A 57,671-nucleotide genomic window follows, 5' to 3' on the forward strand; every position below is an offset into this window, starting at 1 on the left:
CTGCCAATGGCATATTGCTATACGGTCTGGAAATCAATCGCAATAATGGCCCTTGGGAAACACCTGAAGACGTTAAAAAGTACAGTGGCGTACTACGCTATAGCGAGGGTGATGCTAGCAATGGCTTTAACTTCACAGCCATGGCCTATCACAACAAATGGAACTCGACCGACCAGATACCATTACGCGCCGTGGACTCTGGACAGCTTGGACGCTTTGGCGCAATTGACCCGACTGATGGTGGTGAGTCATCACGCTATAGCTTGGCTTATAGCATGCACCAGAAAGACAAGGATGGTGCTTTTGCATTCAATGCCTATGCAGTGCAATCCTCACTAGACCTTTACAGTGACTTTACCTACTTCCTCAATAACCCTGTAGATGGCGACCAGTTCAACCAGAGCGAACGTCGCAAGATGGTTGGCTTTAATGTGAGTAAGACTTGGTATCACACCCTCGGCGGTTTTGATATGCAGAACAAGATAGGCTTGCAGACACGTTATGATGACCTGTCACCTGTCTCGCTCTATAACACCGTAGCGCAGCAAAGAACCTCACTCATCCGTACCGACAATGTAAAAGAAGCCAGTGCTGGACTCTACGCAGAGAACTCAACGCAATGGCTGGAGAAGTTCCGAACGGTCACTGGCTTGCGTTTTGATGCCTACAACTTTGATGTGCAAAGTAGTATTCAGGGTGATTCAGGTAATGTGAATGCAACGACCACTTCACCCAAGCTATCACTCATCTTTGGGCCATGGGCTAAGACCGAGTATTTCATCAACTACGGCAGAGGTTTTCATAGCAATGATGCCAGAGGGACTACCGAGACTCAGCTACCGAGTGGAGGAACTGCAACACCTGTCACGCCTTTAGTAGCGACTCATGGCAGTGAGATTGGCATTAGGACTGAGCTTATCTCTGGCTTGCAAAGCTCCTTAGCCTTATGGCGATTGGATATTGCTTCAGAGCTGGTATTTGTAGGCGATGCGGGAGAAACTGAACCTAGCCGAGCTAGTAGACGTCAGGGTATTGAGTGGAGTAATCACTACATTGCGAATGACTGGTTGCTATTGGATATGGACTTGGCAGCATCCCATGCGCGCTATACCGAGAATGATCCTGCAGGTAACTACATACCTGGCTCTGTTGATAAGGTCGCTTCGTTTGGTGCTACGGTGACTAGTCTGGGTAACTGGTATGGTGGTTTTCAGTTCCGCTACTTCGGGCCACGTCCTTTGATTGAGGATAACAGTGTGCGGTCTGAATCAACCGCCATTGCTTATGCACGCATAGGCTACAAGATAAACCCTAAGGCCAAACTGACGCTTGATGTGTTCAACCTGTTTGACAGCAAGGCCAGTGACATTGATTACTACTACACCTCAAGGCTTAACGGTGAGTCTGCAGCTGGCGTTGATGATATTCACTTCCATCCTGTGGAGCCGAGAACTTTAAGGCTCACGCTGGTATATGATTTCTAATCAAGCGTCTGGTATGAGTCGAAAGCAGTCCCTGATGGCAGTAAAAAAATAGGCCAGCTGTTTAGCTGGCCTAATCAATTGCTAATATCGATCAAAAGACATTAACTTTATGGAGATTAAGATACTTGGAGATGAATCAATTATCTAACCTGAACTAATTCTCTCAGCTTTGTGAGATGTCCAATAGTGAACTTTTCCCAACGTAACATCGTATTATTCACGACCTTCTACAACACCAAAACGAATGGCCAAATGGACTAATTGCCCAGTTGTTGTAGCACCGATTTTTTGTCTTACTTGTGTTTGTAAATTAGCGGCTGTTTTATAGCCGATTTGTAAACTTGCCGAGATTTCAGAGAGTGATTCGCCTTTTGCTACACGACGAAATATTTCAAACTCTCTCGGTGAGAGATATTCTGCTGGATTGCTCGCATCTGACAATTTATGCATCGCAATATACTGGGCAATTTCATGGCTAATGTAATTACCACCCTTAAGCACCTTTTCGACAGCCTCAATTAAAACCTCTGGTGCTGCGGATTTCACAAGATACCCCTTAGCCCCAGCCTGCAAGGCTCTCATGGCATATAGATTGTCATCATGCAGACTAAATACGATGATTTTTGCATGCGTATCACGCTCAATAATTCTTTTGAGCGTCTCCAAGCCACCAATCCCTGGCATATCCAGATCAAGCAATCCAACATCAGGTTTGCATTCTTGCCACAATGCATAAGCACGCTCCCCTGATGATGCCTCTGCCACTATGGTATAGCCTAATTGCTCTAGCAATGTTCTTAGGCCCTGTCTCACTACAATATGATCATCAGCAAGTAGTACTTTAGTTTCCATACTGCCTCCTCACTCAGTTGCTTGTGATTGGAATAATTGCGGTCAAGAGAACGCCCGGCGTGTTTTTGGCAATAGTAAAAACACCCCCTGCGGATTCAACACGCTCGCGCATACCGACTAAACCAAAGCCCTTACTGGCGGGCTTTTCTATGAAGCCAATACCATCGTCTTTGATCTCAACCATAAGCATCTTTTTTTTGTATCGAGAGGTCATTTTTACACTGATGTTAACCAAGCTAGCTTCAGCATGTCGTGCAACATTAGTCAGCGCCTCTTGCGCCAGACGATAAGCAATCAAGCTGATATCAGGGGGTAATCGCGAGCATTCATGATCAAAAAATAATTCGCATTTAGTATCGGCATGCTGTAGCTGCCACTCCTCAATAAGTAAATTCAGCGCTTCTACCAACCCATAGGCATCGAGTTCTGGTGGCCTCAATCTCTTGATCAGTGCTTTGACTGATGCTTGGATATGCTCAGCATGACTAGAAATACGCTGCGATAACTCGGCCATATTTTTCATTGTGCTGTTTTTTATTGCTAAAGCATCCATACGAATCGCTGTCAGATATTGACCCATATCATCATGAATCTCACGCGCGAGATTTTTACGCTCATCCTCTTGCACTTTCATTGCATGGCGAATCAATTGTTGATTATCGCTTAGCAATTTTGCGAGCTCCTTTTCGGCAAGATATTGCTCGGTAATATCATAAAAAAAACCATGAATTCTGCTAAGTTCAGGATTGATAGTATCTACTGCATAAGTAAACCGAGCAGAGACTATCCAAGGCGCACCATCATGCCTTTGTGCGGTGAGTTCAAAAAAATCTGTATGGTGTTTTAACTGAAGGCTAGCAAAAATCTCATTCCATTGATCCCCCAATATCAGGTTCAAGTTAAGCTGGCTTGCATAGCGGCCAGACATGGAGCTAAACACATCATTTGCCAAAATGATATTGCCATCAATGCTGGCTACAAAGTTACCACTCAAACCCTCATCAAATAGTCTTTTATAGAGCCGCTGGCTTTCAGCAAGGCCTGCTTCGGCTTTAGCACGAATGGTTGATTCCTGCTGCAAATCATGCAATCTACGCGTTGAAAACCAGACGGTCATTAGAGCAGCAACAAATAAAACAATTGGAATCTCATCTAATTGCAAAGACTCATCCATGTTGGCAATCGCAGTAAGTCGCTCAGCCCAATCAAACACAACTGCTAAAAAATAAACAACCGCAATGATTAGCAGCACAATCATTAGATCGGATTTTGACTTGTTCATACTTGAGGGTAAGTTTTCTGGAAAAATTGATCACTGTTTAAATGACCAGTTATAAAGACGTAACTTCAATATTAGGTCTCTTAAAAGTTACTCGCTAATTATCCTTACCTAACTCTCAATACAGTTAGTGATTTATTCCTGAAATCCTCCTGAATTCTTCAGTATAAATTTCTGCGCTTGTAGAAAAATCAGTGGATAACTTAAACGTCTATTGCTGCCAAAAGCCATGGAATAAGTGCTCAAACCATCAGTTGTCTGATGCCCCAATGCATACCGAACTACATAGTTTCGTTTGTGATGCACCTCATCCTGCAAATCACACATATGTCGATATCACCACCTTTCTTCTTTCAAGCATCTGGGAGTTATTGCGCTCGTAAAAAGGAATCTTTCCTCTATCGACACTGTTACAAATTGTTAACAATTGCCGAGCCGTAAGTAGTGAGGCGGCAGGGAGTTAAATCTAAATCAGAATTTAGGAGATATATTATGAAACAGCACTTACCCAAAGTCGGCTCCAGAGTCGCTTTAGGTGCTTTGGCTAGCAGCCTAGTCATGCTTGCGACCGTCAATGTCGCACATGCTGACGCACTGCTAGACAAAGCGCTCAACACTGAAGGGAGCTGGCCTGTGCAAACAGGTGGCTACTATAGTCAGCACAATAGTCCTTTAGCACAAATTAATAAAAGCAATGTAAAAAATGTAAAAGCTGCCTGGACATTCTCTACAGGCGTACTGAATGGTCATGAAGGTGCGCCATTAGTTGTGGGTGACATGATGTACATCCACTCTGCTTTTCCAAACAATACTTATGCAATCAATCTGAACGATCCAGGCACTATCGTTTGGCAACATAAACCTAAACAGGATGCTTCAGTAAAAGCCGTTGCCTGTTGCGATGTAGTCAATCGTGGTTTGGCTTATGGTGATGGCCAAGTCATCAAATCACAATTGAACGGTCACTTGTTAGCCTTGGATGCAAAAACAGGCAAGGTCAATTGGGAAATGGAAGTATGTGACCCTAAAGTTGGCTCGACTATCACACAAGCACCTTTTGTAGCAAAAAATACAGTATTGATTGGTTGCTCTGGTGCTGAACTGGGCGTTCGTGGCGCTGTAAACGCATTTGATCTAAAAACGGGTGAGTTGAAATGGCGTGCATACGCCACAGGTTCAGATGAATCTATGCGTATCGGCAAAGACTTCAACAAAGATAATCCACACTACGGTCAATTCGGTCTTGGTACCAAGACTTGGGAAGGCGATGCATGGAAAATTGGCGGCGGCACCAACTGGGGCTGGTATGCCTATGATCCTAAGCTGAACCTGTTCTACTACGGTTCTGGTAATCCTGCACCATGGAATGAAACTATGCGTCCAGGCGACAACAAATGGACCATGACCATCTGGGCACGTGACCTGGATACTGGCGAAGCTAAATGGGGCTACCAAAAGACTCCACACGATGAGTGGGACTTTGCTGGCGTAAACCAAATGGTGCTGACTGACCAGCCTGTAAATGGCAAAACAACGCCATTGCTGAGTCATATTGACCGCAACGGCATTATGTACACATTGAATCGCGAAACAGGTACTTTGATTCAAGCAGCCAAGGTTGACCCTGCAGTCAATGTATTCAAAAAAGTAGATTTGGTGACTGGCACTCCAGTACGTGACCCAGAGTTCAGTACTCGTATGGATCACAAAGGTACCAATATCTGTCCTTCAGCCATGGGCTTTCACAATCAGGGTGTAGATTCCTACGATCCTGAATCACGTACTTTATATGCGGGGCTCAACCATATTTGTATGGATTGGGAGCCGTTCATGCTGCCATACCGTGCAGGTCAGTTCTTCGTAGGCGCAACGCTTGCGATGTACCCTGGCCCCAATGGTCCAACCAAGAAGGAAATGGGTCAAATCCGCGCATTTGACACCGTGACTGGCAAGGAAAAATGGACCAAGTGGGAGAAGTTCGCAGCTTGGGGCGGTACGCTTTACACCAAGGGCGGCCTGGTTTGGTACAACACACTGGATGGCTATACCAAAGCGCTTGATAAAGACAATGGTAAAGAGTTGTGGAAATTCAAGATGCCATCTGGCGGTATCGGTTCGCCAATGACTTACACCTTTAAAGGTAAACAATACGTCGGCAGCATGTATGGCGTAGGTGGTTGGCCTGGTGTTGGTCTGGTATTCGACTTAACTGATCCAAGCGCTGGTCTTGGTGCGGTAGGTGCGTTCAAAGAGTTGCAGAACCATACCCAAATGGGTGGCGGCTTGGTTGTATACAGTCTGTAAGTTACTAGCAGGCTAATTGTCACAACGCTGGGGCGCGAGCCCCAGCACCTACGACCTGCAAATCAGGCAACTGCAAATTAGGATAATTTTATGTCGTTAAAAATGAAAAATGCTTTACCTAGATTTAAGCAGTCATTGCTAATGGGTATGTTAATGCTGCTGGTCACCAGCGCGCATGCTGCAGACCTCAATGTATGTGCTGGCAAAGATGAATTACCTTTTTCCAATCAAAATCAAGAAGGTTTTGAAAATGACATTGCAAAAGTCATCGCCTCAGCGTTAGGCCGTAACGTCAACTTTGTGTGGTGGAGTGATGCACGTTATACCGTCACTGAATTTCTGGATAAGAAAAAGTGTGATGTGATGCTTGGGGTGGATGAGAGTGATCCACGCGTACTCAAAACAGTGCCTTACTACAGGTCTGGCTATGTATTCATTTCTCGTGCTGACCGAAATATTGATGTTTCATCATGGGATGACCCTATTCTAAAAGAACACAATTTCCGCATTGGTGTGCTGCCAGACAGTCCCGGCAAAAATCTGCTACTGCAGATTAACCGTTATGACGATATGTTCGATTACTTTGCCGAACTAACCAATTACGAATCAACCCGCAACAAATATATCCGCATAGACCCCAAGAAATTGATTGATGACATAGCAGACAAGCATCTTCATGTAGCGATGTTATGGGGTCCGGAGGCTGGCCGTTATGTCCGCGACTCAAAAATACCACTGCGCATGCAGATTATTGATGACAACGTAAAAAAACTGAATGGGGACAAAGTGCCCATGTATTACAAGGTCTATATCGGCGTACGCAAAGACGATGACGCACTTAAACAACAGCTGGATGTTGCGATTAAATCCAAAAGCAAAGAAATCGATGCCATTCTCAAAAAAGAAGGCATACCACTCTTACCCATCAATGATTAATGCAGGAGTCTAGATTGTGGATGAGAGTGATCCACGCGTACTCAAAACAGTGCCTTACTACAGGTCTGGCTATGTATTCATTTCTCGTGCTGACCGAAATATTGATGTTTCATCATGGGATGACCCTATTCTAAAAGAACACAATTTCCGCATTGGTGTGCTGCCAGACAGTCCCGGCAAAAATCTGCTACTGCAGATTAACCGTTATGACGATATGTTCGATTACTTTGCCGAACTAACCAATTACGAATCAACCCGCAACAAATATATCCGCATAGACCCCAAGAAATTGATTGATGACATAGCAGACAAGCATCTTCATGTAGCGATGTTATGGGGTCCGGAGGCTGGCCGTTATGTCCGCGACTCAAAAATACCACTGCGCATGCAGATTATTGATGACAACGTAAAAAAACTGAATGGGGACAAAGTGCCCATGTATTACAAGGTCTATATCGGCGTACGCAAAGACGATGACGCACTTAAACAACAGCTGGATGTTGCGATTAAATCCAAAAGCAAAGAAATCGATGCCATTCTCAAAAAAGAAGGCATACCACTCTTACCCATCAATGATTAATGCAGGAGTCTAGATTGAAGAATTTGTTAGTAAAAGCAACATGGGCGTTTCTGATTGTCAGCGCTGTGCTAGCTGTTGGTACTGCGATTGCCGGTATTGAATTCAGGGGCACGATTTCAGGTGATGTGCTCGAATTTTCTCCAGATACTGATGGCCCAGAAACAGAGGCAGTCAAAAAGTTTAAGGAAACAGGTGAAAATCCATACGATGGCAATCTTGAGTCAGCCAAAGCTGGGTATGTCATCTTCTCAACAGCTTGCGCTGGCTGCCATGGCCATTTGGCAGAAGGCAAACTTGGTCCAGCACTCAGCGATGATTACTGGACCTATCCAAAAAATGAAACCGACAAAGGTTTGTTTGAAACCATCTATGGCGGTGCAAACGGCATGATGGGTCCGCAAAGAGGCCGTCTGCAGATTGATGAAATACTACATGTCATCAGCTTTGTGAGAAGTTTCAAAGATGGCAAGAGTGAGGCGGCACCTGCGGAGCATCACTCTGAAGAATAAATTCAGGCTAAAACACTTACCAGAAATTAGTACCTCAATAAGTAGCTAACTGGTGGCCATTTATTGAATAAGCAAGCTCACCAGCAATCACATGACAAGGAGATAGCAATGAAACAAGTTCTGACATTAGCATTAGCGACAGGGGCTTTACTGGCATCAAGTCTCGTACTGGCCTATGACGGCCAAACCTGCAAAGAGCCTGGTAACTGCTGGGAAGCAAAACCTGGTTTCCCAGAAAAAATTGCAGGCAGCAAGTATGACCCTAAGCATGACCCTGTCGAAGTCGCCAAGCAGGAAGCCGCAACAAAAGCCATAGACGAACGCAATGCCAAGCGTGTTGCTAACGCTAAAGAAACTGGCGTATTCAAATTTGATGTGAAGTAACTCAATTTAGCAGCTTGGTATCGTTCGGATATCAAGCTGCTAAATTTTAAGGATGTATTTGAATAGGGCTTAGTTGAAAGCGGTATACAGGCCAGAGCCTTATTCAAATAGCAGTTCCCAAAGCAAGATTGCGGCTTGCAAAAAGTTCGGATTGTAAGCGCAGTAGCGTAATCACAGATTGAAAGAAATGGCATGCCAAATAAAGAAATTGACCTAGATGAATGGCGTGAACGCGCGCTGAAATTTGAATCTTCATTAAACTCGGTAGTGTTGGGCTTACAAGCTCAAGTACGTGCACTCACCATTGGTATATTCTCACGCGGTCATCTTTTGCTGGAAGGCGATGTCGGCGTGGGGAAAACCACCTTGCTGCGTGCCGCTGCGAGGCTGCTTGGTGGTCATTACCAGCGAATTGAAGGCGCTATCGATTTGATGCCCAGCGATTTTCTTTACCACGCCTACATTGATGAAAAAGGCCAGCCAGCTGTACAACCAGGGCCGCTGTTACAGCATGGTTCAGAATTGGCTGTATTCTTTTTTAACGAAATCAATCGCGCCCGCCCGCAGGCACATTCTCTGTTATTGCGCTTGATGGCAGAGCGCAGCGTCAGCGCATTCAATCGAGAATATGCCTTTCCGCACCTCACCGTATTTGCCGACCGCAACCGTCTTGAGCGCGAAGAAACATTTGAGCTACCTGCGGCCGCACGCGACCGTTTTTTTATGGAAATTTCGATTGATGCGCCAGATGATCGACAGTTGCAGCGCGACCTCATGTTCAACCAGCGCTTTCATGATGTCGATGCGCTAATTAGCGAGCTTGATGCTGGATTAGCCCCTTACGACCAACTCAATGGCGTAGCACTAGTCGTGCAAAATTCAGTGCGAGCAGAAACTGCATTGCAAGACTATGCCGTCAATCTCGGGCGTGCATTGCGCAACCCGCTTGAAGTTGGCGTCACGCTGGAAGATGTGGATATAAGCCGGCTAGTCTCAGGCGGCGCCAGCCCAAGAGGGATGGCCATGCTCATGCGCGCAGCCCGCTGTAGAGCCTGGCTGGAACAGCGTGATTACCTGACACCAGACGATATACGCGCTGTGTTCACTGAGACTGTTTCTCACAGAATATTTTTCACGCCAGCATATGAGTTACGCCGCAGCGAAATTGCCCCGCAGCTTTTACAAGCGGTATTAAATAAAGTTTCTGCACCATAAGCATTCCAAAAAGCCTATCCACAGATCAGAGCAACAGGTTTTTTCATGCAAAGCAGATTCACGCCGCAGGAACTCTATTACCGCCTCAATTGGCGTGCGCATGGCATCCACGCGGCAGCTCACCAGACAAGCAACCGTGGTAGCGGGCTGGATTTTTGTGGTTATGCACCTTTCTTGGATTATCCCAACCCTCGCAGGTTAGATCTACGTGCCAGTCTTCGCAGTATTCCCCGTCAATATGTAGTGCGCAGCTATTACGAACGTGGCGCCGTGAATGTCTATGCGCTGGTCGATATGTCAAGCTCCATGCACTACACGGGCAATGCCGACAAACAAAAGCTGCTAGCCGATATTAGCGCTTCCATCGCCTGGTCAGCCAACCTTAGTGGCGATGCTTTCGGCTTGCTGGCAAGCGACGATAGTATTCGCAACGATCTACATATTTATCCATCCAGACAACGTAATACCGCCCAGGAAACATTCAGCAAGCTTAGCAATGCCACGATCAACGATTTGCAAAGCGCAAAGGCTTTGCCTTTGGCGGCAGGGCAAGTCAGTCATCATCGGTCGCTGGTATTCCTGATTTCAGACTTTCACCTGGAAGCAGACCTGCTTAAACAAACGTTACGGACACTCTCTGCACATGATGTCGTGCCTGTGGTGTTGTGGGATAGCGCTGAATATGAAGATTTACCGAAGTGGGGATGGGCCAGAATCAGGGATATGGAAAGTGGCCATGAACGTAGCCTGTTTCTGCGAAAAACAGTGACTCACAACATTCAGGCCAGCTATTTACAGCGCCGCAATCGACTTAAGGCCATGTGCAGGGAATATGGCCTGCGTAGCCCGTTTTTTGTTGGCAACACGTACTCGGCAGAAGCGCTTACCCGTCATTTACTGGGTTAACCGAAAGATTAAATGCCATGAAACATTTTTTATTTGTCTTGCTTTCAATGTCTTTAGTCACGGCTATGACTGGGTACGCTGAAGATTCTGTGAGCGAATTCAAACCACGAATACAAAGCCATCTCCGCGAGATTCATTACACAGTAGGTGATATTGCCTATCAAACCATCACCATTGAAACTCCACTGGGTTATCGTCTGGATACCAGCACACTGCCTAAAGTCAGCAGTCGTAGCGTAATCGAAGTGCGCGCAGTTCACTCGTCTTTTGAGGATATCCCAAGCGCCAAACCTCCCATGACCAGACATCGCTTGACCATAGACTGGCAAGTATTCATGGCTTTGCGTGAAGTACGTACTATCCCGTTGCTAGATATTGATTTGCAGTTTTCAAAGGGCGACAAAGTGCTGCCTTTGCATATCGCCGCAAGCGAAGTCATCGTATCGCCCTTGCTGCCAACCAAAATGGACGAAGCGCATCTGGTGCCACAACCTGATGTGGCGCCTCGGCAGCTTACATTACGGCCTTATATTTACACGCTTGTTGCAGGCGTTACTGGATTGTTGCTGAGTATGATATATCTCGCTTGGTATGCAGGCTGGATTCGCACGGGTTTCGATACTGGACTGCCTTTCAGGCAAGCTTGGCAGAAAATTCGAAAGCTGCGTCGCACACTGCGCAAACAAGCTGATGCCAATCATCGGAAATCTGCAAACCATGCCATCAGCCAATCAATGGTATTGCTGAGCCGTGCTTTTGATCAATATGCTGGGGCGGCGATTAGCTCGGAAAGTCTAGAACACCTGTTTAACCAGCACCCACATCTAGGCAAGCAGAAATTAGCCATCACGCAATTTTATGCCGATGCGCAACATGTATTTTTTGCAGGGAAAAACCCAAGCCATAGCTTGCAACAGCTTGAGAGGCTGGCTCGTCAACTCAGCAGGCAGCCAGCAGCATGATGGATGTATTCAATCTGACCAGCCTTCTTAATCTGGTCAATTTCAACAATAACGACCTATTGCAAAATGCAGGATTCCAATCGCCATGGTTATTACTGCTGATATTACTGGCGCTTTTGCCATTGCTCATTCGAGGCCACAGCTATTTCCCTCATCCCTCGCTACTTCGATTACCCGAAGACAAATTATCCCGCTGGATAGCCCGTATATGGCGTGGCAGCGGCGCATTAGGCATTGCTGCCATTGCCATTGCCTTGGCTGGCCCTTACTGGGGAGAACAGCAGGTAGAAAAAATAGGCCGTGGCGCTCACGTCATGATAGTGCTAGACCGTAGTGCAAGCATGAATGAAGGCTTTGCCGATAAATCAGGTGATAAGAAAATCTCAAAAATGGCAGCTGCAAGATCAGTACTACAACAATTCGTTAAAGAGGGTCATGAGGACTTAGTCGGCATGGTGACTTTCAGCACCTCTCCCATACTGGTTGCCCCTCTGGGTGCAGATCGCGAAGTGGTGCAAGCCGCTTTAGCCGCCACCGAGGCTGGCGGCATGGGCTTTACCGCAGTAGCGCGTGGTTTGGGCATGGCGCTGGATTATTTCGAGGGTAAGCCCGTGACGGGAGCGCGTGCCATTTTGCTGGTATCTGATGGCGGTGCGCATCTTGATGTTAAAACGCAGGATCTGATACGCGATATGTTTAGACGCCAGAATGCAGAGTTGTACTGGATTTACCTGCGCTCTAACAATGGCGCCAGCCTAAACGATGTACCCACAGAAGAAAACGGCGGCGATGCTTATCCCGAGTATCAACTACATGAATATTTCAAAACGCTCAAAGTGCCTTACCACGCCTATGAGGCAGAAAATCCAGAAGCAGTTAGTACCGCCATGGCCGATATCGCCAAACTCAAAAATAAGCCAACCCGCTATCAGGAGGCTGTATCCAGGCAGGACTTGAGTGGTGCGTTCTACCTGATTGCCTGTTTGTGCGCATTCGTGCTGATGGCGCTACATTTAACTGAGGTGAAACAATGGCGCAGCATTTAAGTACTTTTATCCGTAAGCATCTGTTTAAAGCCAGCCTAATAGTCACGCTAGTTTCAGTCACAGCTATAGTCTGGAGCAGTATTGGGCTCTATCAGTCGCTGGATTACAACAAGCATCTGGCCAAAAAGTCCATGAGCCGCCAGACCAATAACTACGCCCTGTTGCTCAACGCCTCGCTGTATAACGACCACGGACAAGACAACAAGTCATTAAGCACTTACGCACAATTAGCGGCGAAGGGAGATACAAAGTTTGCAAAAATCGCCTACTTCAATAGTGGCAATAACTATTTAAGGCAGGCCACTGAGATGCTGGAGAAAGAAACGCTGATGGGCTGGGATACTGCAGGGCCACTGCTAGCACTCGCAAAAACCAGCTACCAGCACGCGCTGAATATTGATCCAACATGGTCTGAAGCAAAATATAACTTTGAGCTGGCCTTACGCCTGTCACCAGCCAACCACGGTCGCAAAGGCCCACATTCTTATGAGCGCGATGTGGATAGGCCAGAAGAGCGCCCTAGCGGTTGGCCATCCATCCCGGGCACTCCTCGTGGAATGCCATGAGTACAGGTGTTAGCAAGTATCTTAAAGCCATACGAATTCGTCAGCATTGGCTGCCAGACCTCAGGGGGTGTTTATTGGCAGCAGCTTTGCTGTTACTTGCCATCTGCCTTGCCAGCCCACATGCCACCCTACCAAGGCGCGTTTACGACTGGTTTATTGTGCTGGACATTACCCAAAGTATGAATGTGCGCGATTACACAGATGAGCATAACAGCGGTCGCAACATCAGCCGTCTGGAGCTCGCCAAACAAGCTATCAGGCAAAGTCTGCGCAATCTGCCCTGTGGTTCGCAAGTAGCTCTGGGGCTATTCACCGAGCGCGAAACGCTGAATATCGTGCGCCCTCTGGAAGTGTGCACACATTTTTCCGCACTTGATCAAACGGTATCTCGCATGGATTGGCGCATGGCATGGGCTGCAGACTCATTTATCGCGCATGGAATCTACAGCGCTATTGAGCAGGCGCCCAAGCTGGGTAAGCATATGCATATAGCGTTTATTACCGATGGCAATCAGGCGCCGCCAGTCAATGAGAAGTACATGCCTGCTTTCGTAGGCAAGCCTGGCAATGTTCAAGGCACTATTTTTGGCGCCGGCAAAACGGAGCTGAGCCCGATTCCCAAACTGGATGAGCATGACAATATCACTGGCTACTGGGATCAAGAAGAGGTCATGCAGTTTGGTACGTTTGGTATGGCAGAGGTGCTTTCTGTGCTCGCCATGGAAGGCCACCAAGCCAGCAGGAATGAGGGTCATAGTCCAGGTGCCGCTCTTTTGGAGAACGCCCATCTCTCTGGGGTGGATGAATCAAACCTGCAAAGGCTGAGCAAGACGACTGGACTGGAATACAGCAAGCTGGATAGCTCCCATCAATTAGCTCAGCAACTCACAGCATCACGCATGGCAACGTGGCGCACAGCAGATACTGATTTGCGGCCATGGCTGGCAGTTCCAGCACTGATATTGCTCATTGCATTTTTTATCCCCGCTTGGGTTTTCAAATCAATCCAAGGCTATTTAATCGGCTTACCACTTCACTTAACCAGAAAGAAAGCATCATGAAACTAATCAGCACCATCACTACTGCCTTGTTAACTGCAACGATTGCAATCACGGCCCAGGCTCATGGTCCCACCCCTAGAAAAACAGATGAGTCAGTACTCATTAAAACTAGCCCAGAAGCGATGTGGAAAAAGCTTTCAGCCGCTTGCAACATTGCGACTTGGCATCCTGATGTCGCTAAGTGCGAAATCATCAACGATACACAGCATAAAATTACTCTCAAAAATGGCAAAAGCATTACTGAAGAAATTGATGAGATTGCTGAAGCCGACCTTACGATTTCATATCGGCTTGAAGGCGATATTGATGTAGAAGCATTACCTATCAGTTCACTGAATGGCAGAATCCGCCTCAAAGCAGAAGATGGCGGCGTACGCGTTACTTGGATAGCGCGTTATTACAGAGCCTTTACTGGCAATGAGCCACCTGAAGGCCAGGACGATGAAGCCGCACAAACAGCCATAGATCAGTTTGTTAAAACTGGGCTGGCTAATCTCGCGGCGACCAGCCAATAACAGTAGTATTGTCGCTACATGCAAAAAACAATACGTTCGATTATTTTCGCTACCTTATTCACCTTACCACCAGCTTTACACGCTGTTGAAATGGCAAGCGATGAACCAGTAGCCAAAGTCAATTTGGTTGAATCTGAAGATGAACGATGCGTAGCAAATGATGGAAAAATGATTTCGCTGCAAGCCGACAAGCTGACACAAACGCTTGTTGTATGGGTTGATGGGTTGATCGGTGGTTTATGGGTGTGAAGACTGCCGACCATACCAAGCACGTATTAAGCAATGGCCATGACAAATCAGAACTCGGCTGCTCTGCCACTTACTCAGGGCCACAAAGTTGGACTATTTACAGCGTAAAGTAAAGAGAATTAATTAAGCTGGTATCCATTGGATTTAATGGCACATAAATAGTGCCGTTATTAATAAATTGTAACTATTTAATATAATCCAACATCAATTTATGATCAAAATAAACCAATTATGGTTAGCTGTAACCGTTATTGGGGCTGCATAAGAACTCTTATCGTATGGGTTGTATGGTGTCTGATACTTTCAGTGGTATCAGATTTGCTTATTAAAATACGTAGTTTTCAATGATGAGCTAATCCATAAGGGGGTCTTATGAAATATATCGCCATGAATGTTTGTTTTGCCGCATTAAGTATTGTTGCAACTAATGTAAATGCAGATGATTTTGCTTTTCCAAAAACCAAAGTCAGTATTGAGAAGTGTGTGCAGGCTGCCTGGAAGGTTCATCCTGGTGAGTTAGTCAAATCGGAGCTCAAGGTTGAAAAGAAAGTTCCAATCTATGAATTTGATATCAATGGTACGGATGGCAAGGAATGGGATGTAGAGTGCAACGCGCTTTCGGGAAAAATCACTGAAACGGAGGAAGAAGTAAAGAGTGCTGAAGATCCACTCTTTAAACCCAAGGTGAAAGTGTCTGAAGCTGAGGCTAAGAAAACTGCATTAGCTGCTTACCCCGGTGAGATAGTTGAGATTGAATATGAAGTGGAGTCAGATGGTGCAGCCAGTTATGAATTTGATATCAAATTGAAAAATGGCAAAGAAATGAAGGTTGAAGTGGATGCCACTAGCGGCAAGATCGTAGAGGCTAGTTATGAGATATACCAGAGTGGCAAAGAGTGATAGATTTTTAATATTGCCTTAAATAAAAGCACTCTACACAGAGTGCTTTTATATTATTGATATTCTGTAAAAAACGGTACATTGCTACTCGGTCAGAGGTCTATCGCTAATAGCGTAGTGCATACAACCTCAAGTGAAATTGCAAACAAGATAGTTCACTCCAGTTTAAACGACACTGGCACCAGAATATTAAACGTTTTGCTACGTAATGATGTTGGTGGTAAAGGGAAAGGTGAGGCCTTTCTCACCATCTCCAACGCTTGATTATCCAGGGACTCTCTATTGCTCGATTGATAGATACGGCAACTCAGCATGTTGCCATTACCATCCAGTTGTAGCTCAAGAATCACTTCGCCTTCCCATCCTCGTCTTTGGGCAATCGCTGGATATTGCTTGTACTTTTCAATAGCGCGGGTGAGCAATGCGCCGTATTCATTACGCGCATCTTTTGTATCGGGTGGAGTGGGTGCAGGCTGGGGTTTAGATTCTTGAGCTACGGTAGTTTCGCTCGTGGTGGGTCTTGCGTCTTCCGTTGTTTGTGTTGTGGGCTTTGCTGATTCTGATGTGGTGGGAGTGCTCTGCTGGGGCTCAACGACTGCTGAAGGTGATGGCTCCTGCGATGGCTTTTGTATGGTTGGTTGCTTTGTTAATGGTTTAGGCTTGATGACGTCGGGTACTGGCTGTGGCTGTTGTTCAGCTACAGGTTCAGGGTTGGGCGTGGTTTCCTTTGCTGTGGGCTGTATCGCCATGAACTCAACAGTCATCACCTTCTCAGCACTCGCTTTCTTAAAGTCCATTCTGGGTAATACAAAGGCCAGCATGATGTGGAGTGAGACTGATAAGACAACCGCCCAATATAACGTGCTGTCACGTTCAGGTTGAACTTGTCTTTGTTGATTAAAGGCACGCGGTGAATAAGTTGCCAGCACTTAATACTGCTCAAAGATACATAAGGTCTTTTCTGCATTAAAGCTTACTTTGAGCCCCACAGAAGATGCTAGCTGGTAGATACGCCTAACTAACTCATCCTCACTCAACACATCCCTCACCAGACTATTGCAATACACCACACAAAAACCTTCGGTTCTGACTTCCCGGACGATCAGGATGAGACTGGCAGGGCTGTTTTGTTCTGACTGAGTTTGCATAATTCTCTAGCTTTGCTTTACTTGTCAGGACTGAACTCGTAGCGCAAACTAACCCAGATACCTCTTGGAGCTGCTGGCGCAATAAAATTAGTGCTGAGCCAATCACCTGAGTTGTGATTATATCCATCAGGCCCAATCTCTCCATAAATGCTAGGTGAAAATGGGTTACGTCCCAAGCGGCCAGCACTAAAATATTCTTTATCAAGCAAGTTATTCACTTGCAGAGTGGCAGTCCATTCCGGGTTAAATTTATAACTAGTTTGCAGGTTAAATGTTGCATATCCTGGCAATTTCCCAGGATTGGTAGTGGGCGGGAGTGGCACATCAGCCACAATATAATTACCTGAACCTGGTGGACTCTCAACGATTAATTGACGAGTTCTGCTTACGCCTGGTTGATGTTCGTTATTCTCATTGCCGCGAACATAGCTTCCAGAATGCATTACAGCAGTGACTCCCATATTCCATTTGGGAGTAATTTCGTAGTTGATACTAGCATTTAGATTTTGTAATGGAACGCCGGGCATACGGTCGCCCTTTTTTACATTTATGGCTCTCCCATATCCATCATGTAAATCAACCGCACTACTATTGTCATTACTAATTTCTCGAAATTGACTTTGGAAGGTAGCATCCGTGAGTCCATAGTTAACACTAAAACTAAGTCTATCTTTGCGCCCAGACAACCCGGCTTCTATACCTTGGCGACGTGTATTACCGATATTGTCAAAAAAACCATTACCGCCTGGTACAGCTATAAAATAAATGTCATCTGCTAAATTTGTTTGATAGGCACCTAAATTCCATTTAATGTCTTCAGCGCCAAGTAGACTTTTAAAGCTTCCACGCATGCCCAAGTCGTAAGAAACTGATTTAATCTGCTTCAAATAAGGGTCACCTGATAGTACATTAGGTAGCGTGCATTCCCGGCCTTCTACTAAGCTTCGGGGAGTCGAATTTACAGCGCTATACGGTGTTCTATCAAATGCACAGCCTAACTCAACCACACTTGGTACACGGGCACCTTTGGCCAAATTGGTATAGATATTCAAGTTTTCTTTAGCTTGCCAAGTTGCTCCAATTGAAGGATTAAACGAGTAATAGTTGAATTTTTCGGTTTCTGCTTTATCAAGTACATCACTCAAATTGGGGAGGTGAAAATCGGTAGGAACTCCAGTGCAATCGCCATTTGGGCATACCGCATAAAAGTCTGGATAAGAAATAAGATTATTTAGGCCGAGTGCTGCATATTCAGTACGTGTCGCAATAGTACTTTTTGCTTGAGTTATATTGTAGCGAGCTGAAGTGTTGAAATGCCATGTATCTAACGGGGTCCAAGTTTCACTAAAATAAATGCTTTTGGTGGTATTGGTTCCACTGAAATCATTATTAGCTAATGGAACATCAGCCCCTGCAAACGCTGGGTTTGCCAAGTCCGGAGCTAAATATGCATTGCGGTTAGCATCCAAAAAGCCTAATTGGCTGGTATTGGTATAGGTGGAATCTGCCGCATCAATCGAGCCCCCGACCATAAACTTATGTTGCTCTAAGTTCCAGTTGAGCTGAATTGATGCACCATTGACGATTTGATTGATATTATTGTCATTAAATACTGCGGTTGGGGTGTAATACGTTTTTCCAGTAATGGGCTCTGTATAACTTACCACACCGGGTCCAGTTCCTGGTCCGGCTATCCCTACAGTATCCAAGGCACCATCAATAAAAGCGGCATGTCCAGTTCGTGGGTCTATATATTCGAATGCATTATCCTTAGCATTCGCAACGGTATCTAAAGCTTTTGTCGCTGTGCAAGTATCATTATTTTTCGGGGATACAAAATATACAAAATTTTTCTTACCATCAGGCGAGTAAAAATAGATTTCATCAAGTGTGCTTGTTGAAATCACACTATTTGCGTAGCCGTCACTAATAAGATGAGTTTCAAAGCTGCCTGTGGCATAGGAACCCTGGCCGTTTGAATAACTAGTCACAGGACCTTGCGTCTTAATAAACGTTTCTCTAGCTGTTCTTTGAAATAGTATTGCCTGAATTTTATTTCTATCTTGATTAAATTCATCAAGTAGGTTTTTGGCAAAGACAGGATCCAAATCTGCATTATATCCAATTGGATTTCCATTAACGTCTTGAGGAAGTAAGGCGGGATTCCCAACAAAATTATTTCCCAAAGAATCTAAAAAGAAATTATTACCAAATAAGTCCGACAAATCCCCTGTTGGATTATCTACAGTGACCACATAATAATCCGGCAATCCATATTTGTTATGGCTGTCCAATAGACATGTCCATTGCTCACCCGGTGCAGGGACTCGGCGTGCTTCTTGTAATATTTCGCTATCGGAAAATCCAGTATATACATCAGCCCCAATTGAGTGTCGGTCGCTCTTCCTGCGATATACCTGGCCAGTGACGCTAAATGTGTCACTCACCTGAAATGCTCCTGAGAGTTGGAATTGTATGAGTTTGTTCTTAGTGGTATCAGGGGCTGTAAATACACTACTTGAGTCTCGCGCGTATTCCTCACTTGGCAATAAGCCATTACCAACCAGATCTGTTTTCACCAATAAAGTGCTTAAATTAAGATCGAGCTTATCGCCACGGTAACTGGCTTTGCCAAAGAATTGATTCACCTTGCTGGGTGAGTTTTTTCGAAAGCCATCTTCCAAGAAAAAGTTACCTGCTCCAAACAGTGCCAATGTGCCATTATTCCACCCGCTCTCGATTTGTAATTGTTTACGTCCAAACGAACCAGATAATATTTCCGCATCTAAACCTTCATCGGTAAAGCCATCTTTTGTTTTAAGGGTAAACGCACCACCTAAAGTATTTAGGCCAAATATTGGGTTAGAGCCAGGAAACACATCCACTCCCGCTAGAGCGTTCATGGGGATCATGTCCCAGTTCACCACGTCACCAAATGGTTCATTGACGCGAATGCCGTCAAAGAAAACGCTTAAGCCTTGCGGTGTACCGATTTGCGGACCAGCAGTAAAACCACGATAAGTCACATCCATCTGGAATGGATTACCCTGGTAGTCATTGATATTCACAGACTGGAGCTTTTTGTTCATCAGGTCAGTGATGGATAAAGAATGAGACTCCTTGATTTCTTTCGCGCTGATACTTTGCACATTGCCAGGGATTTCATCTAGGGTAAGTCCAAGTCCTGGCAGTGGCCCGACTTCATAGAAACGTTTGGCACGGACAGTCACTGCTTCAAGCTTCATATCTAGCGCGTCTTTATCCGGTACAGGCCTGATGACAGCGCTACCATCTTTGATATCTGCGTCCAATCCGCTACCTGCAAGTAATCGGTGTAAAGCCTCTTTACGAGTCATGCTTCCTTTAATTGCTGGCGCAGTTTTGTTTCTGGCAACATCGCTATCAAACGAGACATCAACACCGGTCGCATTTGAAAACTGTTTGAGCGATACGTCTAAAGGCTGTGATGGGATATCTAACCGAATAGGGGCGATGAAATTGCCATCTTTTTCAGGGGGTAAATTAGTATTGAGCTCAGCAGCTTGAATACATGTGGAGACAACTATAAGTGATATGGCAAAAGCAGTTCTGCAAATTAATGGCCAGCTATTTGCAATTTCAATTGTACGAATAGACATCGGTATCCCAATTAATAAATCATGGTTGATACCTATCTAACCCTGCAGTAAAAATATTACTGATGTCTAATGATGAAAATAATTAAATTATTTTTTGGCTGGAGAAACTATCAATGTTTCGTTCTGACCATACTCGACTTTGACGGGTGCAACTTCTGGAAGACTATCCAGGAATTTTTCCACATTGCGTGCTTTTACAATGGCGGTGACTTTTGTTTTTACATTCAAGCCTGATTCAATATGAACAGGTTGTTGGCGGTAGCGTGAGAGCGTTTCGCTGATTTCGTCCAGCGTTGCATTATTAAACGTGATGATGCCTTGCTGGAATGTGAAGGCATCGGATGCTGGCCGTGAAACACGCTGAGGTGATTGCGCTGGCAATACTTCAGCTACTTCCCCATTGGTCAGGATGGTCGGAGTACCAATCACATTGCCATCTTGGCTTTGCGACTCAACTTGCACCCGACCATGATCAACGCTCACTCTGACTAGGTTGTTGAGCCGGTTCACAACAAAGCGTGTACCTAGAACAGTGACTTTGGCATCACCACTATCTACGACGAATGGCCTGTTTGGATCCTTTGCTACTTCAAAGATCGCTTCACCACGATTAAGTTTTACCAGACGTTTATTACGGTAATAAATGATGTCAATGTTGGTATTGGCATTCATGGTGATTTTACTGCCGTCATTTAAGTCTTTGACCGCGACCTCGCCGATATTGGCACTCGCAGACATTTGCATAAGCGGTTGTGATTGCCATGCTTGGTAACCAAATAGACTGGCCGCTGAAAGAACGACAATACTGAGGGCAGTAAATGCTGTTTTGATTTTGCTTGAACGTTGGAGTTGCTGCTTTTTCTGCAGGGCAGAAGTCAACCGCTCTAGCTGGGGTGTTGAATCCAGTTTTTGCCAGATATCTTCAACTTCTAAATATACCTGCTGATGGCTTGGGCTTGCCATTAACCAAGCTTCAAATTTAGTGCGATCAGGATGCTCAGCATCCAGTTTCTGTAAGCGGATGAACCAGCTTATGGCTGTTTCTCGTAGGGTTTTCTTTTTAGCAGGAGATAACATGGCTGCTTAGCGGATTAAGTCTTCGGCTTCGAGAAGCTCAACCATGGCACGCATCACATGTCGCTGCACCATATTTCTGGTGATGCCTAACTGAAGGGCTATCTCACTTTGATCCAGGCCTTCAATACGAAACAACCAAAAAGCCTCACGACATCGTGGAGGTAGGTTATCTATCATATGTTGCATGGCTTTTAGCCGCTGTTGTATGTCTGCCAAATGTTCAGCGGAAGGCGTAAACCGTTGATCGGCGAACGAGAGATTATCTTCTTCGCTCTCATCAGTGATTAAAGGCACTAAACGTCGTTGGTGGTTATGCTCATCAATCAGCACATTTCGCACAATCACCTGCAGAAAAGCATGAGGGCGCTGAGTACGATCAGGATTTTTGGCTAGTGCAAATCTCACCAAAGCATCATGCAGGATATCCAAGGCGTTCTGCTTGCATAGTGTTTGACGGTAAATGTTAGGTAACAAATCAGAATATGCCCAGCGTAAATCCACACCATGCCATTGCATCATGATTTGATACCACGCAAGATGGATTGATAGCTGAGCATGTAACCTTTGGAATGAGAAGTTATGTATAGAGTTTGCTATGAGGCAAAGATTTATTAATTACTGCAAAGACTATGCCTAAAATAATTAATCAATAAGCCACTGTTCTTAAACAACTTTCTATGCTAACGACTAAACATATTGAATGTATACAGCCAAGCTGGGCTAAATACAGCCACCAATTGCGGTTTGTTAAGTTTGACCATGCGAACTGCCGGTTACTTATTTTTTGAATGTAGAGTTTGTGAGTCTTGTTCATCGCTGAATTGAAATAAGCCTTCAGTTTCTTGAGCAGTCTTGCTCACAGGCAAAGTTTCTTTGTTAACAATATCTGAATTTACTAGATACTTTGCCGTAATTTGAAATCGAATACGGGGTGGGTAGCTTTGTGGCGCAAATCTTATATGTTTCAATTTCACTAGAGATAAGCCCAAGAACGAAGCCAGTTGACTTGTTCAGGTTGTTTATTATTTTCGTGTCGCAATTATTAATTACATGCGGCGCTCGGAGGTATATTGCTACGTCAATAAAAAACACCCCAGCAAGGGGGCTTGCTAGGGTGATTTAAGAGAAAGCTAATTACACGTCAAGTTAGCAATTTAAATATATTGCCAATCTAATAAGTTAAGAAGGGAAATAATCCCGAATATTAGATAGTGAATTTCCTGAGATAGGTTTTCGTGCCTTATTCTGAGATCTTTTTCAGATTATCCAGACCGCCCTCATAAACACTTGAGATTGTCTTTAGCGCTGTTTCGTCATCTTGACCGCTAATCACCTAGCAGAATGAAAGACTGCGAGTCTCCACTTCATCCCAGTCTGCTCTAAGTTTAGAAACTGGGGTTTATTTTGTCAGATTTATCTCAATAAATACAATATCGTTTTTATTGGATTTCACTAATATCATTAGTCAGTTTCTGTTAGGAATAACACTAGTTCCTATCGGGAATTATTCCCTATTTCTATTTCCCTCCTACCAATAATATCCTTCTCAGCCTGCATTTTATTTAATTAATAATTTATCAAGAAAATTGGTTATTAATTAGTTGGTTATAAATAGCCATCAGATGAAAACGGTGGTTGCTGGTAACCACCATTTCCAATAAGTATTATTTTGATAATTAAATAAGTAATTTAAAACAATAGGTTGAGGTTATCACTGTATTAGGCTCGAATTTTGCAGATTATACAAAAACTTTATTTTGTTATAGGTAAAAAATATGAGTAGCATGTCAATGAACTTGATGATGAACGAAATGTATTCTTCTCATCATGCATGGCTGCATGGTTGGTTGCGAAAAAGATTGGCGTCTTCTGATGTTGCAGCAGACCTTGCTCAAGATACTTTCGTTTCTGTTTTGACTCGTCAGAATAAAGAGCAAGAAGATGTAGTAATTAACGAGCCCCGTGCTTACCTGACAACAATTGCAAAATGCATTTTATCGAATTACTTCCAGCGAAAAAATCTGGAGGAGGCATACAATGAGGCCCTTGCCAATATTGGTTTGGAAGTAACAATATCAGCTGAAGATAAACTCATTCTTTTGGAAACACTACAAGAGATAGATGCCATGTTGGATAAGTTGCCGGTCAAAGTAAGGCAGGCATTTTTACTTCATCATTTGGATGGAGCCAACTATTCAGAGATTGCTCTCAAGCTGGATATATCTGACCGCACAGTCACAAGATATATGGCCCAGGCTTTTGAGCAATGTCTTTTACATATGCTTTAAAGATACCCATTGAATTCAAATAATCATTCCAATATTCCGGATGTGATCAAAGAAGCTGCTTCTTGGCTAAGTAAGATGCATCGTGGCCCTTTAAGTCATGATGAGGAGGTGGCATTAGCTGAGTGGCGGATACAGAGCGAACTTCATGAAATGGCTTGGAAGAATGCAGAGCAGTTAAATGTAAAGCTCAAGAAAATTCCAAATCGGATTGGCATGATGGTTTTGGATCGGCCAACATCTCTAGAGCGGCGTGCTTTTATAAAGCCATTAGCAATCTTTATGATTGCGGCGCCTACTGGCCTTTTGACCTACCGCATGACGCCATGGCAGAGTTGGACGGCTGATTACTCTACTGCCATTGGCGAAACAAAAACCTACGCATTAGCTGACGGTACCAAGATAACCCTCAATACCGATAGTGCAGTCGATATTGACTATGACAACCAGCACCGATATATAAAGCTATATAAGGGTGAGGTTTATGTTGAGACTGCAAAAGACCAACTTCATAGACCTTTAGCTGTCTTGACAAAGCATGGTCGCCTAACAGCCCTAGGTACTGTATTTACTGTCAGATTGGAATCGGATTTTAGTTCCATAGCTGTGATGGAAGGTGCTGTTGAGGTCGTAGCAAAAGAAAGCAACAAATCTTCGGTGGTCATTCCTGCACTTAATCAATCTACTTTTAGCAGCACTAAAATTGATCCAATTTTGCCCCTTGATCCAAATGCAAGCGCTTGGATTGATGGGACGCTATATGCAGATAATATGCGTCTGGAAGACTTCATTGGTTTATTAAGTCGGTACCGTAAGGGAGTTTTAACCTGCGATGAGACATCAAAAAATATACTTATATCGGGCGCATTTCAACTTAAAGATCCAGAGCATATATTAGAGATGATCCAGGATACGCGCCCGATTAAAATTATCTGGCGTACGCGCTATTGGGGTTCCATCACAAAAAACTGATTCAGAAACGACATTTTAGATTTAAGGAAAAAGAGGACAAAAATAATTAATTATTTTTGTCCTCTTTTTCATTCTCGCTTGACATAGATAGTAAGGAGCAAAAGTTTGCGAAGTTGAAGCAACTACATAAGTACTTAAGGGATATGGGGAAAATGATTCGATTAGGGGCAATTTTTGTTTGTTTGTCGGTATGGAGTTCAGTTGTTTGTTACCCAGCTATGTCGGAAGAGATCAAACCAGAAAACACCAAGTATTACGACATCCCAATGGGGTCACTTGGTCAAGCATTGTCTAGCTTTGCAGGTAAGGCCGGGGTGACTTTGTCTTTTGACCCTTCATTAACTCAAAATAAAACATCTTCCCCAGTAAAAGGTGTTTATGACATTAATAGTGGTTTCAAAACCATCCTAAAAGATAGTGGGTTAACGGCAATCTCGGATGGTAATGGGGGATATTACCTACAGAAACTTCCAGAAATAAAAGGTGATTCAAACCTGCCCTTAGATATCAAGCTTGAGACAGTTAACGTTCGTGCAAAGCGTTTTTATGAAGTCGGGCCACTACCCGGTCTGGGACTGACCGAGGAAGAAATTCCCGGTAATGTTCAAAGCATTAGCGCACAAGAGATCAAAGAAGCCCACTCCTTATCCATTACTGATCTGATGAATAAAAAGCTGCAATCAGTCAACGTCAATGACTATCAGGGCAATCCATTCCAAATGGATGTCACTTATAGAGGCTTTACTGCTGGGCCACAAATCGGTACCCCCCAGGGATTATCAGTGTTTCTGGACGGCGTTCGTGTTAACGAACCATTCGGAGATGTCGTGAACTGGGACATGATTCCCATGAATGCACTTGCTGGGATTGACGTAATTCCAGGTTCAAACCCTATCTTTGGATTGAATACGCTGGGGGGTGCCATTACGCTGAAAACAAAGGACGGATTCAATAATGCAGGTATGAGTGCCGAAGTGCTAACAGGCTCTTTTGGGCGGAAATATCTTCAGGCAGAAGCAGGCTGGAACAATGGCACAGTAGCTTTATTTGGTGCGGGCAATTTCTTCATGGAAGATGGCTGGCGTGAGAATTCCCCAAGTAAGGTTAACCAAGTGTTTGGCAAGGCAAGCTATCGGGGCGACCAGCTAGATGTAAGTTTAAGTACTCTTTTAGTAGGCACTAATTTAGTTGGTAATGGCCTTATCCCTAACCAAATGTATCAGCAGGATCGATCGTCGACATTTACTTCTGAAGATACTACTGACAATAAACTTAGCCAGTTTCAACTCTCTAGTAATTACTTTGTAAACGATAACTTCAGCATCACTGGCCAAATCTATCGTCGGAACAGTAACCGACATGCCGTAGGTGCTGATGCCTATACTGATGGTTTCCCTGATACTCAACAAGTGTTACGCAATCTAGCACCCGGAGAGCAGGCGAGTTGCCAGTTCCTAAGTACTAATTCTTATCATCTTCCCGACTACTATGTGTTCGCGTTGTCAGATCCATTCGATACAAGCTCTAACCCATTTATTCAAGACTATATGGCAAATGGTGCTAATCCAGGCTACGACCTTCAAGCCGCAATAGCGTTATATGCGCCTAATGCCAAAAACGGCACATTGACATCAGAATATGCGCAAGCGGCACAACAATCATTTAATTACTGGAAAAACACAACTGATCAGAATTTATTCAATTCAGCTAACATACCTGTGCCTGTAGGGCAAGGGACGGTTTTGCCTAATGGGGACGTCTCATATTCTACGCTTGGGCCTTTATATGACGCTCTTAGAGCCAATGCGCTTGACCTAGACAATACAGGTTTTGAGGCCTCACAGAATTTTTTCTACGATAGTAATGGGGTTAAGCACGTAGTGCTTACTGTGTCGCCAATAAATAAGGCTGTTTGTGAAGGCGGACAAGTAGATTTAGTAGATCCCCAGTATTTTAACCGAAATCCAGATGGACATATTAGTGGTCAACCAGGTGTGGTTGAGGGCACGCCAACTTCAGTGATAACCGACAACAGGATCAACCAACAGGTTGATGGGGGGTCAGTACAACTCAACTGGAATTTTGATAAACATAAATTTATGGTAGGTGCTTCTATAGATATTGCCAAGACTACCTATTCAAATACGCAACAACTAGGTTTGTTGGACGACAGTCGAATGGCCTATCTCGCACCAGATCAGATTCGTGATCAATATGTTGCAGCAACTACACCTATCTCAAACAATAATTTTGGAGGTACCTCTACAACCAAAAGCCTTTATGCAAGTGAAACCTGGAGTCCAATAGACACGCTGCACTTTACTGGCGCAGCTCGCTACAACATTACTAATGTAAAAAATACCGTAGCTACGCGAACCGCTTTCACATTCTATGAGTTAGCAAATTATGTGTCACTCCCCGATTTTTTTAACCTTTGCCTAGGGAGTATCTCCAACTGTCCAAGTACCGGTTATAAATTGAGTGATGGCAGTCAGTTGCTAAAGCCGGCAGAAACAGAGCGATTCAGTTTTTATTCACTCAATCCATCGCTAGGGCTCAGTTGGCAGGCAACTAAAGCACTAAATTTTTACACTAACTGGGCTCAGGGTACACGTACTCCAAGTGTTGTTGAGCTGGGTTGTGCATACGATAGAACCCAGGTTTATGCGGGACAAGGAAATGGTGGTGCCATATATGCAGACAAGAGCCTTGTAGAAAACCGCTCTTGTACGTTACCTACCACTTTGTCAGGGGATCCTTATCTGCCTCAAATCAAGGCTACTACCTATGACATAGGTTTTCGAGGCACCATCGGTGAAAATATGAAATGGAATATTGGTGCCTATCAAACTGATTTAAAAGATGATATTTATCTAATTACTGTCGGGGGTGCGAACAGTTTCTTCGATACTATTGGGAATACCCAGCGCAGGGGTATAGAGGCCGGATTCTCTGGGAAAAAAGATAGATTGAGTTTTGGAGTGAACTACGCGCTCACAGATGCCACTTTCCAAAATACATTCAATATGATCTCCCAAAATAACAGTAGTGCTGTGCAAGGAGGCGTAAATGGTATAGCCAGTGAAGCTTTCAAACAGATCACTGTTCATCCAGGTGATCGTATGCCAGGGATTCCATTACATAACATCAATCTCAATGCCGGTTATGACGTTACAGATAATTGGAGAGTGAGTCTTAGTGCAGTGCTCCACTCTGGGAGCTACCTACGCGGTAATGAGAATAATCAGCATCAACCTGGCGTAACGGAATATTACACCGTCAATGGGGTGACTGTGCCACGCCAACCTTTCGATAACCCAGGGAAAGTACCTGGATATGGCGTTGTGAATTTTCAGACCAGTTATCAGCTTAATAAAGAATGGTCAGCGACTTTGCTCGTGAACAATATCTTCGACAAAGAGTATTTCAGTGCAGGTCGTCTGGGCCGCAACCCATTCTCACCTAGTATCAATGGAGCCATTGGCCCAGGTGGCTACAACTACAATTCGGACGACTGGCTAAGTGCAAATTTTCTGGCACCGGGCGCACCAAGGGCAACTTGGGTAACTTTGCGATATGAATTCGCACCGGACAAAAACTAATCAATGGAGGGCTAAGTATACAAGCATGTCAAAACTTTTCATCACGGTTTAGACATAGATTACGGGGCATTATGACTGCCCTTCAGCATTCAGCCTGATCAACTAAAGAACTCGCAAGGACTTGAAGTGAAATGAAGGCATCACCAAGCTCGAACAACTGGTCGCCAATAATCCAGACAATATTGAATACCGTAGCCGCATCTTTCAATCCAGTAATCGAGAATCGTTAGATCAACAGGCATTGGAAATGGTAAAAAAAGCTTCTCCTTTTCCGTTACCTCCAGACTCCCTAAGAGGAAAGTCTTTTAACATTCTTGTGCCAGTATCTTTTAAGCTGGGTTAAGACGTCTAAGGAGAGCAAAAAAATACCCAGAAAATAATTGATCGGGGTAAAGAATGGAGTCTGGCTACCTGAATAGCCCCGACGTATTGTTTGCCCTTATGACCCAGGTGATCAAACATGGTTAAGCGGAACATAGGAAAAACTTACATTAAAGTCCGACAGACTTTGACTTGAATTATCTTATTTTTCTTGTTATTAAAATCAAAGAGTTACATAACTGTCCCCGACGGACTTAATTAGTTATAGTCAGGCTGTAGGCTGAAATCAATGTCAAAAACGCTGTTAGTTGGCATTGATAATTGATTGATCAACGATAATAAAATTAGGACTGGAGATAATATGAACTGGAAAAATATTTTACTCGCTACTGCGCTAATGCATACTTTTTCTTATGCGCAAGCCGATGCTACTGTAAGCAAAAAACTTGATGGTTTTAAAACACCTGAATCAGCTCTCGCGCTTAAAGATGGTCGTATATTGATTTCAGAGATCAATGGTTTTGGTGTGGAAGGTGATGGACAGATTAGCGAAATTGGTAAAGATGGCAAAGTCAAAGTGCTGGCTTCAGGCTTGGATGACCCTAAGGGTTTGGCCGTCATCGGTCAGGATATCTATGTCGCAGATAGAACCCGCATCATCAAGATTACGCCTGACGGTAAATGGTCGGTGTTTACTGCGGCAGAAGATTTTCCTGCAAAACCACTATTCCTGAACGATCTTGCCACTGATGATCAGGGCAATCTCTTTGTCAGTGAGACGGGTGATTTAGACAAAGGCAATGGCGGCGCTATTTATCGCATTAATCCACAGGGTAAGGTGACATTCACCATCAATGCCAGTGATGATAAGCGCGTGTTAGGCCCCAATGGCATTATCACTAACAAAGGCGGCGAGAGTATTCTTTATGTGGATTTCTTCTCGGGTGTTTTATATGAGCTAAATATCAAGACTAAAGCGTTGACCCAAGTGGCCGATGGTTTTGGCGGCGGCGATGGTCTAGTACGTACCAAGTCTGGTGTGATATATGTGAGCGACTGGAAAAATGGCAAGGTGTATGAGGTACATCATGGCAAGGCTAAGCTCATTAAATCTGGATTCAAGGCTTCTGCGGACATTGACCTCAGCCAGGACGAAAAATATTTACTAGTCCCCGACATGAAGGCTGGTGAATTAGTTTGGTTGCCATTACATCATTAAGTCATCCACGTAAGTTGCTGTGAATCAAAGCCATTATCTTTTATATAACAAGATAATGGCTTTTTTGTATTAATCCCAGCTTAACGCACCGCCTGTTTGATATTCAGTGACGCGCGTCTCGAAGAAATTCTTTTCTTTTTTCAGGTCTATCATTTCACTCATCCAAGGGAATGGGTTGGCAGCACCCGGGTAAAGTACATCTACCCCAATCTGCTGCAATCTGCGGTTAGCAATAAAGCGCAGGTATTCCTTGAACATGGATGCATTCAGGCCTAGCACACCGCGTGGCATCGTGTCTTCAGCGTAACGGTATTCCAGTTCAACGGCTTGCTGCATCAATCCCTGTATTTCATCCCTGAACTGGTTATTCCACAGATGTGGGTTTTCCAGCTTAATGGTGTTGATGAGGTCAATGCCAAAATTGCAATGCATGGATTCATCACGCAAGATGTATTGATACTGCTCTGCAGCGCCTGTCATCTTGTTCTGGCGACCAAGCGCAAGAATCTGCACAAAGCCGACGTAGAAAAATAAGCCTTCCATGATGCAGGCAAACACGATGAGCGATTTAAGTAGTTGCTGGTCAGTGAGCATGGTGCCAGTTTTGAACTCTGGATCGGTCAATATCGAGATGAAAGGAATCAGGAACTCGTCTTTATCTCGGATGCTGGAGACTTCCTGATATGCATTAAAAATCTCGCTCTCGTCCAAACCCAAACTTTCTACGATGTATTGATAGGCGTGGGTGTGAATGGCTTCTTCAAAGGCTTGACGCAACAGATACTGACGGCATTCAGGGGCGGTGATGTGACGATAGGTACCGAGCACAATGTTATTCGCGGCCAACGAATCTGCCGTAGTGAAAAACCCGAGATTGCGCTTAACAATCAGACGTTCATCTTCTGTTAACGCCGTGCTGTCTTTCCATTGTGCAATGTCGCGGCTCATGGAGACTTCTTGCGGCATCCAGTGGTTGGCGCATCCCGCTAAGTATTTATCCCAAGCCCAATGGTACTTAAATGGAACCAGCTGATTAACGTCAGTCTGTCCGTTAATCACACGTTTGTCGTTGGCATTAACGCGGCCTGAGACGGAAGGTTGGTTAGCAGGTGCAATGCTGGTGGCGACTAATGTTGGTTTAGGCGTGATTGCGACAGCAGGTGTTTCTTCAATGATTTCTTCTTCAAATGACAGCATATTTTTCCCTATATTTTATTGATTGGCGGATGCTTACTGGCAAGACTCACAACCTGGATCATCAATAAGGCATTGCTTAGGCGCTTCTTCTGGTGAAGCTTCCGGCGCTGATGATGAAACTGCGTTCAGTTCGCCGCCACTGCCCGTTGATTTCTCAGCCGCTGTTGCACCCAATGAACGCAGGTAATAGGTGGTTTTAAGGCCACGTTGCCAGGCCAGCATGTAGGTATCGTTGAGCTTTTTGCCAGATGGAACCGCAAAATACAGGTTGAGCGATTGCGCTTGGTCTATCCATTTTTGGCGACGTGCAGCAGCTTCTACCAGCCAAGTGGGATCAACTTCAAAAGCCGTAGCATATAAGGCCTTAATCTCAGCGGGGATGCGGTCTATAGCTTTCACCGAGCCATCGTAATATTTGATGTCGGCAATCATGACTTCATCCCACATATCTAAGGCTTTCAGTTCAGCCACTAGGCCTTCATTCACTACCGTAAATTCGCCTGACAAATTGGATTTTACGTATAGATTCTGATATTCAGGCTCAATGCTCGCTGCCACGCCGACGATGTTGGAGATAGTGGCAGTAGGCGCAATCGCCACGCAGTTGGAGTTACGCATACCAACCGACTGGATGTGGGCACGCAAGGCATCCCAGTCCAGTGTGCTGCTGCGATCAACCTCAACATTGCCACCACGCGCTTCAGATAGCAGGTTCAGGGTATCAAGTGGCAATATGCCTTGGTCCCACAAACTGCCCTTAAAGCTGGAGTAAGCACCGCGCTCTTCAGCCAGATTACTCGACGCCAGATAAGCGTTGTAGCAAATGGCTTCCATGGTACGGTCTGCGATTTCAACGGCTTGTTGTGAAGCGTAGGGAATACGGAGCGCATGTAGCATGTCCTGGAAACCCATGATGCCGAGACCGACCGGGCGGTGACGGTAGTTCGAGTTACGAGCATGTCCCACTGCGTAGAAGTTGATATCCACTACGTTATCCAGCATGCGCATGGCAACATTGATGGTGGCTTTGAGTTTGGCCTGGTCTAATACCAGCTCGCCATTTTCTTCTTTCAAATGCGCCATCAGGTTGACGGAGCCGAGGTTGCATACCGCGATTTCTGTCGCTGAAGTATTCAAGGTGATCTCGGTACACAAGTTGGAACTGTGCACCACGCCTACATGTTGCTGCGGTGAACGGATATTGCATGGGTCTTTAAAGGTAATCCAAGGGTGGCCAGTTTCAAACAGCATGGAGAGCATTTTGCGCCACATCTGGGTTGCCGATACTCGCTTGAATAACGCAATCTCGCCACGGTCGGCTTGGCGTTCGTATTCAACATAAGTCGATTCAAAAGCCTTGCCGAATTTATCATGTAGGTCTGGTACGTCGGATGGTGAGAATAGTGTCCATTCGCCATTTTCATTCACGCGCTGCATGAATAAATCGGGGATCCAGTGTGCAGTGTTCATGTCATGCGTGCGGCGGCGGTCATCGCCTGTGTTTTTACGCAGATCGAGAAACTCCTCGATATCCAGATGCCAGGTTTCAAGATATGCGCACACCGCACCTTTACGTTTACCGCCTTGATTGACGGCCACTGCAGTGTCATTGACCACTTTTAGGAAAGGAATCACGCCCTGGCTTTTGCCATTAGTGCCTTTGATGCGTGAGCCTAAAGCGCGCACTGGCGTCCAGTCGTTGCCCAGTCCGCCTGCATATTTCTGTAGCAGCGCATTTTCCTTGATAGCTTGATAGATGCCATCAAGGTCATCGCTTACCGTCGTCAGGTAGCAAGATGAAAGCTGTGAATGCAGCGTGCCGCTGTTGAATAACGTGGGCGTGGAGCTCATAAAATCAAAGGTGGACAGCACATTGTAGAACTCGATGGCGCGATTCTCACGGTCGATTTCGTTAATTGCCAAGCCCATGGCAACGCGCATGAAGAATATTTGTGGCAACTCTATACGGCGCTCTTCAATGTGTAAAAAGTAGCGGTCATACAAGGTTTGCAGGCCTAGATAGCCAAACTGGAAATCGCGGTTTGCATCGAAGGCGCGACCCATTTTCTCGAGGTCAAATTGCGCAAGACGTTTATCGAGCAAGCCAGCTTCAATGCCTGTTTTGATGTATTGCGGGAAGTATTCCGCGTAACGGGTTTGCATGGCGGCATGATTGACATCTTCGCCCAGCACTTCGGCGCGAATCAGGTCTAGTAGCAGGCGTGCAGTGACATAGTTGTAGGCTGGCTCGCGCTCGATCAGGCTGCGTGATGAGAGAATCAGCGCGCGGCGTACTTCATTGAATGGCATGCCGTCGTAGCAGTCGCGCACAGCTTGCTCGACCACCGTTTTGGGGTTAACCGCGTTGCCAAGGAATAAGCATGCTTCGGCCACCATTTCAGTGAGTTTTGCCAAGCTGAGCGCTTCACGTTTGCCATTGATGATGATGTGTAATTGCGGCGCATCATGCGGCTGAGCGGCGCGTTCTGCCGAGCGTTTTTCGCGGTACAGCACGTAGGCTCTAGCGACGTCATGTTCGCCAGAGCGCATCAAGGCTAACTCTACCTGATCTTGTATATCCTCAATATGAACGGCGCCGCCAGCAGGCAGCCGACGCATCAATGCGGCGACCACCTGTTGAGTTAGCGTGGCTACCAATTCGCGCATGCGGCTTGAGCCAGCTTGGCCATGTTCGACTGCAAGAAACGCCTTGCTCATGGCAATCGAGATTTTTTCTGGGTCAAAGGCAACAGCGGCGCCATTACGGCGGATTACCTGCAAACTTGGTGCTTGAGTATTAAAGTTGGAAAGTGATGCAGTCGGTGTAGCGACTTGAATATCATCCATGGAAAGCTCCCTGTAAAAGGGACGGGAACGACAATACAGAATCAATCAGACTGCTTTGATACTGCATAGCCATAAAGACCAGCATGGCAGTAAGCGGAACCAGTTACCAATGCCCGGCAACAAATTAATAGTCGCTTACCATCTGCCGAGGACACCCCGCCTCAAACGTTATGAAAAATAATCCTCACTGATTTAACAGCAAAAGATTGCTAACGGCAGGTCTCCTGGCTCTCAGGTCATTGCTTATTGCCGGCCTTCCCAAGATTCCATGTTCAGAATCTCAGTGACCACTGGTTGGCAACAAACTCACTGATTACAGTTGCGGGGGCAGCCCTGGAATTAAAGCGTTGCAGATACAAACGCTTGTCACCAGATTCCCTTTTAAACCCAGAGTTATTGAAGTTTCTGATAAAACTCCTCACAAATCTCTAGGTACCGAAGTGGATTAAATATAACCCAGCATATTTTTTTTGGAAAGAGAAATTTTTAGAAAAACCACAATATATTGATATATAAAAGATATTAAATCGATATATGGGTAATTTATTTAAAGGAATCTAATTAAAGCTTATGTGCCGTGGCTTGTAAATGGGCAATAAACTCTTTAGCAATGGGCGAAAGTTTTTTCCCCTGCGGATATAGTAACCACCAGTTGGCGTGTATCGGAAACGTCTCAATATCAAGTACGGCTAGGCCTTCATTTTCTGCTTTTCCAGCCAAAGCGTGTCGTGAAATCACGCCCAAACCAAGGTCGCCAGCTACTGCTTGTTTGATCGCTTCATTGCTGCCCAGCTCCAGCCTGACTTTGGGTTTAAATTGATGTTCCTCAAAGTGTCTGTTGCAGGCGAGTCTGGTGCCAGAGCCACGCTCTCTCAGCACAAATGATTCATTTTCAAGTGATTTGAGGCTCAACCCTGTTTGATACGCAAGCGCATGATTGATCGGTGCAATGACGACTAACGGGTTCTCCATAAACGCTTGCTTCTCTAGCGCCATGTCCTCTGGCGGGATAGACATAATGTAAAGATCATCAGCATTTTCTTTCAGGCGTTGAACCACGCCATCGCGGTTAAGCACTTCGAGTGAGATATCCACTTCTGGGTAAGCGTGGCAAAAGTCACCCAGTATGCGTGGTACAAAGTATTTGGCCGTGCTGGCAACGGCTACGCGCAGTCGGCCTTTTTTATGCCCTTTCATCGCTTCTATGGTTTGTTCAAAGCGGCTCCATTCTTCGGTCATGGCTTGTGCTGTCTCTGCAAGAGATTCACCCGCTTCTGTCAGGTGCAGGCGCTTGCCGATTTGCTCGTAAAGTGGCAAGCCAATGGTATCTGTGAGCTCCTTCATTTGCATGGACACTGTCGGTTGTGTGACGTAGCAAGCTTCAGCCGCAGCGGTGATACTTTTAAGTTGTGCAACAGCCAGAAACACATTCATCTGCCTAAAAGTAATATTCATCAGTATTAACCTATGGTTTATATAAATATTATTGATTTTACACTATTCAATAGTCTGGTTAGTATCCGTGCCGCAAACACTACAGGGGGCTTTAAATGAAGACATTATTAGATCCAGCAATTCTATTTTTCGTATTTGGTTTACTGGCGGGATTGATGAAATCCAATCTTGAAATACCGCCACAGATATCACGTTTTCTATCACTATATTTGCTGATGTCACTGGGTCTTAAGGGTGGTTTTGCCCTTGCAAAATCTGGCGTTAATGGTGAAGTGGCAATTACTTTGGCGTGTGCAGTTGGTTTGGCTATTTCTATTCCACTACTGGGTTACCAGATACTCAAGCGATTCGTCAGTGGTTATGATGCCGCGGCGATTGCAGCGACTTATGGTTCAGTGAGTGCCGTCACTTTTATTACTGCTACTCAATTTCTTGAGAATGCAGGCATTCCATTTGGCGGTCACATGGCTGCAGCCATGGCATTGATGGAATCCCCCGCGATTATTCTTGCAGTGCTGCTGGCCAATAGAACTCGCCATCAATTAGCACCGCAGTCTCAATCCAAGGCGGGAGTGAGCCTAAGTAAATTGCTACACGAATCACTCACCGATGGTGCGCAGGTATTGTTGATCGGTGCCTTGATTATCGGCCTATTGACTGGCGAAGCAGGCAAAGCTGCGATGCAGCCATTTTCTGGTGATTTATTTAAAGGCATGCTGGCTTTTTTCTTGCTAGATATGGGCTTGCTGGCCTCACGAAATATCAGTGGATTAAAAGGCAAATCCGTCTGGGTATTCTTGTATGCGATCGCTGCACCTTTATTGCACGCAAGCATTGCACTAGGGTTGGCACATTGGCTTCATATCAGTGCTGGAAATGCCGTGTTACTCATGGTTTTAGCTGCAAGTGCATCTTATATTGCGGTGCCTGCAGCCATACGATTTGCGATTCCAGAAGCTAATCCATCGCTGTATGTCGGTATGTCACTCGCGCTGACTTTTCCATTTAACTTGATTGTAGGTATCCCGCTCTATACATGGTTCGTATTACATCTACTTTAAAGCTGTATCTATTTTAAATCACTAATGTAACTTGATAATGCCCGCGGCAATCAGCATTGCCGCGGTTGCAACTAGCAATGCGAATATTGAGATGAATAAGGCCCATCGCACTGATTGATCGCCATGCGGGGTAATCACTTCGGTATTGCTGGTTGGAGCGATTGTGCTCGATTCAGTGGGGTCGGCGGCAGCGTGCAACAAACCCATGACCGCCTGCGTGACTTCAGGGCTAAAGCTGTAAGGGTCAAAACTTTTATAACCATAGCCAGCAAGTAGTCGCTTCATCTCTGTTCCAATTCCCACGAATTTCATAGACCAGTCAGGGAATGAGCGCTCGCTGATTTCTTTTCGCGAGAGCAGTTTCAGGTCTTTATGGCGCGGGTCTTCAAGCAGGGTTTGATAGAGTTTTTCAACCGCTTCTTGCTCGCCTTCCAGGCACTGGAAAAAACAGCCATCTCCAAAATAAAGCACGCCTACCAAGCCTTCTTTACGATTATTAGTGCGTGATTTAGCAAGTATGCGTGCCACATTGGGGTCAAGCCCACCAAAGGCATCTGATGACGGAAATATTGAGCGGCTGATGTAAATAATCTGAATCAGGTTTTGCATGTTAATCCCCTTGATTTTTTGAATTCATTATTATTGATTTGCTAGCCAATATGACTATGAAAAACCAGTAATAATTCAACCTCAAGAACATGCGAATTAAAAAATATGGGTGGGTGATAGATGGCGTCTAACTAAGCTAATATACTTAGTCGATATTAGATATCAGGCATTCAATACAGCTGGCGAGTTAGCTGCATAAGCTAAGCTGCATTCGGCGGGGGAAGCAATGAAGCAACTACAAAAAAAATTACTGCAATTCAAAAACAATCACTTGAGTAGTCAACGGCTTAGGCATTATTTTCTGGCCAAACCCACCAAAATCATTGCCGGCTTATTCATTGCCTATCTGCTGTTTGGCTATTTTGCGGTTAACCCGATTGCCAAGCGCGCGTTGCCATGGGTGGCGGAGCATAAGCTGGCTAGCCGCATCACAGTAGATCAGGTGAAGTTTGACCCATTTAGCCTGATTCTTACCATTGATAATTTAAAGCTGAGCAAGCTAGATGGCTCGCCACTGGCCAGCTTTCAGCACTTGTTGTTGAACGTAGATACCGCAGGCATTTTCCATTTTGCCTGGCGTCTTAACGATATTCGCCTGACTGGACCTGAAGTCAGTTTTGATATTGGGCCAGACGGCAAGCTTAACTGGGCAGACCTGATTGCCAAGTTGAATGAAGATAAAAAGCCAGATGATGGCGGCATGGCGCGCCTGTTGATTGACCATATTCTGATTGAGGGCGGTGATATTCAATACACCGACCGCAATCGACCAACGCCCTTCAAGGCCGTATTAGAGCCGCTGGGGCTTGAGCTTGAAGGGCTCTCCACCTTGCCTGAAGACCGTGGTGATTACCTAGTTTATGCCAAGCTGCCAGAGCAGGGTGGTAGTTTGAAGTGGAAAGGTGACCTTTCTCTCAACCCGATTGCCTCGGCTGGCTCGATACAGATCGAAGGTATCCATTTAGCAAAATTGATGCAGGTGCTCACACAACATGCGCTGCCATTCGAGATTACAGGCGGGGAATTGCAAACCAATTTGGACTATCGTTTTGCGATGGTGAAAGTGCCTGTCAAGCCAGCAGACGCAGCACAGTCTGACCAAGCCGAACTCCCCCCAGTGCCAGAAGCGCGCGTTGAAAATCTCACGCTCAAAGTCACTAATCTTGCAGCGAATGTGCAGGGTAATGGTCATCTGGCACTTGGCGAAACCCAAATTACATTGCCTGCGCTGGATTTCTCAATGCTCAACGGTACCCAGCTTAAATTTGCGGGCTTGAAAGTCACTACCAATGAGTTGGCAATCACGCAGGGCAAAGACAGTTTGTTTAAGTTGAATCAAGCCGCGGTGAATGATGTGAGTTTTGATCTGGCCGCACAACAAATAAAAGTCGGTGAAATAGCGCTTGATGCAGGTGAAGTGAGTGCAACAAGATTGAAAGATGGCAGTATCAACTGGCAACAACTTGTGCCTGCTGGCCCCCAGTCCGCCGAAGTATCAGCCTCTAAAGACACAGCAAGCGATGACAAAAAAGACAGCAAGTCATTCAAATTTGAGCTCGCCAGTTTCAAACTCTCTCACTTGAAAGCCGCTTTTCAAGATGAAAGTTTCGTACATCCGCTGCATGCCGAGATCAAGGATATCAATCTAAGCCTGAGTGCCAATAATGCCGATGGAGGCATTGCGATTGAGCCGATGAGTGCCGATTTGAGTGGAGTTAACGTGCAGTCCGCGCTCTACCCGCAGTCTATGGCCAGCATTGACAAAATCAACCTGCAAAGCGGTGCGGTCAACTTAAAAGATAGTAGCGTGAAGTTATCGGAGCTTTTGGTTTCTGGCTTGCAAACCCAGGTGCTGAGAGCTGCGGATAAATCTATCAATTGGCAGGCAGCTTTGGCTCAGGTAACTGCCAACAAACCATCAACTCCAGCCACCCAATCCAAACCGTCTAGCCAAGCGCCATGGAAAGTTTCGTTAGATAAATTCGCCGTGCAAAATAGTGGTGTGCATATTGAAGATAAGAGCACACCCAGCCCAGTGGTGTTTGATATACAAAATACCTTGTTGGAGCTTGATAATGCCTCGCTCGACTTAGCCAAGCCATTGCCACTAAAGCTCAAAACACAGTTCAAACAGGGCGGGCAGTTTGAAGCGAATGGTAGCTTGGCGCTCATGCCGCTCAAAGCAGATTTGCAAATCAAACTAGATGCGCTTGCGCTTAAACCATTCTCGCCCTATGTGAATCAGGCGGCCTACCTCAAGCTCAATGATGGGCAAGCCAATGCGCAAGGCAAGTTGGCGCTCAAAACCGAAAAGACGCTCACAGGGCAGTTTAATGGCGGATTCAGCGTCAACAATCTGGCGGTCATTGAAGAGCCTGATAATGTTTTGTTTCTAGGCTGGAAGTCAGTATCCAGTAACTCACTCAAGTTAGCGATTGCCCCTAACCAGTTGCATATGGATGCCTTGCGTATTGAGCAGCCCACAGGCAAGTTCATCATATACGAAGATAAAACCCTCAACGTGAAGCGCATCCTGCGCACACCAGAGCCAGCAAGTAATCCGCCAGTTGCTGAAACGAGCCCTTCACCTGCGAGCGCTACAGAAGAGGCATTCCCGATTGCGATTGACCGCGTTAGTGTGAATAACGCTAATTTGGAGTTTGCTGATCTTTCGCTCAAGCCGCAATTCGGCACGCACATCAATAGCCTCACAGGCGTGATTAATGGCCTATCTACCAACCCCAATACCACCGCACAGGTGGAGATGGATGGCAAAGTGGATGAATTTGGCTCTGCGCGTATTCGCGGCTCCTTACAGCCATTCCGCGCCACTGATTTTACTGACCTGAAGTTGAGCTTCCATAACCTTGAGATGAATCGCCTTACCCCCTATTCAGGCAAGTTTGCTGGCCGCCGCATAGATTCTGGCAAGCTCTCGGTTGATCTTGAATATAAAATCAAGCAGCGCCAATTGACAGGTGAAAACAAGTTTGTCATCAATAAATTAAGGCTGGGCGAACATGTGGATAGCCCCGATGCAATGAACCTGCCGCTTGATCTGGCAATCGCTTTGCTCGAAGACAGTGATGGACTGATTGATCTTGACCTGCCTATCTCGGGCAGTCTAGATGACCCACAATTCAGCTATGGCAAGATCGTCTGGAAAGCCATTCTGAATGTATTTGAGAAAATCGTGACTTCGCCATTCCGCCTGCTGGGTAATCTGCTTGGTGTCAGCTCAGATAAATTAGAGGCGATTAGTTTTGACCCAGGCCTGGCAACGCTGCTGCCAGAAGAACAGGAAAAACTGAAGTCGGTGGCCGAAGGCATGGCCAAGCGCACATCACTCACCTTGAGTATTGTTCCAGCATTTGATGCCGCCGCCGATAAAGCCGCACTGCAAGAGCTGGCCACCCGCCGTGACGTATTGAATGATATGGGCATCAAGCTTAAAGAGGGCGAGCAGCCTGGGCCTTTGGATATGAATAACGTCAAAGTGCAGTCATCCATTGAAAATATGCTCAAGGAGCGCAAAGGCGAGGGCCGTAATCTTAAGGCGCTCGAATCGCTCAAAGACTATTTCAAAAAATCCAAACCAGAAGATGTGCCGAAATATGCTGACATGCTTCAACAACTTAGGTTGACGGCGAATGTCACAGATGCAGATTTGACCAACTTGGCTAAAGCCAGGGCAACAGCAGCTCAAGATTACCTGCTGAAAAATGCAGGCCTCGCGCCTGAAAAGTTGATGATTGCTGAGCCAGTCAAAGTGGTTGGAGATGGGAAAACGGTGAACCTTAAAATGAATCTGGGCGTTTCTAAAAAATAGGCAATGCTGAATAGAAATTTTAATTGAGGTCTGTCTCTGAATGTTCTTGCCATTTGTAACCTCTTAAATTATTCATTCGCCAAATATCAAATTTACGTTTGCATCACTACCAAGATAAGTAGTGGCCCAGTCACAAGTATTTCCCGATGGCGCATCTAGTAAAGTATGATTTCTATCAAACAAGCTATAGCCAATTACGGTAAGGTTTGCGACTATTTTATTTGTTCTCATATCGATAATTTGATTACCCGAGCGACCTGTTCTTAACTCGTTGGGGAATTCCTCATTAATATTTTTCCATGCATATACAGTCTTTTGAGTTAAGTCGGCTGACTTAATAGCATAAAATTCTTTATGATGGCTATATCCAATAACTTCACTTCTTGGAGGCTTTTCAGGGCCAATATAAGTAATGTCGTAAAGTTGTTTATCGTCATAGTCTAAGAATCGAACAAATTTAACATGGGGTGAAGCGGCAAGTTTAAAGACACTTGAAGGTGCTGTTGGTATACCTTCATTGTAAATCCAAGCCATATTTGGCTCGACTTTATTGATCACTTGTTTGGTTTTTTCTGTTTCACATAGCTCTTTAAATCGATAGTAGCCCTTGATGTTGTCAAAAAAAATAATCGCGACTACGAGTAAGCAAGCGCCAATAATCAGAACTGGTTTTGAAAATAAAATAACTTTTAGCTTTTTCATGCTACTAACCTCCATGGAACAATAGGGGACAGACCACGTTTAATGTCTTTGTTGAATCCCTTTTCATAGCTTCAGACTTGAACTAATAGTTAAGATTGAAAGCCTCAAAGATTGGCCTAGTTTTTCGCTTATATCAATATCAAAACATATTCTATCGTATCGTTTTGTAACTGCCTTATAACTGGCATCAATTATCGTTAAACTGCATTGGCTGTAAAAGTGTTGCAAAACAGCCAATGTAATATCAATGTAACTACCAAGAACCATCAATTGCAGAACTCAGATAGCAGGATTAGCTCATGGCGCTTACTCAAAACACATCAATTTCATCATCCAAAAAACGATGGAAAATTCTTATCTGGTTTCTCATCATCGTGCTGATTGTCGCTGGAGCGTCTTATTACCGACATTATCAGCAGGCTAAGGCAACCAGTGGTGATGGCGCTACAGAAGCGTCGCAAGCTGCTGGCCCGGGAAAAAAGTTTGATCCCTCTGCAAAACCTGCTCCTGTTGCCACTGCAAAAGCTAAAACTCAGGACGTGAATATATATCTTGATGCCTTGGGTACTGTGACGCCACGCAATACTGTTACTGTTAAAGCGCGTGTGGATGGCCAACTGCTCAAGCTTTATTTCACTGAAGGCCAGATGGTGAACGCGGGCGATTTACTCGCACAAATTGATCCGCAGCCTTATCAGGTCGCATTAGCGCAAGCTGAAGGCCAACTGTTCCGTGATAAAGCCCTGCTTGAGAATACGTCGATTGATCTTGAGCGCTACAAAACTTTGCTAGGCCAGGACTCCATCTCCAAGCAGCAGGCTGATACGCAAGAAGCCTTGGTGCGCCAATATCGTGGTGCAGTGGCAGTGGATCAGGCATTGGTGGATAGCGCCAAACTACAACTTAGTTATGCACGCATCACCGCGCCAATTGCAGGCCGTGTGGGTTTGCGGCAGGTGGACCCGGGCAATATGATTCACAGTACTGATACGAACGGGATTGTCACCATCACCCAATTACAGCCAATCACGGCCTTATTCAATGTGCCTGAAGACAATCTACCAAGCATTAATGAGCGCGTGAATTCAGGCGAGCCAGTCAGTGTAGATGCATTTGACCGCGCTCAAAAAAGCAAGCTCGCGAGCGGCAAGCTGCTGACCACAGATAACCAGATTGATACCACCACTGGCACCATCAAGCTGCGCGCAATATTCAAGAATGATGATGCGGCTCTGTTTCCTAATCAATTTATCAACGTGAAGATTCTGGTGGATGTGCAAAAAGATGCAGTGGTGATCCCTGTGGCTGGCTTGCAGCGCGGTAGCAAGGGCGATTATGTCTATGTGCTAGTCGATGGTGACAGCGTAACTGTGCGCCCTGTGAAATCAGGCTATGTGGATGGCGAAGTGGTGGTGATTGCGAAAGGGCTTGATGCTGGTGAAGTCGTTGTGACGGATGGCACAGACAAACTGCGTGAGGGTGCGAAAGTGAAACCGATGGAACCTGTTGCGGCAGATGCTACAGCTGGCAAACATGGCCATGGAGGACATCACAAAAAGGGAGGGCAGAAACCTGGCGAGAAATCAGGAGGCGCTGATTAATGAATCCCTCGCGTTTATTCATATTGCGGCCAGTGGCGACTACGCTGCTGATGATCGCCATTTTGCTATCGGGTGTTTTGGCGTATCGGCTGCTGCCGCTATCCGCATTGCCCGAAGTGGATTACCCGACCATACAGGTGGTCACGCTTTATCCTGGTGCCAGCCCCGATGTAGTGACTTCATCAATCACCGCGCCGTTGGAAAGACAATTCGGGCAAATGCCTGGGCTCAACCAGATGACCTCCACCAGTTCTGGTGGCGCATCTGTCATTACACTACAATTTTCGCTCAACATGACGCTGGATGTGGCTGAGCAGCAAGTGCAGGCGGCCATTAACGCAGGCAGTTCATACTTACCAACTGACTTACCAACACCGCCTATCTATAACAAGGTAAACCCAGCCGATACGCCGATACTCACGGTAGCGCTTACCTCTAAGACCTTGCCTTTAACCACGGTGGAAGATTTAGCCGATACGCGGCTCGCGCAGAAAATCTCACAACTCAGTGGCGTAGGCCTGGTCACCATCAGCGGCGGCCAACGCCCAGCGGTGCGCATACAGGTGAACCCCAAGGCGCTGGCTGCGGTTGGTATCAGTATTGATGACTTGCGCACTTCCATCGGCAATGCCAACCAGAATCAAGCCAAGGGCAGTTTTGATGGCCCAAGTCGCGCCTCTACCATTACCGCGAATGACCAGATTAAAACACCGCAAGATTACTTGAAGCTGGTGATTGCTTACCGCAATGGCGCAGCGATTCGCTTGAGCGATGTGGCCGCTGTGGTGTCAGATGCTGAAAATCTGCGGCTTGCGGCCTGGGCGAATCGCGATCCAGCTGTGGTGCTCAATATCCAGCGCCAACCGGGTGCGAATGTCATTGAAGTGGTCAATCGCATTCAAGCGTTGTTACCTGAGTTACAGGCTTCATTGCCGGCTGATCTTCAAGTGACTGTGCTCACAGACCGTACCACGACCATTCGCGCTTCCGTCAATGACGTGCAGTTTGAGCTGATGCTTTCCGTGGCGCTAGTGGTAATGGTGATTTTCCTGTTCCTACGCAATATTCCAGCGACATTGATTCCCAGCGTGGCTGTGCCTTTGTCGTTGATAGGTACGTTCGGCATCATGTATCTTGCAGGCTTTAGCATCAACAACCTGACCTTGATGGCACTGACCATTGCTACGGGTTTTGTGGTGGATGATGCCGTGGTCATGATTGAGAATATCTCGCGCTATATAGAGCAGGGCGATACACCGCTAGAGGCTGCGCTTAAAGGTTCCAAGCAGATTGGGTTCACCATTATCTCGCTTACGCTTTCGCTAATTGCGGTATTGATTCCACTATTATTTATGGGCGATATCGTGGGGCGGCTGTTCCGTGAGTTTGCTATTACGCTCGCCGTGGCGATCCTGATTTCTGCCGTCGTTTCATTAACGCTCACCCCGATGATGTGCGCTAAATTATTACGTCACCAACCCGAGTCTGAGCGCGGCTGGTTCTACAATAAATCCGGCGCAGTGATTGATCGCGTGACCCATGAATACGGCAGATTACTAAGCGTGGTGTTGAATCATCAATGGATCACCTTGCTGGTTGCGTTAGCGACCATGGTATTTACCGTCATTCTCTATATCGCCGTTCCCAAAGGTTTTTTCCCGATTCAGGATACAGGCGTAATCCAAGGTATTACTGAGGCGCCGCAAACGATTTCGTTTGATGCAATGGCTACCCGCCAGCAAGCATTGGTTGATAGCATTTTGAAAGATCCGGCAGTAGATAGCGTTACTTCATTCATCGGAGTGGATGGCACTAATACCACGTTGAATAGCGGACGCCTGCTGATTAATCTTAAGCCCAAGGATAAACGCGCTGGTAACGTTCAGACTGTGATGCAGCATTTACAGGATGGCGTATCTGAAGTCATTGGTATCAAGCTGTACATGCAGCCTGTGCAGGATTTAACCATTGAAGACCGCGTCAGCCGCAGCCAGTACCAATTCATCATGGATGATGCGGATGCGAAGGTGCTTGAGACGAGTACAGCGCAGATGCTGCAGCGCTTGCAGCAATCTCCCGTATTGAGAGATGTGGCGAGTGACCTGCAAAATAAGGGCTTGCAAGCCTATGTTGACATAGACCGCGATGCTGCAGGCCGCCTCGGTATTACCACGGCGGCGATTGATAATGCCTTGTATAGTGCCTTTGGCCAGCGCCTGATTTCAACCATCTTCACGCAATCCAACCAATACCGCGTAGTGCTTGAAGTAGCCCCAGAGTTTCGTATGGGCATGGATGCGCTGAATGGTATCTACCTAACAGCAAGTACCACTGCTGCAACCGTCACTCAAACCACTAGAAGCCCGGTTGCCATGAACCAAGTGCCTTTGAGCGCGATTGCCAAAATCAGCGAGCGTGAAACTCCGCTAGTTGTGAATCATTTGGGGCAGTTTCCTGCCGCTAATATCTCGTTCAATCTGGCGCCTGGCTACTCGCTGAGTGACGCAGTGAAAGTGATTGATGAAGCACAAGTGGCAACCTCTTTGCCCGCTAGCACCCGTATCACATACCAAGGTGCGGCGACTGCATTCAATGCTTCTTTGGGCAGCCAGTTGCTGCTGATACTGGCTGCGATTATCACCATGTATATCGTGCTCGGTGTGCTGTATGAGAGCTACATTCACCCAATCACGATACTTTCTACGCTGCCCTCAGCGGGTGTGGGTGCTCTGCTGGCTTTGATGCTATCGGGTAATGATCTGGGGATTGTCGGTATTATCGGCATCATTCTTCTGATTGGGATCGTCAAAAAGAACGCCATCATGATGATCGACTTTGCGCTTGAAGCACAGCGCGATCAGGGCATGCCAGCGCGCGAGGCGATTTATCAGGCATGCCTGTTACGTTTAAGGCCTATCTTAATGACGACCATGGCAGCGCTACTTGCCGCACTGCCTCTGATGTTGGGTACAGGTGTTGGTTCTGAACTGCGGCATCCTCTAGGGTTGACTATGGTTGGTGGCCTCATCGTCAGCCAAGCCTTGACCTTGTTTACCACCCCCGTGATTTACTTGGCATTCGACCGCGTGGCCCAGCGCCTCGATGCATTCCGCAAACGTCACCATATCGCCACAGATGGTGTCTGATTAATGAATATCTCTCGTATATTCATCGAGCGGCCTATAGCAACAACGCTGTTAACGTTGGGCATCACGCTCGCGGGTATTCTGGCTTACACCAAGCTGCCTGTGGCCTCTTTGCCGCAGATCGACATTCCCACTGTGTTTGTGCAGGCGCAATTAGCGGGTGCTAGCCCTGAGACCATGGCTTCAACCGTGGCAACGCCTTTAGAGCGGGCGCTTGGGCGGATTTCAGGCATTACCGAGATGACGTCCAACAGCACGCTCGGTTCATCGCGCATTATTATGCAATTTGATTTAAGCCGCAGCGTCAATAGTGCTGCACGTGAAGTGCAGGCTGCGATCAATGCCGCGCGTACTCTATTACCAACCAGTTTGAATCGCAACCCGACGTATCGTAAGGTCAACCCAGCAGATACCCCCATCATGGATCTGGCGTTGACCTCTGACACTATGAACATGGGCCAGCTTTACGATGTGGCAGATTCCATACTTGCGCAAAAATTCTCACAGGTAGAAGGTATCGGTCAAGTCGATGTGGATGGCGGTTCGCAGCCATCGGTGCGTATTGAATTAAATCCATTGGCTTTGGCGCATTACGGTATTGATACCGAAACAGTGAGGGCAGCGGTGGTGGCGACGAATGCTAATCGCCCCAAGGGGTTTATTGAAGATGACGAGCGCCACTGGCAGATAGGGGCTAACGATCAGGCAAAAACCGCCGCCGAATATCAGGGTTTGATCATCACTGTGCGTGATGGCGTTGTGGTGCGATTGTCAGACATCGCCCTAGTGCGCGATTCAGTGCAAGACGTGCGCAATTTCGGTAGCGCCAATGGCAAGCCTGCAGTATTGCTCCACTTGCGCCGCGAACCAGGGGCTAATGTGGTTGAAACCATAGATCGCGTGAAAGCCTTGTTGCCTCAGCTACGCGCCTCTATCCCCAGCGCGATTGACCTCACGGTGATGTTGGATCGCACACCGTCCATTCGTGCCTCTTTGCATCATATTGAATTCACACTGGTGTTATCGATTGGCTTGGTGATTGCCGTGGTGTTCCTGTTTTTGCGCAATGCACGGGCAACGTTAATACCCGCGGTTGCAGTGCCAGTGTCGTTGATCGGTACTTTTGTCGCCATGTATTTTTGCGGCTTCAGTCTGGATAATCTTTCACTGATGGCACTTACTGTCGCTACAGGGTTTGTTGTGGATGATGCGATCGTCGTGCTGGAGAATGTGTCCAGGCATCTTGAAAAAGGCGAGACTGCGATAGAAGCAGCCTTGAAAGGCACGCGAGAAGTGGCTTCTACGGTGGTCTCCATGAGTATATCGCTGGTGGCGGTATTTATTCCCATCCTGATGATGGGTGGGCTGGTAGGGCGCTTGTTGCGCGAGTTTGCTGTCACTATGTCCGTAGCCGTGCTTATTTCATTGGTGATTTCACTGACGACCACACCAATGATGTGTGCCATTTTTTTGAAAAAAGCGCCTATTGAAAACGACACTGATAAAAAATCTCAGAATCGTCTTTATCAATGGCTGGAAGATGGTTTTGAAGCATTGCTCAAGGTATATAAACGTTCGCTAGCGGTAGTCTTGCGCCATGGCTATATCACACTGTTTATACTGCTCGCGGTGGTATGCCTGAATGTGTATCTGTATGTGGTCATCCCCAAGGGATTTTTCCCACAGCAGGATAGTGGCCGTATTTCGGGCAATATCGTGGCCGATCAGGCGACTTCATATCAAGCCATGAAGGGAAAGCTCGATCAATATATCGATATTGTCAAAAATGACCCCGCAGTTGAAGCTTTCACCGCAGGCATAGGTGGTGGACAACGCAATACAGGTCGCATGCTGATTGCACTCAAGCCACGCGCCGACCGCGATGTGAATGGTGATGAGTTTATTGCGCGTATTCGTAAAAAGACGGCGAAGATCACAGGCGCCAAACTGATGCTGCAATCGGAGCAGGATATCCGCGTGGGTGGTCGTGCGGGTAATGCCCAATACCAATACACCTTGCAGGCCGACCAGTTAACTGTTTTACGTACTTGGGAAAAGCGCATCAAGGAAGCACTTTCAGATGCGCCTGAGTTGCTGGATGTGAATAGTGACAGCCAGGATAAAGGCCTGCAAACCACATTGACTATAGATCGTGATGCGGCCTCTAAACTCGGCATCACCATGGCGCAGATTGATAGCACGCTCAATAACCTGTTTGGTCAGCGCCAGGTTTCCACTATCTATAATCCGCTCAACCAGTACAAAGTAGTGATGGAGGCTGCGCCGCAATACTGGCAAAGCCCTGAAACATTACGCAATGTGCAGATTATGGTGACCCAAAGTGACGGTACAGTTAGCCAGGTGCCGCTAATGGCGATTGCCAAGTTTGGCCCTAACAATGCAGCCCTTGCGGTGAACCACCAGGGGCAATTTGCCGCATCCACCATCACATTCAATCTGGCAGAGGGTGGTTCACTATCCACCGCTGCAAAAGTGATCAACGACACCATGGCACGTATCGGCGTGCCGAATTCAGTGCATGGCAGTTTTCAGGGCACGGCAAAAGTATTCGAGGAATCGCTCAAAGGTCAGGTATGGCTGATTCTGGCAGCAATACTGACCATCTATATTGTGCTTGGTATTTTGTATGAGAGTTATATCCATCCGATTACCATTCTTTCAACCTTGCCATCAGCTGGGGTTGGTGCGTTGCTGGCGTTGCTGTTGTTCAAGATCGAATTCAATATCATGGCGATGATAGGCGTGTTGCTGTTGGTCGGTATCGTCAAAAAGAATGCAATCATGATGATTGATTTCGCGATTGATGCAGAGCGCAGCCGTGGCTTGAGCCCACGCGATGCCATCTTTGAAGCCTGTCAGCTCCGTTTCAGGCCAATCATGATGACCACGATGGCTGCTCTCCTTGGCGCGTTGCCATTAGCATTTGGCTTTGGTGAAGGCTTTGAGCTACGCCAGCCACTTGGAGTGGCAATCGTGGGTGGCCTGATTTTCAGCCAGTTATTAACGCTTTACACCACACCAGTCATGTATCTCGCGCTTGATAGTTTTACACGCAGGCCAAATGCAACGGGCACTGCCGTTAGCCCCAAACCACAGCTGACGTAAGGATGATTAGCCCATGATTAACAGACAGAACAAGCACATCAAGAAAGATACAGATATGCGTATTACCCCATTCTTACTTGCCATCATCATGCTGGCTGGTTGCTCGGTTGGCCCTGATTACGTCAAGCCAACCATGCAAGTACCTACTGTATTCAAGGAGCAAAACGGCTGGGTCACCGCGCAGCCGCAAGACACTTTGCCAAAAGGTAAGTGGTGGGAGCTGTTTGGCGATGTTGATTTGAATGCGTTAGTTGAACAGGTTGAAATCTCTAATCAGAATATCAAGGTAGCTGAGGCACAATATCGCCAGGCACAAGCACTAAGAGATCAATCGCACGCCGCATATTACCCGACTGTGACGGCCAATCTTTCAGCTACTAGAAGTCGGCCAGCAAGTAACAATAGTAATACGGTTAATTACAACCCTAATTTAAATACCGCATATCGCGGCTCGCTAGGCGCAAGCTGGGAGCCTGATTTATGGGGGCGTGTAGGGCGCGCGGTGGAATCAGGTGATGCGAGCATTCAAGCCAGCGCAGCAGATATCGAAAACGCCAAGCTCAGCGCGCAGGCTGAGCTTGCACAAGATTACTTTTTGCTACGTATTGCTGATGCCCGTAAGCAATTACTGGATGACACGGTGACTGCCTATGAGCGCTCACTCAAGCTCACGCAAAATCAATATGCCGTGGGCGTCGTCGCCCGCGCCGATGTGGTCGCCGCAGAAACCCAGTTTAAATCTGCCAAGGCGCAAGCCGTGGATGTTGGTGTGCAGCGCGCGCAGTTAGAGCATGCCATTGCCGTGCTCATAGGCAAGGCACCATCAGAGCTGGCCATTGCGCCACTGAAATCCACTTATGTCAGCCTGCCACCTAATATTCCCTTGGCTGTGCCTTCGCAGTTGTTGGAGCGCCGCCCCGATGTGGCTGGTGCAGAACGTCGTGCTGCTGCTGCGAATGCGCAGATTGGCGTGGCGAAAGCTGCGTATTTCCCAGCACTCACTATTGCGCCTACTTTTGGCTACCAGACCAGCAGTTTTTCTCGATTTTTAGAGTATCCAACCCGTTTTTGGTCGATTGGCCCCGCGCTCGTAGAAACCATTTTTGATGGTGGCCTGCGTAAAGCACAAACTGCGCAAGCGATTGCCACTTATGACCAGAATGTGGCGACCTATCGACAAACAGTATTGGGTGCTTTTCAGGAGGTAGAAGATAACTTAGCCTCGCTACGCATATTGCAAGAAGAAGCACAATTGCAGGATGAAGCCGTGAAAGCATCGCGTGAATCCGTAGAGATCACACGTAACCAATATAAGGCAGGCACCGTTGATTTCTTGAGTGTGGTGAATGTAGAAACCATCGCGCTTAATAACGAAAGAACCGCACTGACTTTGCAAGGTAGCCGCTTGACGGCCGCGGTACTATTGATCAAGGCGCTGGGCGGCGGCTGGGATGCTACGAAATTGGATAAGTAGTAGAATCCCAAGCAATGCGATTATTGAAAGCCCTGTTATGAATGCCCAGTTTGGTGACTTAAGCCATATACAAAACACTATTTTCGATTTAGCGATTACCTTCGGACCTAAGGTTCTGGTCGCCATTACTATCATTCTAGTCGGTGTCTTCGCTGGTGGCTGGGTCGCTAAAGTGGTGGATGGTGGCCTTAGGAAATTCAATCTTGACCAGCCAGTGCGTCAATTGCTGGTGCGTATAGTCCGTATATTCGTGCTGGCTATCTTTGTGATTATGGCGCTGCAGAATCTGGGCGTGCAGTTGCTACCGCTGATTGCTGGCCTAGGTGTTGCTGGTGCGGGCATTGCACTGGCGATGCAAGGTGTGCTGAGTAATATTGTGGCTGGGCTGACCATTATCTTCACCAAGCCGTTTCGTGTTGGCGAATACATTTCTATCGTCGGTGAAGAGGGGCAGGTCAATAACATCAGCATCTTTACCACGGTGCTCAGCCATGCAGATCAATCACTTGTGGTGATCCCCAACCGTAAGTTGGTGGGCGAGATCTTGCATAACTATGGCAACATCCGCCAGCTTGATATTGTCGTTAGTGTGGCTTACGACACAGATTTAGATACAGCCGTATCGGTGATTAAAGAGATTTTGCAGAATAACCCGCATACGCTTAAAGAGCCTGCCCCTGCTGTATCAGTCAGCTTGCTTGCGCCTTCTGGTATCAATATCGCAGTGAAGCCTTGGGTAAATGTGCCTGACTACAATCTGGCCAGAGGCGAAATCAACCAAGAAATCGTCAAGACTTTCCACAGCAAGCAGATCGTTATTCCATTCTCACAGCTTGATGTGCGCATGCTGCAAGTGACCGAGTAGTTAACTGAAGAAGGTCAACCTGTTACGGCCTGCGGCTTTAGATTGATACATGGCGCTATCAGCTTGTTTGAATAATTCATCTATATTTTTGGTTTGGTCACTAAACAAGGCAATGCCGATACTTGAGCTGCTGACATGCTGGTAGCCATCAAAATCAAAAGTATGGTTGAGCGTATTCAGAATTTTCTCCCCAATGACGCTTGCGATTTCTTTTGCTTGAATAGCATTAGGGCTTACATCCTCCAGCATCAATACGAACTCATCGCCACCAAACCTGGCTACGGTGTCAAAATCCCTGACACATTTTTTTAGTCGGCTGGCGACTTCGCAGAGTAGTTCATCACCTTTATCATGGCCCAGCGTGTCGTTCAGGGATTTAAAGTGATCCAGATCAATAAAAATCAAGGCCCCAAACTGATCTTTACGACGGCTTGATAACAAGGCTTTTTCTAATCTGTCTAGCAGTAGCCTGCGGTTGGGCAGATTGGTGAGAGGGTCATAAAATGCTAGAAGCTGCATTTTTTCATCTGTTAATTTACGTTCGGTAATATCCTGGAATGCGCCCATCAATTTAGTCGCTTTACCATATTTCATGACGGCTGAACCTTGCGCGCGCACCCAAATATGGTTGCCTTTCGCTGTGATAAAAGGGAGCTCTAAATCCCATGGCTCACCTTTGATGATGGCATTATTCACAGCAGCTTCAATCACAGGTCTTGCTTCTGGCGCGTAGAACGCAATCGCTTCATCAACGGGCGGCGGGGTTGTTGTATCAAGCTCATGAATTTTGAATACTTGTCTAGACCATTTGATTTCGCTGGTCATTAAATCAAGCTCCCAGCCACCAATCTTGGCCATCTCTCCAGCACTTTCAAGAATGAAAGTAAGATTAGCCAGTGATTCTTCTGCTTTAATATTCTCTGAAATATCTCTGGCTATACCGAGGTAACCAATGACCTCACCAGCTTTATTTCGCATCGCAGTGATAGATAAGTTGACGGGTAATCTACTGCCGTTTTTACGAATATAAGTCCACTTTCGGCTGTCTGGACTACCTTCATTGGCTTGTACCGTGAATACTTCAAAGCTTGGCGCAACACTTCGGCCAAACTCTAAACTGAGCATTTCGGCTCGTTTTGCTATTTCATGGTGATCGTGAAAAATAGCGGGCGTATGTTTACCGACTAATTCCTCAGCCTGATAACCGAGCATTTCTTCTGCGCCTAAGTTAAAGCTGGTAATGACGCCATCAACCGTGGTTGAAATAATAGATTTATCAGCGCTGCGTAAGAGTGTGTCGTAGAACGCAGTTTTTTCTGCTAACTCCTGCATCACTAGACGCAGCTCAATTTTATTGACGACTTGTTTACCCAGCTTTTTCAGGGCATTGCGCTGTTCTTGTGTGAGTGTTCGTGGAGTTTGATCAATGACGCATAAGCTACCAAGGCCATATCCATCTGAAGTGATCAGGGGTATGCCAGCATAAAACCGAATATCTGGTGCGCCAGTCACTAGCGGATTATCAAAAAAACGTTCGTCATTTAGCGCGTCATGTATTTCGAACAGATCGTCACCAAGAATTGCATGCCCACAAAAAGAAATCTCTCTGGGTGTTTCTGTGGCATCTAAGCCAACACTGCTTTTAAACCACTGGCGAGTTTCATCTAAAAGCGTAATCAGCGCGATAGGTGTGCCGCAAATGAGTGACGCAAGGCAAGTAATGTCATCAAATGATTCTTCAGCCAGCGTATCCAAAATCTTGTAACGTTTTAAAGCGGCTAGACGCTGGATTTCATTTTTAGGTGATTCAGGTGATTTCAAAATGTACATACCTAAACTTAATATACGTTTTAAGCATATAACATTTGCGGAAAACACGCATATACAATCATTGCTGCGAGTAAATAACTTACAAGCTTGAAGGGCTTAGGTGGCGGCTGCGCGAATGATTTGTAGCACTTTTCCTACATCAGAATCAGCGTATTGCTGAGCTTGTAGTTATCGAGATTTGATAAGATAAACATTCATCAAATTTACGGGGAAATAAAAAATGTATTCTGCCATAGGCTTACTCATTCTAGTGCTCGACATATTCGCGATCATCAAAATCCTGCAAAGCTCAGCGGGCGGTGGCGAAAAGATTTTATGGATTTTAGCTGTTTTGATATTCCCAGTTGCTGGGATGATCGTTTGGTTCTTTGCAGGGCCAGGCGGCAAAAAGCTGTAAGGCTGCGTGCTTTTTAAGTGATAAGTCTTTCATATTCGGGAAAGTACTGCGCAATGACGGATAAATCGAAATTGCGCAGTATGCTGGTATTCGGTTCGCTAGCCAGTAAAAACTCAAAAGAATCATGAATCAAAATTTCTACAGAAGCGCGGTTGCCGATGAGCTTTTTGGCATATTGTTCTGAGACTGTAACTTGGTGTGAAGTGCTTGTTCGGCTATCAACGCTCACTTCAAATTGATAATCGGCCAGCTTTTTAACAGTAATCGTTGCCATCAAGAATTCTCCCTGAATTCAACCTACTTATTTAACTTTAGACGATCGCCATTTCCACAATGGCTTCCAATCCAAGCCCACCAGCGCAGATATTGCGCAACCGCAGGCTACCCCTATGTTTTTCCGCGATATTTCGTGCAATCGTAAGGCCCAGCCCAGTACCACCAGACTCACGCGAGCGTGAGTCTTCTAGGCGTTTGAAAGGTTCGAGCACCCTTAACAACTGATCTTCAGGGATGCCATCACCGCCATCAATCACTGAAATAATCACTTTCTGCCCCTCACGTTTGACGATGACATGAGCAAACTGGCCATATTTGACAGCATTTTCCACCAGGTTGGAGATGCAGCGGCGCAAGGCGTTTGGCCTCGCCATGACAGGTACGCCAACACGGCCACTTTGTGTGACTTCCAGCCCAGCATCAGTGGCATCGTTGCAGATGGTATCAATCAGAGAATCCAGGTCCAGCATCTCGAATGGCTCGCCCTCATTCAGGCTGCGCGAAAGTTCTAGCCCTTCTTTAATCATCTCTAGCGTCACAGATAGATCATTGATGAGCTTGTCACGCAAGGCAGCATCAGAGACCTTCTCAAGCCTCAAACGCAAGCGGGTGAGGGGGGTTTGTAAATCATGTGCGATGGCGGCGAGCATGTAGGTGCGCTCTTCCACAAAGTGACGTATTTGTGATTGCATGGTGTTGAAGGCGATAGCCGCTTCACGTACTTCTGCCGGGCCAGTATCTTCAGGCAATTTTTCTTCATCAGCCTGTTGACCAAGGCTTAGTCCTACACGATGCGCAGCATAGGCAAGCTTTCGCAAAGGGCGAGTAGCCAAATTAGCCACGAACCAGGCTAAGAGTGAAACGCAGAGTAAGAACAAGCCAAGGTAAGGTAAGAAGTCAACGCGAAATGGTGGCGGCAAGCTTTCTGCTGGGGTGGCGACATCAATGCGTATGGCTGTTCCATCATTGAGTGTGGCGAAAATAATGCGGCATTTGCTTGTGCTACTGCTCTGCACGTTTGCGCTGGATTCATTACGCTTAAAGCCATCAGGGCGCACAGGGCAATCTAACCCTGTATGTTGGTAAGCCAAGACTTTTTTAGCATCGCCTAGGACTTTTGATAGTGCTGTGCTGGCCTCGATATCAGGGTTGTAGCCCTTTGTCTGCAATAGTTTGGTTGATTCTGGCGCAGAAAAATCCACTCGTACCCCAGTCTTGCTGGTAATGTCTGCAACCTGTTTTCTGGCAGTTTGCGGCGTGAGTTCAAGCGTGAGGACAATCTGTTCAACCCGTTCAGTGAGATGGCGTAGCCTGACTTGATACAGCATATTCTTGCCTTCATACGCGGCAAGGCTCAATGCAAATGCAGCGCAGACGATGATTCCGCCGATCAGGATCAGGAAAAATCGACCAGTCATGGAATATATAAAAACATGCACAAAACGGCTGGCTAGCGACTTAAGCATTTAGTATCAACTCTCAATCTCTATAGCGGTGGCTAACACATAGCCCTCATTGCGCACAGTTTTGATGATTTGAGGATTCTTGGAATCCACTTCTATTTTTTGTCGTAGGCGACTCACTTGAATATCCACGACCCGATCAAACGGGTCAGCGTCGCGACCTTGGGTCAGGTTAAGCAGATGGTCGCGATTCAGCACCTGATTGGCATGGTCGAGAAATATTTGCAACAAACGATACTCAGCACCAGATAGCGAGATGATCACATCTTTAGAATTCACTAGGTGTCGAGCCACGACATCTAATGTCCAGTTGGCAAAGTGAATACGTTTGGGCTCTACAGCCTTTTTCTCTTCACTAGTCATTTGCATGCGGCGTAACACATTGCGAATCCGCGACAGCAGTTCGCGCGGCTCAAACGGTTTGCACACGTAATCATCTGCACCCATTTCAAGCCCGAGAATACGGTCTAGAGAAGCACTCCTGGCCGTAAGCATGATGATGGGTAGGTCGGATTTTTCGCGAAACTGCTTGCATAGCTGAAAGCCGTTTTCCCCTGGTAGATTCAAATCCAGCACCACCAAGTGAATGTTCGAATTTTGCAGAATATTCCACATAGCTGTGCCATTGGCGGCGACAAAGGTTTTATAGCCGTGCTCCTCAAGATATTCGGCAAGCAATTGCCTGATATCCAAATCATCATCAACGATGAGAATGTTGGCTGGAATTTCTAAAGTGTGGGTTCTGTTCACTACATAGATTCCCGTTTGAAATGCGTGAATTAGCGCTTGAGGGCACTATTTTTATTATGTTAATAGTATCTCTAACAAGACAAGTTCCGTTGCGGATTTTTGTATCGTTTTGTAGCTAAATGTTGATATTAAAAGCGAATGTTATGCAAACATTCAGATATGTTTATTGAGTATGTGGGGGCTCTTTAGATGTGGGCTGGTTTTTTCTAAACAAACGCTCAACTAGTTTTTCAATTGATCTTCCAAGGGTTAACACTGCCATAATCAAAAAACTGGAAACTAATATGAGTGGCCAGTAACCTGCACCACAGAGAACCCCCATGACTGCGGCTACCCAGATAGTGGCAGCAGTAGTCAAGCCAGAAACATGCCCTTCAGGATCCCTGATGATTACTCCAGCACCTAAAAACCCGATACCAGTAAGTATGCCTTGCAGCACATGGCTCAAAGCGCTGGGGTCAGTCGGGCTACCGAAAGGTTGTAAATTTAGAATCACCAGTGTTGCCGTCGCTGCGCCTAATGTTACTAGTGCATGCGTTCGTAATCCTGCAGGTTTGCCATGCAAGTCGCGATTTAAACCCAGCATTCCACCAACTAATACTGCTACGCCCAGCCTGCTGAAGAGTGTGCAGATGGTTGAGCTGTTTTCTAGGGCAGATGTTAAAGCAATGGTCATGAGAGTTTCTTAATTAGTTAGTCTAAATTTTCACTTTGATTGATGACTTTGTAAGCGTTGTATTCTTTTATTACGTATATCAGCACGATATCTATTACAAGAAAAGCACCTAACGTGAGTTCGATTTTGGCGAAAATCTCTGCAGACCAAGGCGTGACCCAGATTTGTGCTAGTCCTAGCACAATAGATAAAACGAAGAGACCTGCCCCCAATAAGATGCTGGATTTCATAGTGACTCCTTTAGCTATTCAAGGATTTTTATTTAGGCTTAACCACGACAGCGGTGCCATAACAGAGCACTTCTGTGACGCCTGCCATAATCTCGGTGGCATCGTATCTTGCACCAATAATCGCATT

47 protein-coding genes and 1 riboswitch (2 of these 48 cut by a window edge) are annotated in these 57,671 nt (G+C 46.1%); of the genes, 28 read left to right on the plus strand and 19 right to left on the minus strand.

Annotation, left to right across the window (positions count from 1 at the left end; all coding sequences use genetic code 11):
* Positions 1-1,484: the 3' portion of a TonB-dependent receptor gene (locus ZMTM_RS03955; protein ID WP_221765028.1), read on the plus strand. 568 nt of this gene lie to the left of the window's left edge; only the last 1,484 of its 2,052 coding nucleotides appear in the window; the start codon falls outside the window, past its left edge; it ends in the stop codon at positions 1,482-1,484.
* 213 nt (positions 1,485-1,697) lie between these two features.
* Here the strand turns inward: ZMTM_RS03955 and ZMTM_RS03960 are convergent, their stop codons facing one another.
* Together ZMTM_RS03960 and ZMTM_RS03965 are read right to left on the minus strand one after the other, a co-directional pair.
* Complete coding sequence (locus tag ZMTM_RS03960) at positions 1,698-2,336, minus strand: response regulator (protein WP_221765029.1); 639 nt, start codon at positions 2,334-2,336, stop codon at positions 1,698-1,700.
* A 13-nt stretch (positions 2,337-2,349) separates the two neighbouring features.
* Complete coding sequence (locus ZMTM_RS03965; protein ID WP_221765030.1) at positions 2,350-3,618, minus strand: histidine kinase; 1,269 nt, start codon at positions 3,616-3,618, stop codon at positions 2,350-2,352.
* Between the two features lie 489 nt (positions 3,619-4,107).
* On the opposite strand from ZMTM_RS03965, the gene ZMTM_RS03970 reads away from it, so the two are divergent.
* The 14 genes from ZMTM_RS03970 (at position 4,108) to ZMTM_RS04035 (ending at position 15,748) form a co-directional block, all read left to right on the plus strand.
* Positions 4,108-5,919, plus strand: coding sequence for a methanol/ethanol family PQQ-dependent dehydrogenase (locus ZMTM_RS03970; RefSeq protein ID WP_221765031.1), 1,812 nt, complete (start codon positions 4,108-4,110; stop codon positions 5,917-5,919).
* 90 nt (positions 5,920-6,009) lie between these two features.
* Positions 6,010-6,855 carry a methanol oxidation system protein MoxJ gene (gene moxJ / locus ZMTM_RS03975; protein ID WP_225907085.1) on the plus strand — a complete coding sequence of 282 codons (846 nt, stop codon included), beginning with the start codon at positions 6,010-6,012 and terminating at the stop codon, positions 6,853-6,855.
* Between the two features lie 16 nt (positions 6,856-6,871).
* Complete coding sequence (locus tag ZMTM_RS03980) at positions 6,872-7,435, plus strand: transporter substrate-binding domain-containing protein (protein WP_225907086.1); 564 nt, start codon at positions 6,872-6,874, stop codon at positions 7,433-7,435.
* 14 nt (positions 7,436-7,449) lie between these two features.
* On the plus strand, positions 7,450-7,944 hold the full coding sequence (gene moxG, locus ZMTM_RS03985; protein ID WP_404804689.1) for a cytochrome c(L), periplasmic: 495 nt from the start codon (positions 7,450-7,452) through the stop codon (positions 7,942-7,944).
* A gap of 108 nt (positions 7,945-8,052) precedes the next feature.
* On the plus strand, positions 8,053-8,328 hold the full coding sequence (locus tag ZMTM_RS03990; RefSeq protein WP_221765033.1) for a methanol dehydrogenase [cytochrome c] subunit: 276 nt from the start codon (positions 8,053-8,055) through the stop codon (positions 8,326-8,328).
* A 192-nt stretch (positions 8,329-8,520) separates the two neighbouring features.
* Positions 8,521-9,543 (plus strand): AAA family ATPase, encoded by a 1,023-nt coding sequence (locus ZMTM_RS03995; protein WP_221765034.1) that lies wholly within the window; start codon positions 8,521-8,523, stop codon positions 9,541-9,543.
* 45 nt (positions 9,544-9,588) lie between these two features.
* Entirely contained in the window at positions 9,589-10,449 is an 861-nt protein-coding gene (locus ZMTM_RS04000; RefSeq protein ID WP_221765035.1) for a DUF58 domain-containing protein, read from the plus strand.
* A 17-nt stretch (positions 10,450-10,466) separates the two neighbouring features.
* A complete protein-coding gene (locus ZMTM_RS04005) occupies positions 10,467-11,411 on the plus strand; it encodes a hypothetical protein (RefSeq protein ID WP_221765036.1) in 945 nt (314 codons plus the stop codon).
* The gene (locus tag ZMTM_RS04010) at positions 11,411-12,457 is read left to right on the plus strand and encodes a vWA domain-containing protein (RefSeq protein ID WP_221765567.1); all 1,047 of its coding nucleotides are present in this window, start codon (positions 11,411-11,413) and stop codon (positions 12,455-12,457) included. The genes ZMTM_RS04005 and ZMTM_RS04010 overlap by 1 nt, the downstream gene beginning before the upstream one ends.
* Positions 12,442-13,023: a hypothetical protein gene (locus ZMTM_RS04015; protein ID WP_221765037.1), complete on the plus strand. Its 582-nt coding sequence runs from the start codon at positions 12,442-12,444 to the stop codon at positions 13,021-13,023. The genes ZMTM_RS04010 and ZMTM_RS04015 overlap by 16 nt, the downstream gene beginning before the upstream one ends.
* Entirely contained in the window at positions 13,020-14,084 is a 1,065-nt protein-coding gene (locus tag ZMTM_RS04020; RefSeq protein WP_221765038.1) for a vWA domain-containing protein, read from the plus strand. Before ZMTM_RS04015 ends, ZMTM_RS04020 begins: the two co-directional genes overlap by 4 nt.
* Positions 14,081-14,599 (plus strand): SRPBCC family protein, encoded by a 519-nt coding sequence (locus ZMTM_RS04025; protein ID WP_221765039.1) that lies wholly within the window; start codon positions 14,081-14,083, stop codon positions 14,597-14,599. Before ZMTM_RS04020 ends, ZMTM_RS04025 begins: the two co-directional genes overlap by 4 nt.
* 18 nt (positions 14,600-14,617) lie before the next feature.
* The gene (locus ZMTM_RS04030; RefSeq protein WP_221765040.1) at positions 14,618-14,848 is read left to right on the plus strand and encodes a hypothetical protein; all 231 of its coding nucleotides are present in this window, start codon (positions 14,618-14,620) and stop codon (positions 14,846-14,848) included.
* A gap of 372 nt (positions 14,849-15,220) precedes the next feature.
* A complete protein-coding gene (locus ZMTM_RS04035) occupies positions 15,221-15,748 on the plus strand; it encodes a PepSY domain-containing protein (RefSeq protein WP_221765041.1) in 528 nt (175 codons plus the stop codon).
* A 155-nt stretch (positions 15,749-15,903) separates the two neighbouring features.
* On the opposite strand, the gene ZMTM_RS04040 is transcribed toward ZMTM_RS04035, so the two are convergent.
* The 5 genes from ZMTM_RS04040 to ZMTM_RS04060 all read right to left on the minus strand — a co-directional run bounded on the left by ZMTM_RS04040 (position 15,904) and on the right by ZMTM_RS04060 (position 22,130).
* Entirely contained in the window at positions 15,904-16,677 is a 774-nt protein-coding gene (locus ZMTM_RS04040) for an energy transducer TonB (RefSeq protein ID WP_225907088.1), read from the minus strand.
* On the minus strand, positions 16,678-16,896 hold the full coding sequence (locus tag ZMTM_RS04045; protein ID WP_221765042.1) for a hypothetical protein: 219 nt from the start codon (positions 16,894-16,896) through the stop codon (positions 16,678-16,680).
* 17 nt (positions 16,897-16,913) lie between these two features.
* A complete protein-coding gene (locus tag ZMTM_RS04050; RefSeq protein ID WP_221765043.1) occupies positions 16,914-20,534 on the minus strand; it encodes a TonB-dependent receptor domain-containing protein in 3,621 nt (1,206 codons plus the stop codon).
* Positions 20,535-20,621: 87 nt separating this feature from the next.
* The gene (locus tag ZMTM_RS04055; protein ID WP_221765044.1) at positions 20,622-21,611 is read right to left on the minus strand and encodes a FecR family protein; all 990 of its coding nucleotides are present in this window, start codon (positions 21,609-21,611) and stop codon (positions 20,622-20,624) included.
* Positions 21,612-21,617: 6 nt separating this feature from the next.
* Complete coding sequence (locus ZMTM_RS04060; RefSeq protein WP_221765045.1) at positions 21,618-22,130, minus strand: RNA polymerase sigma factor; 513 nt, start codon at positions 22,128-22,130, stop codon at positions 21,618-21,620.
* A gap of 1,256 nt (positions 22,131-23,386) precedes the next feature.
* Here ZMTM_RS04060 and ZMTM_RS04065 point away from each other — a divergent pair.
* From ZMTM_RS04065 to ZMTM_RS04085, 5 genes are all read left to right on the plus strand, one after another.
* Entirely contained in the window at positions 23,387-23,899 is a 513-nt protein-coding gene (locus tag ZMTM_RS04065; RefSeq protein ID WP_221765046.1) for a sigma-70 family RNA polymerase sigma factor, read from the plus strand.
* 9 nt (positions 23,900-23,908) lie between these two features.
* Entirely contained in the window at positions 23,909-24,868 is a 960-nt protein-coding gene (locus ZMTM_RS04070) for a FecR domain-containing protein (RefSeq protein ID WP_221765047.1), read from the plus strand.
* Positions 24,869-25,020: 152 nt separating this feature from the next.
* A complete protein-coding gene (locus tag ZMTM_RS04075; RefSeq protein WP_225907089.1) occupies positions 25,021-28,470 on the plus strand; it encodes a TonB-dependent receptor domain-containing protein in 3,450 nt (1,149 codons plus the stop codon).
* Between the two features lie 199 nt (positions 28,471-28,669).
* Positions 28,670-28,813, plus strand: coding sequence for an energy transducer TonB family protein (locus ZMTM_RS04080; protein WP_225907128.1), 144 nt, complete (start codon positions 28,670-28,672; stop codon positions 28,811-28,813).
* 339 nt (positions 28,814-29,152) lie between these two features.
* Complete coding sequence (locus ZMTM_RS04085) at positions 29,153-30,010, plus strand: SMP-30/gluconolactonase/LRE family protein (protein ID WP_221765048.1); 858 nt, start codon at positions 29,153-29,155, stop codon at positions 30,008-30,010.
* Positions 30,011-30,079: 69 nt separating this feature from the next.
* Here ZMTM_RS04085 and ZMTM_RS04090 read toward each other — a convergent pair whose 3' ends face one another.
* The 3 genes from ZMTM_RS04090 to ZMTM_RS04100 all read right to left on the minus strand — a co-directional run bounded on the left by ZMTM_RS04090 (position 30,080) and on the right by ZMTM_RS04100 (position 35,509).
* Positions 30,080-31,207: a ribonucleotide-diphosphate reductase subunit beta gene (locus tag ZMTM_RS04090; RefSeq protein WP_221765049.1), complete on the minus strand. Its 1,128-nt coding sequence runs from the start codon at positions 31,205-31,207 to the stop codon at positions 30,080-30,082.
* Positions 31,208-31,240: 33 nt separating this feature from the next.
* Positions 31,241-34,054: a ribonucleoside-diphosphate reductase subunit alpha gene (locus tag ZMTM_RS04095; protein ID WP_221765050.1), complete on the minus strand. Its 2,814-nt coding sequence runs from the start codon at positions 34,052-34,054 to the stop codon at positions 31,241-31,243.
* Positions 34,055-34,251: 197 nt separating this feature from the next.
* Positions 34,252-34,509, minus strand: a riboswitch (cobalamin riboswitch).
* 106 nt (positions 34,510-34,615) lie between these two features.
* Complete coding sequence (locus tag ZMTM_RS04100) at positions 34,616-35,509, minus strand: LysR family transcriptional regulator (RefSeq protein ID WP_221765051.1); 894 nt, start codon at positions 35,507-35,509, stop codon at positions 34,616-34,618.
* Positions 35,510-35,604: 95 nt separating this feature from the next.
* On the opposite strand from ZMTM_RS04100, the gene ZMTM_RS04105 reads away from it, so the two are divergent.
* A complete protein-coding gene (locus ZMTM_RS04105) occupies positions 35,605-36,570 on the plus strand; it encodes a sodium-dependent bicarbonate transport family permease (RefSeq protein ID WP_221765052.1) in 966 nt (321 codons plus the stop codon).
* Between the two features lie 21 nt (positions 36,571-36,591).
* Here ZMTM_RS04105 and ZMTM_RS04110 read toward each other — a convergent pair whose 3' ends face one another.
* Positions 36,592-37,179: a BLUF domain-containing protein gene (locus ZMTM_RS04110; RefSeq protein ID WP_221765053.1), complete on the minus strand. Its 588-nt coding sequence runs from the start codon at positions 37,177-37,179 to the stop codon at positions 36,592-36,594.
* Between the two features lie 226 nt (positions 37,180-37,405).
* Here ZMTM_RS04110 and ZMTM_RS04115 point away from each other — a divergent pair, with 226 nt between their 5' ends.
* Positions 37,406-41,008 (plus strand): DUF748 domain-containing protein, encoded by a 3,603-nt coding sequence (locus ZMTM_RS04115; RefSeq protein ID WP_221765054.1) that lies wholly within the window; start codon positions 37,406-37,408, stop codon positions 41,006-41,008.
* Between the two features lie 72 nt (positions 41,009-41,080).
* On the opposite strand, the gene ZMTM_RS04120 is transcribed toward ZMTM_RS04115, so the two are convergent.
* A complete protein-coding gene (locus ZMTM_RS04120) occupies positions 41,081-41,710 on the minus strand; it encodes a hypothetical protein (protein ID WP_221765055.1) in 630 nt (209 codons plus the stop codon).
* Positions 41,711-42,009: 299 nt separating this feature from the next.
* Here ZMTM_RS04120 and ZMTM_RS04125 point away from each other — a divergent pair, with 299 nt between their 5' ends.
* The 5 genes from ZMTM_RS04125 to ZMTM_RS04145 are packed head-to-tail and all read left to right on the plus strand — an operon-like array spanning position 42,010 to position 51,922.
* Positions 42,010-43,311 carry an MdtA/MuxA family multidrug efflux RND transporter periplasmic adaptor subunit gene (locus ZMTM_RS04125; protein ID WP_221765056.1) on the plus strand — a complete coding sequence of 434 codons (1,302 nt, stop codon included), beginning with the start codon at positions 42,010-42,012 and terminating at the stop codon, positions 43,309-43,311.
* Entirely contained in the window at positions 43,311-46,457 is a 3,147-nt protein-coding gene (locus ZMTM_RS04130) for an MdtB/MuxB family multidrug efflux RND transporter permease subunit (RefSeq protein ID WP_221765057.1), read from the plus strand. Before ZMTM_RS04125 ends, ZMTM_RS04130 begins: the two co-directional genes overlap by 1 nt.
* Before the next feature lie 3 nt (positions 46,458-46,460).
* Positions 46,461-49,583, plus strand: a complete 3,123-nt coding sequence (locus tag ZMTM_RS04135) for a multidrug efflux RND transporter permease subunit (RefSeq protein WP_221765058.1) — start codon at positions 46,461-46,463, stop codon at positions 49,581-49,583.
* Positions 49,584-49,596: 13 nt separating this feature from the next.
* Positions 49,597-51,057: an efflux transporter outer membrane subunit gene (locus ZMTM_RS04140; protein ID WP_225907090.1), complete on the plus strand. Its 1,461-nt coding sequence runs from the start codon at positions 49,597-49,599 to the stop codon at positions 51,055-51,057.
* Between the two features lie 37 nt (positions 51,058-51,094).
* Positions 51,095-51,922: a mechanosensitive ion channel family protein gene (locus ZMTM_RS04145; protein ID WP_221765059.1), complete on the plus strand. Its 828-nt coding sequence runs from the start codon at positions 51,095-51,097 to the stop codon at positions 51,920-51,922.
* On the opposite strand, the gene ZMTM_RS04150 is transcribed toward ZMTM_RS04145, so the two are convergent.
* Positions 51,923-53,743 carry a sensor domain-containing diguanylate cyclase gene (locus ZMTM_RS04150; protein ID WP_221765060.1) on the minus strand — a complete coding sequence of 607 codons (1,821 nt, stop codon included), beginning with the start codon at positions 53,741-53,743 and terminating at the stop codon, positions 51,923-51,925.
* Positions 53,744-53,972: 229 nt separating this feature from the next.
* Here ZMTM_RS04150 and ZMTM_RS04155 point away from each other — a divergent pair, with 229 nt between their 5' ends.
* Positions 53,973-54,149, plus strand: coding sequence for a PLDc N-terminal domain-containing protein (locus ZMTM_RS04155; RefSeq protein ID WP_221765061.1), 177 nt, complete (start codon positions 53,973-53,975; stop codon positions 54,147-54,149).
* Between the two features lie 13 nt (positions 54,150-54,162).
* On the opposite strand, the gene ZMTM_RS04160 is transcribed toward ZMTM_RS04155, so the two are convergent.
* The 6 genes from ZMTM_RS04160 to ZMTM_RS04185 all read right to left on the minus strand — a co-directional run.
* A complete protein-coding gene (locus ZMTM_RS04160; protein WP_221765062.1) occupies positions 54,163-54,423 on the minus strand; it encodes a hypothetical protein in 261 nt (86 codons plus the stop codon).
* Between the two features lie 37 nt (positions 54,424-54,460).
* Positions 54,461-55,891 (minus strand): ATP-binding protein, encoded by a 1,431-nt coding sequence (locus ZMTM_RS04165; protein ID WP_221765063.1) that lies wholly within the window; start codon positions 55,889-55,891, stop codon positions 54,461-54,463.
* Positions 55,892-55,897: 6 nt separating this feature from the next.
* On the minus strand, positions 55,898-56,638 hold the full coding sequence (locus tag ZMTM_RS04170; RefSeq protein ID WP_225907092.1) for a response regulator: 741 nt from the start codon (positions 56,636-56,638) through the stop codon (positions 55,898-55,900).
* Positions 56,639-56,801: 163 nt separating this feature from the next.
* On the minus strand, positions 56,802-57,314 hold the full coding sequence (locus ZMTM_RS04175; protein ID WP_221765064.1) for an MgtC/SapB family protein: 513 nt from the start codon (positions 57,312-57,314) through the stop codon (positions 56,802-56,804).
* Between the two features lie 17 nt (positions 57,315-57,331).
* The gene (locus ZMTM_RS04180; RefSeq protein ID WP_221765065.1) at positions 57,332-57,544 is read right to left on the minus strand and encodes a hypothetical protein; all 213 of its coding nucleotides are present in this window, start codon (positions 57,542-57,544) and stop codon (positions 57,332-57,334) included.
* Positions 57,545-57,572: 28 nt separating this feature from the next.
* Positions 57,573-57,671, minus strand: the 3' end of a protein-coding gene (locus tag ZMTM_RS04185) for a YbjQ family protein (protein WP_221765066.1). The gene runs 231 nt beyond the window's last position; only the last 99 of its 330 coding nucleotides appear in the window; the start codon falls outside the window, past its right edge; the stop codon is at positions 57,573-57,575.

The sequence above is a fragment of the Methyloradius palustris genome, assembly GCF_019703875.1.
Lineage (GTDB): Bacteria > Pseudomonadota > Gammaproteobacteria > Burkholderiales > Methylophilaceae > Methyloradius > Methyloradius palustris.

Bases quoted from the DNA above. Each gene is read 5' to 3' on its own strand.
- ZMTM_RS03960 (WP_221765029.1), bottom strand. From the start codon at position 2,336: ATGGAAACTAAAGTACTACTTGCTGATGATCATATTGTAGTGAGACAG.
- ZMTM_RS03965 (WP_221765030.1), bottom strand. From the start codon at position 3,618: ATGAACAAGTCAAAATCCGATCTAATGATTGTGCTGCTAATCATTGCG.
- ZMTM_RS03970 (WP_221765031.1), top strand. From the start codon at position 4,108: ATGAAACAGCACTTACCCAAAGTCGGCTCCAGAGTCGCTTTAGGTGCT.
- moxJ (WP_225907085.1), top strand. From the start codon at position 6,010: ATGTCGTTAAAAATGAAAAATGCTTTACCTAGATTTAAGCAGTCATTG.
- ZMTM_RS03990 (WP_221765033.1), top strand. From the start codon at position 8,053: ATGAAACAAGTTCTGACATTAGCATTAGCGACAGGGGCTTTACTGGCA.
- ZMTM_RS03995 (WP_221765034.1), top strand. From the start codon at position 8,521: ATGCCAAATAAAGAAATTGACCTAGATGAATGGCGTGAACGCGCGCTG.
- ZMTM_RS04000 (WP_221765035.1), top strand. From the start codon at position 9,589: ATGCAAAGCAGATTCACGCCGCAGGAACTCTATTACCGCCTCAATTGG.
- ZMTM_RS04005 (WP_221765036.1), top strand. From the start codon at position 10,467: ATGAAACATTTTTTATTTGTCTTGCTTTCAATGTCTTTAGTCACGGCT.
- ZMTM_RS04010 (WP_221765567.1), top strand. From the start codon at position 11,411: ATGGATGTATTCAATCTGACCAGCCTTCTTAATCTGGTCAATTTCAAC.
- ZMTM_RS04015 (WP_221765037.1), top strand. From the start codon at position 12,442: ATGGCGCAGCATTTAAGTACTTTTATCCGTAAGCATCTGTTTAAAGCC.
- ZMTM_RS04020 (WP_221765038.1), top strand. From the start codon at position 13,020: ATGAGTACAGGTGTTAGCAAGTATCTTAAAGCCATACGAATTCGTCAG.
- ZMTM_RS04025 (WP_221765039.1), top strand. From the start codon at position 14,081: ATGAAACTAATCAGCACCATCACTACTGCCTTGTTAACTGCAACGATT.
- ZMTM_RS04030 (WP_221765040.1), top strand. From the start codon at position 14,618: ATGCAAAAAACAATACGTTCGATTATTTTCGCTACCTTATTCACCTTA.
- ZMTM_RS04035 (WP_221765041.1), top strand. From the start codon at position 15,221: ATGAAATATATCGCCATGAATGTTTGTTTTGCCGCATTAAGTATTGTT.
- ZMTM_RS04045 (WP_221765042.1), bottom strand. From the start codon at position 16,896: ATGCAAACTCAGTCAGAACAAAACAGCCCTGCCAGTCTCATCCTGATC.
- ZMTM_RS04050 (WP_221765043.1), bottom strand. From the start codon at position 20,534: ATGTCTATTCGTACAATTGAAATTGCAAATAGCTGGCCATTAATTTGC.
- ZMTM_RS04055 (WP_221765044.1), bottom strand. From the start codon at position 21,611: ATGTTATCTCCTGCTAAAAAGAAAACCCTACGAGAAACAGCCATAAGC.
- ZMTM_RS04060 (WP_221765045.1), bottom strand. From the start codon at position 22,130: ATGATGCAATGGCATGGTGTGGATTTACGCTGGGCATATTCTGATTTG.
- ZMTM_RS04065 (WP_221765046.1), top strand. From the start codon at position 23,387: ATGAGTAGCATGTCAATGAACTTGATGATGAACGAAATGTATTCTTCT.
- ZMTM_RS04075 (WP_225907089.1), top strand. From the start codon at position 25,021: ATGATTCGATTAGGGGCAATTTTTGTTTGTTTGTCGGTATGGAGTTCA.
- ZMTM_RS04085 (WP_221765048.1), top strand. From the start codon at position 29,153: ATGAACTGGAAAAATATTTTACTCGCTACTGCGCTAATGCATACTTTT.
- ZMTM_RS04090 (WP_221765049.1), bottom strand. From the start codon at position 31,207: ATGCTGTCATTTGAAGAAGAAATCATTGAAGAAACACCTGCTGTCGCA.
- ZMTM_RS04095 (WP_221765050.1), bottom strand. From the start codon at position 34,054: ATGGATGATATTCAAGTCGCTACACCGACTGCATCACTTTCCAACTTT.
- ZMTM_RS04100 (WP_221765051.1), bottom strand. From the start codon at position 35,509: ATGAATATTACTTTTAGGCAGATGAATGTGTTTCTGGCTGTTGCACAA.
- ZMTM_RS04105 (WP_221765052.1), top strand. From the start codon at position 35,605: ATGAAGACATTATTAGATCCAGCAATTCTATTTTTCGTATTTGGTTTA.
- ZMTM_RS04110 (WP_221765053.1), bottom strand. From the start codon at position 37,179: ATGCAAAACCTGATTCAGATTATTTACATCAGCCGCTCAATATTTCCG.
- ZMTM_RS04115 (WP_221765054.1), top strand. From the start codon at position 37,406: ATGAAGCAACTACAAAAAAAATTACTGCAATTCAAAAACAATCACTTG.
- ZMTM_RS04120 (WP_221765055.1), bottom strand. From the start codon at position 41,710: ATGAAAAAGCTAAAAGTTATTTTATTTTCAAAACCAGTTCTGATTATT.
- ZMTM_RS04125 (WP_221765056.1), top strand. From the start codon at position 42,010: ATGGCGCTTACTCAAAACACATCAATTTCATCATCCAAAAAACGATGG.
- ZMTM_RS04130 (WP_221765057.1), top strand. From the start codon at position 43,311: ATGAATCCCTCGCGTTTATTCATATTGCGGCCAGTGGCGACTACGCTG.
- ZMTM_RS04135 (WP_221765058.1), top strand. From the start codon at position 46,461: ATGAATATCTCTCGTATATTCATCGAGCGGCCTATAGCAACAACGCTG.
- ZMTM_RS04140 (WP_225907090.1), top strand. From the start codon at position 49,597: ATGATTAACAGACAGAACAAGCACATCAAGAAAGATACAGATATGCGT.
- ZMTM_RS04145 (WP_221765059.1), top strand. From the start codon at position 51,095: ATGAATGCCCAGTTTGGTGACTTAAGCCATATACAAAACACTATTTTC.
- ZMTM_RS04155 (WP_221765061.1), top strand. From the start codon at position 53,973: ATGTATTCTGCCATAGGCTTACTCATTCTAGTGCTCGACATATTCGCG.
- ZMTM_RS04160 (WP_221765062.1), bottom strand. From the start codon at position 54,423: ATGGCAACGATTACTGTTAAAAAGCTGGCCGATTATCAATTTGAAGTG.
- ZMTM_RS04165 (WP_221765063.1), bottom strand. From the start codon at position 55,891: ATGCTTAAGTCGCTAGCCAGCCGTTTTGTGCATGTTTTTATATATTCC.
- ZMTM_RS04175 (WP_221765064.1), bottom strand. From the start codon at position 57,314: ATGACCATTGCTTTAACATCTGCCCTAGAAAACAGCTCAACCATCTGC.
- ZMTM_RS04180 (WP_221765065.1), bottom strand. From the start codon at position 57,544: ATGAAATCCAGCATCTTATTGGGGGCAGGTCTCTTCGTTTTATCTATT.